The sequence below is a fragment of the Mesorhizobium sp. RCC_202 genome (genome assembly GCF_041355295.1).
Classification (GTDB): Bacteria; Pseudomonadota; Alphaproteobacteria; order Rhizobiales; family Rhizobiaceae; genus Mesorhizobium.
The window spans coordinates 56,919-112,199 of sequence record NZ_JBFUPO010000016.1; the positions used below are offsets into that span (position 1 = coordinate 56,919).

Annotated in this window: 58 protein-coding genes, 1 tRNA gene and 1 other RNA gene (2 of these 60 running past the window's edge); 45 read left to right on the top strand and 15 right to left on the bottom strand. The window is 63.0% G+C overall.

The genetic code is table 11. The features are described 5' to 3' along the window. On the bottom strand, positions 1 to 339 hold the 5' portion of the coding sequence (locus tag AB6802_RS27540) for an FMN-dependent NADH-azoreductase (RefSeq protein ID WP_371013361.1). 279 nt of this gene lie to the left of the window's left edge; the window shows 339 of its 618 coding nt (coding positions 1–339); the start codon lies at positions 337 to 339; the stop codon falls past the left edge of the window. Between the two features lie 117 nt (positions 340 to 456). Between AB6802_RS27540 and AB6802_RS27545 the strand changes: the two genes are divergently transcribed. Beyond that, a complete protein-coding gene (locus tag AB6802_RS27545) occupies positions 457 to 1,356 on the top strand; it encodes a LysR family transcriptional regulator (RefSeq protein ID WP_371013362.1) in 900 nt (299 codons plus the stop codon). A gap of 245 nt (positions 1,357 to 1,601) precedes the next feature. On the opposite strand, the gene AB6802_RS27550 is transcribed toward AB6802_RS27545, so the two are convergent. Next, positions 1,602 to 1,691 (bottom strand) — tRNA-Ser (locus AB6802_RS27550). A 304-nt stretch (positions 1,692 to 1,995) separates the two neighbouring features. Between AB6802_RS27550 and rplU the strand changes: the two genes are divergently transcribed. The 4 genes from rplU to AB6802_RS27570 all read left to right on the top strand — a co-directional run bounded on the left by rplU (position 1,996) and on the right by AB6802_RS27570 (position 4,345). Beyond that, complete coding sequence (rplU, locus tag AB6802_RS27555) at positions 1,996 to 2,706, top strand: 50S ribosomal protein L21 (RefSeq protein ID WP_371013363.1); 711 nt, start codon at positions 1,996 to 1,998, stop codon at positions 2,704 to 2,706. A gap of 102 nt (positions 2,707 to 2,808) precedes the next feature. After that, positions 2,809 to 3,078 (top strand): 50S ribosomal protein L27, encoded by a 270-nt coding sequence (gene rpmA, locus AB6802_RS27560; protein WP_371013364.1) that lies wholly within the window; start codon positions 2,809 to 2,811, stop codon positions 3,076 to 3,078. A 124-nt stretch (positions 3,079 to 3,202) separates the two neighbouring features. Further along, complete coding sequence (locus AB6802_RS27565) at positions 3,203 to 3,790, top strand: GNAT family N-acetyltransferase (protein ID WP_371013365.1); 588 nt, start codon at positions 3,203 to 3,205, stop codon at positions 3,788 to 3,790. Positions 3,791 to 3,793: 3 nt separating this feature from the next. Next, on the top strand, positions 3,794 to 4,345 hold the full coding sequence (locus tag AB6802_RS27570) for a GNAT family N-acetyltransferase (protein ID WP_371013366.1): 552 nt from the start codon (positions 3,794 to 3,796) through the stop codon (positions 4,343 to 4,345). 7 nt (positions 4,346 to 4,352) lie between these two features. Here the strand turns inward: AB6802_RS27570 and AB6802_RS27575 are convergent, their stop codons facing one another. Further along, positions 4,353 to 5,216 carry an endonuclease/exonuclease/phosphatase family protein gene (locus AB6802_RS27575; RefSeq protein WP_371013367.1) on the bottom strand — a complete coding sequence of 288 codons (864 nt, stop codon included), beginning with the start codon at positions 5,214 to 5,216 and terminating at the stop codon, positions 4,353 to 4,355. A 217-nt stretch (positions 5,217 to 5,433) separates the two neighbouring features. On the opposite strand from AB6802_RS27575, the gene obgE reads away from it, so the two are divergent. Continuing rightward, on the top strand, positions 5,434 to 6,465 hold the full coding sequence (obgE, locus tag AB6802_RS27580) for a GTPase ObgE (protein ID WP_371013368.1): 1,032 nt from the start codon (positions 5,434 to 5,436) through the stop codon (positions 6,463 to 6,465). Positions 6,466 to 6,467: 2 nt separating this feature from the next. After that, on the top strand, positions 6,468 to 7,595 hold the full coding sequence (proB, locus tag AB6802_RS27585) for a glutamate 5-kinase (protein ID WP_371013369.1): 1,128 nt from the start codon (positions 6,468 to 6,470) through the stop codon (positions 7,593 to 7,595). Positions 7,596 to 7,610: 15 nt separating this feature from the next. Here the strand turns inward: proB and AB6802_RS27590 are convergent, their stop codons facing one another. Next, positions 7,611 to 8,105, bottom strand: a complete 495-nt coding sequence (locus AB6802_RS27590; protein WP_371013370.1) for a hypothetical protein — start codon at positions 8,103 to 8,105, stop codon at positions 7,611 to 7,613. 80 nt (positions 8,106 to 8,185) lie between these two features. Here AB6802_RS27590 and AB6802_RS27595 point away from each other — a divergent pair, with 80 nt between their 5' ends. The 4 genes from AB6802_RS27595 (at position 8,186) to AB6802_RS27610 (ending at position 12,099) form a co-directional block, all read left to right on the top strand. Next, positions 8,186 to 9,466, top strand: a complete 1,281-nt coding sequence (locus tag AB6802_RS27595) for a glutamate-5-semialdehyde dehydrogenase (protein WP_371013371.1) — start codon at positions 8,186 to 8,188, stop codon at positions 9,464 to 9,466. A 250-nt stretch (positions 9,467 to 9,716) separates the two neighbouring features. Continuing rightward, a complete protein-coding gene (locus AB6802_RS27600) occupies positions 9,717 to 10,304 on the top strand; it encodes a nicotinate-nucleotide adenylyltransferase (RefSeq protein ID WP_371013372.1) in 588 nt (195 codons plus the stop codon). A 68-nt stretch (positions 10,305 to 10,372) separates the two neighbouring features. Next, a complete protein-coding gene (locus AB6802_RS27605; protein WP_371013373.1) occupies positions 10,373 to 11,665 on the top strand; it encodes an MFS transporter in 1,293 nt (430 codons plus the stop codon). A gap of 17 nt (positions 11,666 to 11,682) precedes the next feature. After that, positions 11,683 to 12,099, top strand: a complete 417-nt coding sequence (locus AB6802_RS27610) for a RidA family protein (protein WP_371013374.1) — start codon at positions 11,683 to 11,685, stop codon at positions 12,097 to 12,099. 22 nt (positions 12,100 to 12,121) lie between these two features. On the opposite strand, the gene AB6802_RS27615 is transcribed toward AB6802_RS27610, so the two are convergent. After that, a complete protein-coding gene (locus AB6802_RS27615) occupies positions 12,122 to 12,973 on the bottom strand; it encodes a mechanosensitive ion channel family protein (protein WP_371013375.1) in 852 nt (283 codons plus the stop codon). A 243-nt stretch (positions 12,974 to 13,216) separates the two neighbouring features. Here AB6802_RS27615 and rsfS point away from each other — a divergent pair, with 243 nt between their 5' ends. The 8 genes from rsfS (at position 13,217) to AB6802_RS27655 (ending at position 21,611) form a co-directional block, all read left to right on the top strand. Then, the gene (gene rsfS, locus AB6802_RS27620) at positions 13,217 to 13,594 is read left to right on the top strand and encodes a ribosome silencing factor (protein WP_371013376.1); all 378 of its coding nucleotides are present in this window, start codon (positions 13,217 to 13,219) and stop codon (positions 13,592 to 13,594) included. A 63-nt stretch (positions 13,595 to 13,657) separates the two neighbouring features. Continuing rightward, positions 13,658 to 14,140: a 23S rRNA (pseudouridine(1915)-N(3))-methyltransferase RlmH gene (gene rlmH / locus AB6802_RS27625; RefSeq protein ID WP_371013377.1), complete on the top strand. Its 483-nt coding sequence runs from the start codon at positions 13,658 to 13,660 to the stop codon at positions 14,138 to 14,140. A gap of 141 nt (positions 14,141 to 14,281) precedes the next feature. Beyond that, positions 14,282 to 15,616: a murein hydrolase activator EnvC gene (locus AB6802_RS27630; RefSeq protein ID WP_371013378.1), complete on the top strand. Its 1,335-nt coding sequence runs from the start codon at positions 14,282 to 14,284 to the stop codon at positions 15,614 to 15,616. Between the two features lies 1 nt (position 15,617). Beyond that, positions 15,618 to 16,949 (top strand): S41 family peptidase, encoded by a 1,332-nt coding sequence (locus tag AB6802_RS27635; RefSeq protein WP_371013379.1) that lies wholly within the window; start codon positions 15,618 to 15,620, stop codon positions 16,947 to 16,949. A 250-nt stretch (positions 16,950 to 17,199) separates the two neighbouring features. Further along, positions 17,200 to 18,390 (top strand): divergent polysaccharide deacetylase family protein, encoded by a 1,191-nt coding sequence (locus tag AB6802_RS27640; protein ID WP_371013380.1) that lies wholly within the window; start codon positions 17,200 to 17,202, stop codon positions 18,388 to 18,390. A 145-nt stretch (positions 18,391 to 18,535) separates the two neighbouring features. Next, complete coding sequence (locus AB6802_RS27645) at positions 18,536 to 19,051, top strand: RNA pyrophosphohydrolase (protein WP_371013381.1); 516 nt, start codon at positions 18,536 to 18,538, stop codon at positions 19,049 to 19,051. A 54-nt stretch (positions 19,052 to 19,105) separates the two neighbouring features. After that, the gene (gene alr, locus AB6802_RS27650; protein WP_371013382.1) at positions 19,106 to 20,257 is read left to right on the top strand and encodes an alanine racemase; all 1,152 of its coding nucleotides are present in this window, start codon (positions 19,106 to 19,108) and stop codon (positions 20,255 to 20,257) included. A 91-nt stretch (positions 20,258 to 20,348) separates the two neighbouring features. Beyond that, positions 20,349 to 21,611 carry a D-amino acid dehydrogenase gene (locus AB6802_RS27655; protein WP_371013383.1) on the top strand — a complete coding sequence of 421 codons (1,263 nt, stop codon included), beginning with the start codon at positions 20,349 to 20,351 and terminating at the stop codon, positions 21,609 to 21,611. 151 nt (positions 21,612 to 21,762) lie between these two features. Here the strand turns inward: AB6802_RS27655 and AB6802_RS27660 are convergent, their stop codons facing one another. Both AB6802_RS27660 and AB6802_RS27665 read right to left on the bottom strand, forming a co-directional pair. Then, the gene (locus AB6802_RS27660) at positions 21,763 to 23,928 is read right to left on the bottom strand and encodes a phosphatidylserine/phosphatidylglycerophosphate/cardiolipin synthase family protein (RefSeq protein WP_371013384.1); all 2,166 of its coding nucleotides are present in this window, start codon (positions 23,926 to 23,928) and stop codon (positions 21,763 to 21,765) included. Further along, complete coding sequence (locus tag AB6802_RS27665; RefSeq protein WP_371013385.1) at positions 23,925 to 24,365, bottom strand: hypothetical protein; 441 nt, start codon at positions 24,363 to 24,365, stop codon at positions 23,925 to 23,927. Before AB6802_RS27665 ends, AB6802_RS27660 begins: the two co-directional genes overlap by 4 nt. Positions 24,366 to 24,657: 292 nt before the next feature. On the opposite strand from AB6802_RS27665, the gene AB6802_RS27670 reads away from it, so the two are divergent. Continuing rightward, a complete protein-coding gene (locus AB6802_RS27670; RefSeq protein ID WP_371013386.1) occupies positions 24,658 to 25,131 on the top strand; it encodes a hypothetical protein in 474 nt (157 codons plus the stop codon). Between the two features lie 22 nt (positions 25,132 to 25,153). Here AB6802_RS27670 and AB6802_RS27675 read toward each other — a convergent pair whose 3' ends face one another. Further along, a complete protein-coding gene (locus AB6802_RS27675) occupies positions 25,154 to 26,035 on the bottom strand; it encodes a LysR family transcriptional regulator (RefSeq protein WP_371013387.1) in 882 nt (293 codons plus the stop codon). Positions 26,036 to 26,189: 154 nt separating this feature from the next. Here AB6802_RS27675 and AB6802_RS27680 point away from each other — a divergent pair, with 154 nt between their 5' ends. Both AB6802_RS27680 and AB6802_RS27685 read left to right on the top strand, forming a co-directional pair. Further along, positions 26,190 to 27,686 carry a CoA-acylating methylmalonate-semialdehyde dehydrogenase gene (locus AB6802_RS27680; protein WP_371013388.1) on the top strand — a complete coding sequence of 499 codons (1,497 nt, stop codon included), beginning with the start codon at positions 26,190 to 26,192 and terminating at the stop codon, positions 27,684 to 27,686. A 333-nt stretch (positions 27,687 to 28,019) separates the two neighbouring features. After that, positions 28,020 to 28,322, top strand: a complete 303-nt coding sequence (locus AB6802_RS27685) for a hypothetical protein (protein WP_371013389.1) — start codon at positions 28,020 to 28,022, stop codon at positions 28,320 to 28,322. A gap of 122 nt (positions 28,323 to 28,444) precedes the next feature. Here the strand turns inward: AB6802_RS27685 and AB6802_RS27690 are convergent, their stop codons facing one another. Continuing rightward, positions 28,445 to 29,149: a GntR family transcriptional regulator gene (locus AB6802_RS27690; protein ID WP_371013390.1), complete on the bottom strand. Its 705-nt coding sequence runs from the start codon at positions 29,147 to 29,149 to the stop codon at positions 28,445 to 28,447. Positions 29,150 to 29,218: 69 nt separating this feature from the next. Between AB6802_RS27690 and AB6802_RS27695 the strand changes: the two genes are divergently transcribed. The 13 genes from AB6802_RS27695 (at position 29,219) to AB6802_RS27755 (ending at position 44,703) form a co-directional block, all read left to right on the top strand. Next, entirely contained in the window at positions 29,219 to 30,154 is a 936-nt protein-coding gene (locus tag AB6802_RS27695; protein WP_371013391.1) for a dihydrodipicolinate synthase family protein, read from the top strand. A 14-nt stretch (positions 30,155 to 30,168) separates the two neighbouring features. Further along, positions 30,169 to 31,476: an NAD(P)/FAD-dependent oxidoreductase gene (locus AB6802_RS27700; protein ID WP_371013392.1), complete on the top strand. Its 1,308-nt coding sequence runs from the start codon at positions 30,169 to 30,171 to the stop codon at positions 31,474 to 31,476. 74 nt (positions 31,477 to 31,550) lie between these two features. After that, complete coding sequence (locus AB6802_RS27705; RefSeq protein ID WP_371013393.1) at positions 31,551 to 32,552, top strand: 4-hydroxyproline epimerase; 1,002 nt, start codon at positions 31,551 to 31,553, stop codon at positions 32,550 to 32,552. A 789-nt stretch (positions 32,553 to 33,341) separates the two neighbouring features. Continuing rightward, entirely contained in the window at positions 33,342 to 34,244 is a 903-nt protein-coding gene (locus AB6802_RS27710; RefSeq protein ID WP_371013394.1) for a branched-chain amino acid ABC transporter permease, read from the top strand. 4 nt (positions 34,245 to 34,248) lie between these two features. Further along, positions 34,249 to 36,033: a high-affinity branched-chain amino acid ABC transporter permease LivM gene (livM, locus tag AB6802_RS27715; RefSeq protein WP_371013395.1), complete on the top strand. Its 1,785-nt coding sequence runs from the start codon at positions 34,249 to 34,251 to the stop codon at positions 36,031 to 36,033. After that, a complete protein-coding gene (locus AB6802_RS27720) occupies positions 36,033 to 37,448 on the top strand; it encodes an ATP-binding cassette domain-containing protein (RefSeq protein ID WP_371013396.1) in 1,416 nt (471 codons plus the stop codon). The genes livM and AB6802_RS27720 overlap by 1 nt, the downstream gene beginning before the upstream one ends. Beyond that, positions 37,448 to 38,176 (top strand): ABC transporter ATP-binding protein, encoded by a 729-nt coding sequence (locus AB6802_RS27725; protein ID WP_371013397.1) that lies wholly within the window; start codon positions 37,448 to 37,450, stop codon positions 38,174 to 38,176. The genes AB6802_RS27720 and AB6802_RS27725 overlap by 1 nt, the downstream gene beginning before the upstream one ends. A gap of 14 nt (positions 38,177 to 38,190) precedes the next feature. Beyond that, on the top strand, positions 38,191 to 38,538 hold the full coding sequence (locus tag AB6802_RS27730; RefSeq protein ID WP_371013398.1) for a DUF6867 family protein: 348 nt from the start codon (positions 38,191 to 38,193) through the stop codon (positions 38,536 to 38,538). A 137-nt stretch (positions 38,539 to 38,675) separates the two neighbouring features. Next, positions 38,676 to 39,794: a branched-chain amino acid ABC transporter substrate-binding protein gene (locus tag AB6802_RS27735; RefSeq protein ID WP_371013399.1), complete on the top strand. Its 1,119-nt coding sequence runs from the start codon at positions 38,676 to 38,678 to the stop codon at positions 39,792 to 39,794. Positions 39,795 to 40,066: 272 nt separating this feature from the next. Next, a complete protein-coding gene (gene pyc / locus AB6802_RS27740; RefSeq protein ID WP_371013400.1) occupies positions 40,067 to 43,525 on the top strand; it encodes a pyruvate carboxylase in 3,459 nt (1,152 codons plus the stop codon). Positions 43,526 to 43,677: 152 nt separating this feature from the next. Continuing rightward, a complete protein-coding gene (locus AB6802_RS27745) occupies positions 43,678 to 43,938 on the top strand; it encodes a DUF2312 domain-containing protein (RefSeq protein ID WP_027166762.1) in 261 nt (86 codons plus the stop codon). Positions 43,939 to 43,960: 22 nt separating this feature from the next. Continuing rightward, positions 43,961 to 44,407: a hypothetical protein gene (locus AB6802_RS27750; protein WP_371013401.1), complete on the top strand. Its 447-nt coding sequence runs from the start codon at positions 43,961 to 43,963 to the stop codon at positions 44,405 to 44,407. Beyond that, on the top strand, positions 44,404 to 44,703 hold the full coding sequence (locus tag AB6802_RS27755) for a hypothetical protein (RefSeq protein WP_371013402.1): 300 nt from the start codon (positions 44,404 to 44,406) through the stop codon (positions 44,701 to 44,703). Before AB6802_RS27750 ends, AB6802_RS27755 begins: the two co-directional genes overlap by 4 nt. Positions 44,704 to 44,818: 115 nt before the next feature. Here AB6802_RS27755 and msrB read toward each other — a convergent pair whose 3' ends face one another. The 5 genes from msrB to AB6802_RS27780 form a co-directional block, all read right to left on the bottom strand. Beyond that, positions 44,819 to 45,223 (bottom strand): peptide-methionine (R)-S-oxide reductase MsrB, encoded by a 405-nt coding sequence (gene msrB / locus AB6802_RS27760; RefSeq protein WP_371013403.1) that lies wholly within the window; start codon positions 45,221 to 45,223, stop codon positions 44,819 to 44,821. A 100-nt stretch (positions 45,224 to 45,323) separates the two neighbouring features. Beyond that, positions 45,324 to 46,121, bottom strand: a complete 798-nt coding sequence (locus AB6802_RS27765) for an MBL fold metallo-hydrolase (RefSeq protein ID WP_371013404.1) — start codon at positions 46,119 to 46,121, stop codon at positions 45,324 to 45,326. 21 nt (positions 46,122 to 46,142) lie between these two features. Next, positions 46,143 to 47,333 carry a VWA domain-containing protein gene (locus AB6802_RS27770; protein WP_371013405.1) on the bottom strand — a complete coding sequence of 397 codons (1,191 nt, stop codon included), beginning with the start codon at positions 47,331 to 47,333 and terminating at the stop codon, positions 46,143 to 46,145. 6 nt (positions 47,334 to 47,339) lie between these two features. Further along, positions 47,340 to 47,786: an N-acetyltransferase family protein gene (locus AB6802_RS27775; protein ID WP_371013406.1), complete on the bottom strand. Its 447-nt coding sequence runs from the start codon at positions 47,784 to 47,786 to the stop codon at positions 47,340 to 47,342. Positions 47,787 to 47,864: 78 nt separating this feature from the next. Further along, positions 47,865 to 48,704, bottom strand: coding sequence for an AAA family ATPase (locus AB6802_RS27780; RefSeq protein WP_371013407.1), 840 nt, complete (start codon positions 48,702 to 48,704; stop codon positions 47,865 to 47,867). 149 nt (positions 48,705 to 48,853) lie between these two features. Here AB6802_RS27780 and AB6802_RS27785 point away from each other — a divergent pair, with 149 nt between their 5' ends. The 6 genes from AB6802_RS27785 (at position 48,854) to AB6802_RS27810 (ending at position 52,409) form a co-directional block, all read left to right on the top strand. Next, positions 48,854 to 49,177 carry a DUF4345 domain-containing protein gene (locus AB6802_RS27785; RefSeq protein WP_371013408.1) on the top strand — a complete coding sequence of 108 codons (324 nt, stop codon included), beginning with the start codon at positions 48,854 to 48,856 and terminating at the stop codon, positions 49,175 to 49,177. Between the two features lie 110 nt (positions 49,178 to 49,287). Next, positions 49,288 to 49,443, top strand: a non-coding RNA gene (gene ssrS, locus AB6802_RS27790) — 6S RNA. A gap of 82 nt (positions 49,444 to 49,525) precedes the next feature. Then, positions 49,526 to 50,107, top strand: a complete 582-nt coding sequence (locus tag AB6802_RS27795; RefSeq protein WP_371013409.1) for a 5-formyltetrahydrofolate cyclo-ligase — start codon at positions 49,526 to 49,528, stop codon at positions 50,105 to 50,107. Between the two features lie 303 nt (positions 50,108 to 50,410). Next, entirely contained in the window at positions 50,411 to 50,752 is a 342-nt protein-coding gene (locus AB6802_RS27800) for a helix-turn-helix domain-containing protein (protein ID WP_371013410.1), read from the top strand. Continuing rightward, complete coding sequence (locus tag AB6802_RS27805) at positions 50,749 to 51,573, top strand: YmdB family metallophosphoesterase (protein WP_371013411.1); 825 nt, start codon at positions 50,749 to 50,751, stop codon at positions 51,571 to 51,573. The genes AB6802_RS27800 and AB6802_RS27805 overlap by 4 nt, the downstream gene beginning before the upstream one ends. Before the next feature lie 68 nt (positions 51,574 to 51,641). Further along, positions 51,642 to 52,409, top strand: a complete 768-nt coding sequence (locus tag AB6802_RS27810; protein WP_371013412.1) for a TerC family protein — start codon at positions 51,642 to 51,644, stop codon at positions 52,407 to 52,409. A 45-nt stretch (positions 52,410 to 52,454) separates the two neighbouring features. Here AB6802_RS27810 and AB6802_RS27815 read toward each other — a convergent pair whose 3' ends face one another. Next, positions 52,455 to 52,937, bottom strand: coding sequence for an SRPBCC domain-containing protein (locus AB6802_RS27815; protein ID WP_371013413.1), 483 nt, complete (start codon positions 52,935 to 52,937; stop codon positions 52,455 to 52,457). Between the two features lie 52 nt (positions 52,938 to 52,989). Here AB6802_RS27815 and AB6802_RS27820 point away from each other — a divergent pair, with 52 nt between their 5' ends. The 4 genes from AB6802_RS27820 to AB6802_RS27835 form a co-directional block, all read left to right on the top strand. After that, positions 52,990 to 53,313, top strand: coding sequence for an ArsR/SmtB family transcription factor (locus AB6802_RS27820; protein ID WP_371013414.1), 324 nt, complete (start codon positions 52,990 to 52,992; stop codon positions 53,311 to 53,313). A gap of 209 nt (positions 53,314 to 53,522) precedes the next feature. Beyond that, positions 53,523 to 54,272: a YebC/PmpR family DNA-binding transcriptional regulator gene (locus AB6802_RS27825; RefSeq protein ID WP_371013415.1), complete on the top strand. Its 750-nt coding sequence runs from the start codon at positions 53,523 to 53,525 to the stop codon at positions 54,270 to 54,272. Positions 54,273 to 54,366: 94 nt separating this feature from the next. Next, the gene (locus AB6802_RS27830) at positions 54,367 to 55,116 is read left to right on the top strand and encodes an RDD family protein (RefSeq protein ID WP_371013416.1); all 750 of its coding nucleotides are present in this window, start codon (positions 54,367 to 54,369) and stop codon (positions 55,114 to 55,116) included. Beyond that, positions 55,113 to 55,281, top strand: partial view of a SelT/SelW/SelH family protein gene (locus AB6802_RS27835; protein ID WP_371013417.1) — the 5' portion only. The gene runs 143 nt beyond the window's last position; 169 of the gene's 312 nt are visible here — the first part of the coding sequence; the start codon lies at positions 55,113 to 55,115; its stop codon lies beyond the right edge, outside the window. Before AB6802_RS27830 ends, AB6802_RS27835 begins: the two co-directional genes overlap by 4 nt.

Consider the following 55,281-nt stretch of genomic DNA (forward strand, 5'->3'; position numbering starts at 1 on the left):
CACGATGTGATCGATCCAGGCTTTGAGGCTGGCCGGGATATTGTAGTTGTAGACCGGCGTGGCGATGACAAGCTCGTCAGCTGCCAGCAATTCGGCAACCAGCGCGTCCGAGAGGCGCAGTTGCCCGGCCATGTCCGAGGTATGGGCATGCGGGGGCGTGAAATAGGCCGATAACCACGGCATGGTCACGTGCGGCGGCGCATCCACGGCGAGGTCGCGCCGCACGACCGTGCCATCCGGGTGCGCCTCGAGCCAAATGGCGACAAGGCGTTTGGTCAGCTGACGGGAAATTGAAGCCTCGCCGCGCGCGCTGGTTTCGACAACGAGAAGGTTGGGCATGGCGTCCTCAAGGTTTTGGGCTAAACAGCCGGAACAGATGCGGACGATGTAGGGCTTTCTATCTAGCGGGGGGAGCGATAATAAAGCGATCATCTCTATCGGCTAATGTGATGGATCATGATCGGCAGTCTCAGCCTCGACCAGTTGCGCATCCTCGTGACCATTGCTGATGCCGGGAGCTTTTCGGCGGCCGGGCGGCAATTGCGCCGTGCGCAATCGGCAATCAGCCAGTCGGTGGCGACATTGGAAGCCGCGCAGGGCGTCCAGCTCTTTGACCGCAGCACCCATCGCCCCCGCCTGACTGAAACGGGCCGGGTTCTGGTCGATCAGGCCCGGCTGGTGCTTTCGAGCGCAGCACGCTTCGAGGCCGTCGCGACCGGCGCGCGAGGCGGGGTCGAGCCCGAGCTTGCACTGGCCATAGATCCGCTGGTGCCCACCGCCCCGCTCATCGAAAGCCTGCGCGCGTTGCACCAGGTCTATCCGCATCTTCCCATCAGCTTCTCGACCGAGGGCCTGGGCGGGGCGCTGCGTCGTTTGCGCAGCGGCGACGTTGCACTGGCCTTCTGCCTGCTGCTGCCGGTGGTGCCCGAGGACGTCGTGGCTTCGCCGCTGCTGCGCGTGGCGCTGACGCCCGTGGTCAGCGCCGAACACCCATTGGCAGCGCTTGGTCGTCCGGCAACCCGCGACGACCTGGAGCGCCATATCCAGCTCGTCCTGTCCGATCCGGTCGATCGGGAAGCGAACAATTACGGCCTGGCCAGCGCCACGCGGTGGCGCTTTGTCGACCTCGGCCGCAGACTGGATTTCCTGCTGGCCGGCTTTGGCTGGTGCCGGATGCCGGAGCATCTGATTGCCGATCATCTCGCAGCCAGCGATCTGGTTCGGCTCGAGCTGGCCGAAGATGCCCGTGACCCGGCAGACGCCCTGACCATCTACGCCGCCCGCATGGCGGACCATGAACCTGGCCCGGCCGGCCGGTGGCTCCTTAACGACCTGCAGGTCCGGCTGTCGCTCTGATCCGGTCAAACAATTGTCGTCAGTATCGCCTAATCCCAGAGAGATACCGGAAGAGCCGCAATGAACGCGGTCAAGGTCGGCTCTTCGGTGTTGGTCGCACTGTCGCCAACGTCCGCAATGGGTCGAATTCTGTCGTCGCTCACCTTCAAGATATATCGGGCTGTGGCGTAGAATTGGCGGTTCTCAACGTCGCGTGGTGCGAGCGTGGTCGTCGACGGTGATAGCGCACGACAATCGACGGTGTTTGGCGGAGAGGGAGGGATTCGAACCCCCGATACCCTTGCGAGTATGCCGCATTTCGAGTGCGGTGCATTCGACCACTCTGCCACCTCTCCGCGAGGTCATGGTCGGCCGTTGCCGGCGCAGCGCGCTAGATAACGGCTGACCGCTGGAGTTACAAGGCCCTATTCGAGCGATTTCCCGCTTCTTCACACGGTGACCGACGGCGCGGCTCCAGCCGGTCGCACCTTGGAGCGCCGCTTGCCTTGACTCCGGCGCAACCTTCGGTTAGGGACAGCGCGCAATCGGCGTGGAGGGTTCTTCCGCGCCGCTTGTTTTTTGAACCCGCAGACTGACAAAAAGACGGCCGAACCGCCTCAGGCGGCTCATCAAGGCCGACCGAACAGCGAAAGGCAAAAAATGTTCGCAGTCATCAAAACGGGCGGCAAGCAGTATCGCGTCGCCGCCAACGATCTCTTGAAGATCGAAAAAGTCGAAGCCAAGGTCGGCGATATCGTCGAGATCGGCAATGTGCTCGCGCATGGCGAGGGCGAGAATGTCACCTTCGGCGCGCCGTTCGTCGATGGCGCTCTGGTCACGGCGGAAGTCGTCGAGCAGGGCAAGAACCGCACCGTCATCGCTTTCAAGAAGCGCCGCCGCCAGAATTCGCGCCGCAAGATTGGCCACCGCCAGCTTTTGACCACCGTCAGGATCTCCGAGATCCTGCTGGGCGGCGCCAAGCCGGCGAAGAAGGCCGCCGCCAAGCCGGAAGCCAAGGCTGACGTCGCCGCCGAGGCGAAGGCCGAGGCCGCGCCGAAGGAGCCCAAGGCCAAGAAGGAAGCCAAGGCCGAGGCCGCTCCGAAGGAAGAGGCCAAGGCCGAAACCGCTGCTGCCGAAGCCAAGTCCGCGCCGCTGTTCAAGGCGCCGAAAGGCGAGCCGGACGACCTCACCGTGATCAAGGGCATCGGCCCGGTCGCGGCCAAGGACCTCGCCGAGCAGGGCATCGTCACCTTCGCGCAGCTCGCCAAGCTGACCGACAAGGACGTCGCCAAGATCGACGAGCACATGCCGTTCAGCGCCGACCAGATCAAGGACTGGCGCGAGCAGGCCAAGGAACTGGCGAAGAAGTAATTTTTACCGGCGACGATCGTCGCCGGTACGGACTTGAAACGGAACGCGAACGCGTTCATAAGACCATTCAAGCGCCTCCTGAGGCGCATCGGAGTTAGTTAGATGGCACACAAGAAAGCTGGCGGTTCGTCGCGCAACGGTCGCGATTCGCACTCCAAGCGTCTGGGCGTGAAGAAGTTCGGCGGCGAAGCCGTGATCCCGGGCAACATCATCATCCGCCAACGCGGCACGACCTGGCATGCCGGCGTCAATGTCGGCATGGGCACGGATCACACCCTTTTTGCGCTCGAGACCGGCGCGGTCACCTTCAACAAAAAAGCCAACGGCCGAACCTACGTGTCGGTAAACCCGATTACCAAAGCAGCGGAGTAGCCGGTTCCGCACCACAACACCGGCGCCCATCTCGGGAACCGGTGTCTGGCCAGGCCAGGAAAAGGATCAGGAGAGATGGGCCGCCCATCTCTCCTTTTTCATTTTCTTGCCCTGGAGGACTAAAATGGTTGCCGAAGCGGAAGATACGGACGACGAAAGTTACGCGGTCGACTGCCCGGTGCTTGCCACCGAGCGTCTGGTCATGCGTGCGCCGCGCAACAGCGATCTCGAACAACTCGTCGCGCTTGCCGACAACCGCCACGTCGCCGAGATGCTGGCCCGCATGCCGCACCCCTATGGCCAAGCCGAGGGCCGCGCCTTCCTGGCCATGGCGGCCTCGCGGCGCGCCGGCATCGTCTATGCGCTGACGCTCGCCGGTACCGGCACCTTCGTCGGTTGCGCGGGGCTCAACACCACCGATCGCGGGCTCGAGCTCGGCTACTGGATCGGCGAGCCCTACTGGAAGCGCGGCTACGCGACGGAGGCCGCGCATGCGCTGGTCGATCTCGCCTTCCAGAAGACCTCGATCCAGGTGCTGCATGCCTCGACCCGGGTGATCAACCCGGCCTCGCGCCGGGTCATCCACAAGTGCGGCTTCCAGTATGCCGGCCAGGGCATGTTGAACTCGATCGTCGCCGGCCAGGTGCCGGTCGAGCGCTACAGGCTGGATCGCAAGACGTGGACCAGCCTCAGAAACTGGGTGCATTTCTGATGCGTGGCGCTGGTGAAGCCGTTGGTTGAGGACAGCACTGATATTGAAACGGTCGCGATCGTGCCGTTGGCGATTGGGCATATTGAAAGCTTTCATCACGCGCTCGATATCGTTTCGCGCGAGCGAAAGTACCTGTCCTTCCTCGAGGCGCCGCCGCTGGATCAAGCCAGAACATTTGTCCTGGATCGCCTCGGAAGAGGCGATCCAGGATATGTGGCGATTGTTCGGGACGAGGTTGTCGGTTGGTGTGACATCACTCGGCACGATCGGCCCATACACGCTCATCGCGGCACGCTTGGAATGGGCATTCTCCCGGCCTACAGGGGGCATGGCCTTGGACTGAAACTGATCAATGCAACCGTGGCGCAGGCGCGCAGGGACGGCTTTGTCCGCGTCGAGCTTTTCGTGCACTCCGACAATGCCCGCGCCATCGCGCTTTACGACAAGGTTGGGTTTGTCAGAGAAGGCCTGCAGCGCGATGCCGTCTACATCGACGGGGAGTATCGCGATGCGATCGCAATGGCGATCGTCGAACGGGAAAACGTTGCGGGATGAATGCTTGTCAGCCGAGCTCGGCCCAGAGCGGCAGGTGATCGGAGCCGACCGCCTGCCGGTCGGCCCACAGTCGCTGCAGCGATTTGGCCAGCGAGGCGCTGGTGAAGACATAGTCGATGCATTTGTGGCGGCTGGCATCGGCGGGGCGGTCGGGATCGACCCAGGTGACGAGACCGGCAATATCGAGGCGCTGGGCGACGTCGACGGCGAGATCGGCGGTCAAGGGCATGCCGAATTCGTGGTCGGGGCGGCCGGCCAGCTCGACATATTCGGGCGACCCCGGCAGCATGTTGAAGTCGCCCATGACGATGAAGGCTTCCGGATAGGGCAGGTCCGGCAAGCCGATCTCGGGAATGCCGGACAGCCCGCCGCCTTCCAGCGTGTAGTTCAACAGGCGCTGGCGCAGGAAGCGGATCTGGTTCTGGCGCTCGACCGGGCTGCGATGGTCGAGATGGGTGGAGTAGAAGCGGATGAAGCCGAGCGGCGTCTCGATCAGCGCCTCGAGCGCGCCGCGCTGGAAGTTCATCGTCTCGAGGCTGCGGCTGCGCGGCAAAAGGAGATTGCGCGACAGATGGATGGGTGTCTTCGACAGCACCATGTTGCCGAGCTGGAAGTTGGTCGAGACGGCGCGGCCGTTCTCGACACGCCCGCCGATGTTGACCTCGAAATTGCTGCCATAGGCGGCAAAATAATCGGGCAGCGCCTCGCCGATCTCGGCCACCATGTCGCGGTCGCCGTTTCTGGGATTGTTGCGCGTCACCTCCTGCAGCGCGATCACGTCGGCGCCGCGTACCGCGTCGGCAATGCGGCCGACGTCGTATTTGCCGTCGAGCCCGATGCCGTACTGAATGTTATAGGAAACGACCTTCATTCCGGCGCCCCTTCAGCCATGCCCCGCCCCAGTGCTACCGCTTCCCCGGCAAAAGGGCATCCGGCGCTTTAGTCGCAAATCGGCCTCGCCCTAGGCCCCGCCTTGGTTTAAGGCATGTCGAGATTCAGGCAATGCCGGCATACCGGTTTCGGTTCGGCCTGACCTGAATCTCGACATGCCCCCTAATCCGCAAGTGCAATAGCAGAAACTCGAAACGATGAAATTCCTCGATCAAGCCAAGGTTTACATTCGCTCCGGCGACGGCGGCGCCGGTTCGGTGTCGTTCCGGCGCGAGAAGTTCATCGAGTTCGGTGGCCCGGATGGCGGTGACGGCGGCCGCGGCGGCGACGTCTGGGCGGAAGCGGTCAACGGGCTGAACACGCTGATCGACTACCGCTACCAGCAGCATTTCAAGGCCAAGACCGGCATCCACGGCATGGGCCGCAACATGACCGGCGCCAAGGGCGCCGACGTGACGCTGAAAGTGCCGGCCGGCACTCAGATCTTCGCCGAGGACAATGAGACGCTGATCTGTGACCTGACCGTGGTCGGCCAGCGCTTTCTGCTCGCCAAGGGCGGCAATGGCGGCTTCGGCAACCAGCATTTCAAGACCTCGACCAACCAGGCGCCGCGCCGCGCCAATCCCGGCCTGCCGGGCGAGGAGCTGAACATCTGGCTGCGCCTGAAGCTGATTGCGGACGCCGGGCTGGTCGGCCTGCCCAATGCCGGCAAGTCTACCTTCCTGGCAGCGGTCACCGCCGCCAAGCCGAAGATCGCCGACTATCCGTTCACGACGCTGCATCCCGGCCTCGGCGTTGCCCGTATCGACGCGCGCGAATTCGTTATCGCCGACATTCCCGGCCTGATCGAAGGCGCGCATGAGGGCGTCGGCATCGGCGATCGCTTCCTCGGCCATGTCGAGCGCACGCGCGTGCTGCTGCACCTCGTCTCGGCGCAGGAGGAAAATCCGGGCAAGGCCTACAAGACCGTGCGCGCCGAGCTCGATGCCTATGGCAACGGGCTGACCGACAAGGTCGAGATCGTCGCGCTCAGCCAGATCGACATCCTCGATGCCGATGAACGCAAGAAAAAGGCGGCCTCGCTTAAACGCGCCGCCGGCCGCGCGCCGATGCTTTTGTCGGCTGTCACCGGCGAAGGCGTCGAGGCGGTGCTGCGAGCGCTGATGGCCGTGGTGGGTGAAGCGCGCGACAAGCTTGCCGCTCCCGTCGAGACCCGCTGGAACCAATAGCGATGACGGCGCAATCGCTGACGAAATACCGGCGCATCACGGTCAAGATCGGCTCGGCCCTGCTTGTCGATCGCAGCAGTGGCCTGAAGCGCGACTGGCTGGCCTCGCTTGCCGGCGACATCGCGGTGCTTGCCAATGGCGGAGCGGAAGTGCTCGTTGTCTCCTCGGGCGCGATCGCGCTCGGCCGCACTATTCTCGGCCTCGGCAAGCGAGCGCTGAAGCTCGAGGAAAGCCAGGCCGCGGCCGCTGTCGGCCAGATCGCGCTCGCCGGCGCCTGGTCGGACGCGCTCGGCAAGGACGGGCTGAAATCGGGCCAGATCCTGCTCACGCTGGGCGACACCGAGGAGCGCCGCCGCTACCTCAACGCGCGCGCGACGATCTCGACGCTGCTCAAGATGAAGGCGGTGCCGGTCATCAACGAGAACGACACCGTGGCGACCTCCGAAATCCGCTATGGCGACAATGATCGCCTTGCCGCGCGCGTCGCGACGATGATGGGCGCCGACTTGTTGGTCCTGCTCTCCGACATTGACGGGCTCTATACCGCGCCGCCGGCCAAGGATCCGGGCGCAAAATTCATTCCGGTAGTCGACCGCATCACACCCGACATCGAAGCGATGGCAGGGGCGGCCGCGTCGGAGCTGTCGCGCGGCGGCATGCGCACGAAGCTCGATGCCGGCAAGATCGCCAATGCCGCCGGCACCGCCATGATCATCACCTCCGGCACCAGACTGTCGCCGCTGATGGCCATCGCGCGCGGCGAACGCGCCACCTTCTTCAAGCCGAGCGCCAATCCGGTGAAGGGGTACAAGACCTGGATCGCCGGCCAGCTCGAGCCGGCAGGGCGTCTCACCGTCGATGCCGGCGCCGTCGGGGCGCTGAAGTCGGGCAAGTCGCTGCTGGCGGCGGGGGTGAAACTGGTCAGCGGCAACTTTTCGCGCGGCGATACAGTGGCAATCCTGTCGCCGGAAGGCCGCGAGATCGCGCGCGGGCTGGTTGCCTACGATGCCGCCGATGCCGTAAGGATCGCGGGCCTGAAGACGGCCGAGATCGAGAATGTGCTCGGCTACGAGGCGCGCTCGGCGATGATCCATCGCGACGACCTTGTGGTGGGCAGTGTCGCCGATTGAGACGCGGTCTCGCCGTTATAGACGTTTCTTGTGCTTAGGCGGCCATTTGGGTGGATTGCGGTATCGCTTCTGAAAGTCCTGCTGCATTTTCAGAAGCTCGCCGCAACCTCCTAACTCGGTTCCGATGGCAGCCTTGGCTTGTCGATCCAGTTCGGCTTGGGAAATAGCCTTGTTCTCTCCAGCGACCATATCGCGGATGAGTTCGTCGCTCGACGCTACTGCCGCACCGTCGTCTTCCTTCATCCTTTTTTCGACTTCCGCCTCGAGCCGGGCACGCGGCCCGCAACCATGGAATTCCTCAACAACAACGGCGATCTGGGAAGGTGGTGTCGGTGGCGCGCCGCAATAGCGCTCAGCAACGGCAAGATCCAACATCGAGCTCACCATCATCATAGCCATGCCATCCGGGCTCTCGTCGGGTTCGATCTTGTCGTCGCAATAATCGGCGGCGCGAAGGCCGGTCGGCGCCATCATCACGCCCAGAGCAACGAGGATTATGGCGCTCTTCATCCTGCTCCCCCAAAATCTGCAGCCATTGCCGCGAGGGCCGGCCGCGTGTAAATCCACCAGGCTTTACCCGGATCGGTCAGATGTTGAACAAACACCAAGGCGAAGATGTAGCCAGTTTGATGGCCAGGATAGGCCGCAACGCCCGCGCTGCCGCCCGGCCGTTGGCCGTCGCTTCGACCAAGGCCAAGAACGCCGCGCTTGTCGCCATGGCCGACGCCATCCTGCGCAACGAGCAGGCGATCCTCGAGGCCAACGTCATCGACGTGTCGAATGGTGAGGAAGCCGGGTTGTCCGGTTCGTTCATGGACCGGCTGAAACTGACGCCTTCGCGCATCAAGGCGATGGCCGACGGCATACGCGAGATTGCTGCGCTCAAGGATCCGGTAGGCGACATCATCGCTTCCTGGGATCGGCCGAACGGGCTCAACATCGAGCGCGTGAGAACGCCGCTCGGCGTCATCGGCGTCATCTATGAAAGCCGGCCGAACGTCACGGCGGATGCCGGCGCGCTCTGCCTCAAGGCCGGCAATCCGGTGATCCTGCGCGGCGGCTCGGATTCGCTCAATTCGTCGGCCGCCATCCATGCCTGCATGGTCGAAGGGCTGAAGACCGCCGGCCTGCCGGAAGATGCCATCCAGCTGGTGCCGACCACCGACCGCGCCGCCGTCGGCGAAATGCTGAAGGGCCTCGGCGGCAATCTCGATGTCATCATTCCGCGCGGCGGCAAAAGCCTGGTCGGGCGTGTGCAGACCGAGGCACGGGTGCCGGTCTTCGCGCATCTCGAAGGCATCTGCCATCTCTATGTCGACCGCTCGGCCAAGCTCGACATGGCGGTCAATATCGCCGTCAACGCGAAGATGCGGCGCACGGGTGTGTGCGGCGCGGCGGAGACGCTGCTGGTGGACCGCGCCGTCGTTGCCACGCATCTGGTGCCGATCCTCGAGGCGCTGCGTGCGGCCGGTTGCGAAATCCATGCCGATCAAGAGGTGCTGCGGGCCTTCTCCGATGCCAGTCCGGCGACCGATGCCGACTGGGTGACCGAATATCTCGACGCCATCATCGCGGTGAAGCTGGTCGACGGTGTCGCCGGTGCGATCGAGCATATCGAGACCTTCTCCTCGCATCACACCGAGGCGATCATCGCCGAGGACGCCAAGGCGGTCGAACGCTTCTTCAACGAGATCGATTCGGCGATCCTGCTGCACAATGCCTCGACGCAATTCGCCGATGGCGGCGAGTTCGGCATGGGAGCCGAAATCGGCATCGCCACCGGCAAGATGCATGCGCGCGGTCCGGTCGGCGTCGAGCAGCTGACGTCGTTCAAATACCGCGTCCGCGGGTCGGGGCAGGTGAGGCCTTGACGTTTGTTACCTTGAAGGGCTGAAAGCTTGCGCCCAGGCCCCCCTCTCTGGCCTGCCGGCCATCTCCCCCTCGAGGGGGGAGATCAGCTGTTGTTTGGGGCTTCGCCAATTATCGATGTTGCAAGGGTTGCGCTGACGATGAGGCTGCCAATCTCCCCCCTTGAGGGGGAGATGCCCGGCAGGGCAGAGAGGGGGGCCTAGCACCATGCTTTCGTCCCCTCAGCCGGTCGTTCCTTCGCGTTACCTTCGCATGCCATATGCCGCCAAGGGCCTGACGGTCGGTTTGTTCGGCGGCTCGTTCAACCCGCCGCATGCCGGCCATGCGCTGGTCGCCGAGATTGCGCTGAGGCGGCTTGCGCTCGATCAGCTGTGGTGGATGGTGACGCCCGGCAATCCCTTGAAGAGCGTGCGCGAACTCGCCCCGCTCGCCGAGCGTATCGAACTTTCCGAGAAGATCGCCAGGAATCCCAAGATCAAGGTCACCGCTTTCGAGGCGGCACGGCACGTCCGCTACACAGCCGATACGCTGGCGCTGGTCAAGGCGCGCAATCCGGGCGTCGACTTCGTCTGGATCATGGGCGCGGACAGCTTGCGCGATTTCCATCGCTGGCAGCGCTGGCGCGAGATCGTGCTGACCTTCCCGATCGCCGTCATCGACCGTCCGGGGGCCACCCTTTCCTTCCTGTCGTCGGTCGTCGCCAAGACCTTCGACTATGCCCGCATCGACGAGGTCGACGCGCCGCGGCTCGCCCGCATGCAGGCGCCGGCCTGGACCTTCATCCACGGCCCGCGCTCGTCGCTGTCGTCCTCCGCGATCCGCCAGGCGGCGAAGGGCTAGGACAACTCACCTGCGATGTCGCTTTTGAGGCGGCTTTTCGCCGGCCTGTAAGCCAAGCTCGCGCAAGCATGCTGAAGCAGAACCAGACCACGACCGATCGCGGCCGCGCCGAACAGCCGGCGCCGCTGATCGCCATTGCCAGCGTCATCGTCTCGATGGCGCTGATTGCGATCGGCAATGGGTTGATGTTCGCCTATATTCCCGTGCGCCTCGGCGCCGACGGCTTCGATCCGACCTGGGCCGGGCTGATCGTCACCGGGCTTTCCGCCGGTGGGCTTGCCGGCTGCATCCTGACCGGACCTCTGGTCAAAAGGGTCGGCCATGCCCGCGCTTTCATGGTGCTGTCGGCGCTCATTGCGCTCTCCAACGCCGCCATCGGGGCCGGGCCGATCCCGCTTTTATGGATCGCAGCCAGAGCACTTTACGGCTTTGCCATATGCGGTCTGTTCATCGTCGCGCAGAGCTGGCTGAACGATGCCTTGCCCAACGCCATACGCGGCCGGGTGATGGCGGTGTTCTATGTCGCCTATATAGCGGGCCTCGGCGTCGGCTATGCGACGCTCGCGGCGATCAACATCCACAGCGCCGCGGCGTCGCTGATCGGCATCACCTTCACCGCGCTGTCGATCCTGCCGGTCGGCATGACACGACTTGCGCAACCGCCCGCGCCACAGGCCGCCTCGGTGGCGCTTCGGCAGGCCTGGCGGATCTCGCCGGTCGGTGTTGCCGGCATGCTGGCCGTCGGCGGCCTGTCGATGATCGTTTCCGGCTTCGCGCCGATCCATGCCACCGCCAAGGGTTACAGCCAGGCCGATGTGGCGCTGCTCTTGTCGGCAATGCCGGTCGGCACGCTGATCCTGCAGATACCACTTGGCTGGCTCTCGGATCGCACCGACCGGCGCTATGTGCTGGCGGGCGCGGCGGCGTTTGCGGCCGTTGCCAGCGTACTCGCCATTTTATTCGACGGCGGCGCGCTGATGGCTCTGGTGGTGATCTACCTGATCTGGGACGGCGCGGCGGAATCGATCTACGCGCTGTCCAGCGCGCATGCCGCCGACCGCGCCCGCAAGGACGAACTGCTGGCGCTTTCGAGCTCGATGCTGTTTGCCTGGTCGCTTGCGGGTTTCGTCGTGCCGGGCATCGTCACAGCGCTGTCCATCGTCTTCGGCACCGCGACTTTCATTTATGTCGGCATCGTCATTGCGACGGCCTTCTGCCTGTTTGTGCTCTGGCGGGTGATGGCCGCGCGGCCAGCTCCCGCCGTGGCCACAGGCAGTTTCGCACCGATGTCGGCACAGACGCCGTTGCCGGTGGAGCTCGCCTTCGCGCCGGACGATCAGCCCCGACACGCGAAAGACTGAGAAGGTAGGAATTCGAAATGGCGAAAAGCTATGATCCCCCGACGGTGTGGAAGCCTTTCGGCGCGTTCTCCATGGTGAGAATCAACGAGGACGGGCAACTCATTCATCTCAAGGGCCAAGTTTCGCTCGACCGCGAGGGGCAGGTTGTCGGCAAGGGCGATATGCGAGCTCAGGTCCGGCAAACGCTCGAAAACATCAAGGCTGTGCTGGCGGCCGTCGGCGGCGAGATGGCCGATATCGTGTCGCTGACCCAATATGCGACCGATATCGAGCGCTTCATGGCATCGGGCGATATCCGCAAGGAATTCTTTTCGGAGCCCTATCCGGTGACGACCACCGTCCAGATCGTGCGTCTCTATCATCCGGACTTGCAGATCGAAATCACGGCGATAGCCGAAATACCCCGAAACCGGTTCAGAATGCCGGCTGGTTGAAACCGCTGGCGTGACGGGCCTATTACTGCTTGCGCGCCTCCGGCGGCGGCGCTTCCGGCGGCGGCAACGGGATCGAGATGCCTTCGCTGTCGAAGGCCTGCTTGGCGCGCTTGGTCATGTCGGTCTGGGTGGAAAAATAGTCGGCCGACGCCGTCCAGTAGCGCAAGGTGAGCGAAACCGTCGTGTCGCCGAGATTGGCGACGAAGGCGATCGGCGCCGGCTCGCGTCGGATGCGTTTCTCGGCATTGGCGATGGCAAGCAGCGTTTTCTGGGCGCGGTCGATGTCGTTCCAGGAGCCGATGCTCAAGGAAATGTCGGTGCGGCGAACGCCGTTGCGGGTGAAGTTGCGCACCGGCTGGTTCCACAAGGTCGAGTTGGGCGCCAGCACATAGACGCCGTCCGCAGTGCGCAACTTGGTGGCGAACAGGCCGATCTCCTCGATGGTGCCTGAGATCGAGCCGACCTCGACATATTCGCCGATGCGGAAGGGCCTAAGCGCCAACAGCATGATGCCGGCAGCGATGTTCTGCAGCGTGCCCTGCAGCGCCAGGCCGATGGCCAGGCCAATGGCGCCGATGGCGGCAATGATTGAAGCCGTCTGCACGCCGAACTGGCCGAGCACCATGATGACCACCAGAATCAGGATGGCGTAGCGCACGATCTTCGAGAAGAAATGCCGCAAGGTCTGGTCGAAGCCGTGGACGTGGCCGAGCCCGGCGAAGATCGAGCGTTCGGCGAGGCCGGCAACGAAATAGCCGACAACCAGCAGGATGACGGCGCCGATGGCCGAGAAGGAATAGGAAACGATCAGGGTGGAAAGCTGCGCAATCGCTGCCTGGATGGTGACAAGGGCGGTTTGCGGGTCGGTGGGCATGGCGGGATTCCCGTTGGTCGGTGTGCCGATAACCCATGCCTCCCGTATCAGTTCCCGCCTTTTGCGGCCGCTCAAACGACGATCTGGACCAACCCACTGACAGGGGCCGGAGAGCCTTCGTCTTGAAAGTGCAATGGAACTCTGCCTATCTAAGGGGTGTCACCTGATTTGGTGGGTGATTTGGTTGTTCTTGTTGGGAAAGGAAACACACTGAGAACAGCACTGCGGAAGAAGGCTGACGTCATGCCTTCGCCGGCCGGGATCAGCGTAAACGACGCCGTGTCCCTTGCCATCGATACAGTCCTTGCCAGTCTGGAAGACTCCAAGGCCGAAAACATCGTCTCAATCGACATCCAGGGAAAATCGAGCCTCGGCGACTATATGGTCATCGCCTCGGGCCGGTCGCACCGTCATGTCTCGGCTGTCGCCGATCATCTCCTCAAGGCGCTCAAGGATGCCGGTCTCGGCAATGCGCGCGTCGAGGGGCTGTCCGGCGCCGACTGGGTCCTGATCGATTCGGGCGACATCATCGTCCATGTCTTCCGCCCCGAAGTCCGCGAATTCTACAATCTCGAAAAGATGTGGCAGGCGCCGGACCTCGAGGAAGAGACCTTGCACTGAGCGCTGTCCCGTGTCGTAACCGTTCAGGCCACGACAGGGATCAAAGCGCTCACCGAGGCAGGGATGAAAATTACCGTTCATGCCGTGGGCCGGATGAAGACCGGCCCCGAGAGGGAACTCGCCGACCGCTATTTCGAGCGCTTCGCCAAGAGCGGGCCTGCGGTCGGGCTGGAATTTGCGGGCATTGTCGAGACTCCTGAAAGCCGTGGCCAGAGCGCCGACGAGCGCCGCCGCGAGGAAGCCCAGCGGCTGCAGGCGCAGTTGCAATCCGGCGCCGTTCTCGTCCTGCTCGACGAACGCGGCAAGGCGCTGTCGTCCGAAGATCTGGCCGCCCGTGTCGGCCAATTGCGCGACGGTGGCCGCAAGGCGCTGGTCATGGCCATCGGCGGCGCCGACGGCCATGACAAGTCCCTGCGCGAGCAGGCCGATCTGGTGCTGTCGTTCGGCGCCTTGACCTGGCCACACCAGCTGGTGCGCGTGATGCTGGGCGAGCAGCTCTACCGGATCGCCACCATTTTGTCGGGCCACCCTTATCATCGATCTTGAATGGCGCTTGCGATCTCCAAAGCTGGGGATTGCGCGCGCCTGCCCGGATTTTCGCCTCAAAGGCTGGACATCACGGGTAAAATGGGCGCTCCAACATGGTTGATGGTTCGTTAACGAAGCGGCGGATAGGGTAGAGGCCTGATGTCCGAAGGCTGGAATCCGATGACGCGCGCCTGGCGCAGCCGCTGCGGCTTGATCCTTGTCGCCGCCGTGATGGTGCTTGGGCCAGCGCGGGCGGCGGAAAATACCCTCGACATGGCGCCCGACCCCGACCAGAACCGGGCCGAATACGAGCAGGTCTCCAAGGAAATCACTTTATCGTCAGAACGGCTGGCCAAGCTTGCCGCCGCAATCGCTTCGGTTCGCAAGGATTACGCCTCGATCACCGCGGCGCTGATCCAGTCGGCAATGACCGAGCAGAAACTCGGCCAGGACATCGAGGATATCGGCGCCAAGCTGGAAGGGCTGAAAGCCGAGGAGCAGAAATTGCGCGCTTCGCTCATGGCGCGGCGAGACGTGCTTGCCGAGGTGCTTGGCGCGCTGCAGCGCATGGGGCTCAACCCGCCGCCGGCGATCCTGGTCAAGCCCGAGGACGCTCTATCGTCGGTGCGCAGCGCCATCCTGCTCGGCGCCGTGGTGCCGGAACTGCGCCAGCAGACCGACCGGCTGATGGCCGATCTCAAGGAACAGACCAGGGTGACGGCCTCGATCGAGGCCGAACGCGCCCGGCTCACCGCCGCCGTGACCGAACAGACGGCGGAAAAGAAGCGGCTCACCATGCTTCTGGAAGCCAAGAAAAAGCTGCAGGCCGATACGCAAACGGCAATCGTCGCCGAACAGCAGCGCTCGCAGCACCTGGCCGCCAAGGCGAGCAGCCTCAAGGACCTGATCGCTTCGCTGGAAGCCGACAAGACGCGCAAGGCGGCGGACCAGGCCAAGGCAGGAGAGCAGAAATCGACCGATGGCGACACAACCGCCTCGACCACCGAGCTTGCCGCGCTGCCGGTGCCGGAGGCCAATCGCCTGACGACATCGGCCCCGTTCTCGGCGCTGCAGGGCCAGATCGCGCTGCCCGTGATCGGCAAGGTCAAGCTGCGCTTCGGCGCCGACGACGACAATGGCGCGGCCATGCAAGGCGACATGGTTGCGACACAATCGGGAGCCATCGTCACCGCGCCGGCGGATGGAAACGTGCTTTATGCGGGGCCGTTTCGCTCCTATGGTCAACTCTTGATCCTGAACGCCGGCGACGGGTATCATGTCGTTCTGGCGGGGATGAGCAGAATCAGCGTCGCGACCGGACAGTCGGTTCTCGCAGGGGAACCGATCGGCGCGATGGGAGAGGCCCGGGTGGCGAGCACCTCGGCCTCGCGAAATGGAAATGCGACGCCGGAACTCTATGTCGAGTTCCGCAAGGATGGAAAACCCGTCGATCCTGCCCCATGGTGGGCGGACCGATTCTCTGGAAGGACGTGAAATGATGCGGAAACTGTCGCTTCTGTTTGCCGGCGCGCTGATGGGCGCATCAGCAATGAGCCTGGTCTACGGCGCGCCGGGCTCGGCGGCGAACGCTGCGGGGTCCGAGACCTACAAGCAACTGGCGATCTTCGGCGACATCTTCGAGCGCGTGCGGGCGCAATATGTGACGCCGCCTGACGACAAGTCGCTGGTCGAGAACGCCATCAACGGCATGCTCGCCTCGCTCGATCCACACTCGTCCTACATGAACGCCGAGCAGGCGCAGGACATGCGCGTGCAGACCAAGGGCGAGTTCGGCGGCCTCGGCATCGAGGTCACCATGGAAAACGACCTGGTCAAGGTGATCACCCCCATCGACGATACGCCGGCTTCCAAGGCGGGTGTGCTGTCGGGCGACTACATCGCCAAGATCGACGGCGAAGAGGTGCGCGGCCTGACCCTCAACGACGCGGTCGAGAAGATGCGCGGACCGGTCAACACGCCGATCAAGCTCACCATCCTGCGCCAGGGCGCCGACAAGCCGCTCGAGATCACGGTGGTGCGCGACATCATCAAGGTCAAGGCGGTCAAGTTCCGGGTCGAGAACGACATCGGCTATATGAAGATCACCTCCTTCACCGAAAAGACCTATGACGACCTCGAGAACGCCATCGAGACCATCAAGAAGCAGGTGCCGAACGACAAGCTGAAGGGCTATGTGCTCGACCTGCGCCTCAATCCGGGCGGCCTGCTCGACCAGGCGGTGAGCGTGTCGGATGCCTTCCTCAAGCGCGGCGAGATCGTCTCGACGCGCGGCCGCGACCCGAAGGACGTCACCCGTTTCGACGCCAAGCCGAAGCAGGTGGACGACGTCAACGGCAAGCCGATCATCGTGCTGGTCAATGGCGGCTCGGCGAGCGCTTCCGAAATCGTCGCCGGCGCGCTGCAGGATCTGCGCCGCGTCACGGTGGTGGGCACGCAGTCCTTCGGCAAGGGTTCGGTGCAGACCATCATCCCGCTTGGCGAGAATGGCGCGCTTCGGCTGACGACGGCGCTCTATTACACGCCGTCCGGCAAATCGATCCAGGGCAAGGGCATCACGCCCGACATCAAGGTCGACCAGCCGCTGCCGCCGGACCTGCAGGGCCGCGACCTGACGCGCGGCGAGTCCGACCTCAAGGGCCACATCAAGGGCGCCGACGAGAGTTCGACCGGTTCGGGCTCGGCAGCCTATGTGCCGCCGGATCCGAAGGATGATCTACAGCTGATCTACGCCGAACAGCTGCTGCGTGGCCAAAAGACCGACCCGGCGTTCCCGCCGAACCCGGACAAGGCCGTGCTGAACCAGTAATTGGCGGTTTGGCCGGACCTCTGGCCGACTGACCGAAGCAATGCAATGCTGCCGGGACCGCGAGGTTCCGGCAGTTTGATTCGGGGGACAGGCGCCGGCTAGGCCCTGGAGCCGGATGAAATCATCCGGTTCCAAATCAAAGAGATAGAGCACGATGTCGTCCGAAAACCGCTTCATACTTTTCGGCATCATGCTCCAGGGTTTGAATTGCTCGTGACGTTCGCCTGGATCATGGGCCTGGGGATGCGGCTTGGCTGACACCGGCAAGGACATCGAACGGCCACTTGGACAGAAGCTCCAGCCCAAGCGGCCGGCTTCGCGCGGCATCAGTGGCACCACGCTTGCCGCGGCCGTTGCAGTGCTTGGCGTCATCGGTATTTCCGGCGCGATTGCCTTTCGCGAAAAACCATTCCGCAAACCGGAAGAAGTGGCGGTCTCGACGCCGAAGGTTGTCACCGCGGCTCCTGCGCCGACCGCGCCACCCGCGCCGACCCCGGTGGCGGCAGCGACACCGCCGGCCGGAACGCCGATGAAGAGCAGCGGACCGCAGATCATCCACGTCCAGACCGAGGAGGGCGACGGCCCGCCGAAAACGGCGATCGTCATCCGCGATCCGTCGACGCTCGGCCAGAACCTGAAGGTCGCGCACATCCCGGACCGGGCGTTGATCGAGGCGAGCGATACCGGCCCGCTGCCGATACGCGGCGCCGACGGCCGGCGGCCGTTCGACGTCTATGCGCGGCCGTGGTCCGGCGCGCGCGGCGCACGCGTGGCGATCATCATCGGCGGGCTTGCCGTCTCGCAGACCGGCACCCAAGCCGCGATCGCCAAGCTACCGGCCGAAGTCACGCTGGCCTTTGCGCCGCAAGGCAACAGCATCGGCCGCTGGATGCAGGCGGCGAGGCAGAGCGGCCATGAGATCATCATGCAGGTGCCGCTCGAGCCGTTCGACTATCCGAACGTCAATCCCGGCCGCAACACACTGACCGTTGCCGCCAGCTCGGATGAAAACCTGAAAAGCCTGCACTGGGCTTTGTCGCGCACGACCAACTACACCGGCGTCATGAACTATATGGGCGCGCGCTTCTCAGCCGACGCCACGGCGATGGAGCCGTTCATGGCCGAGCTCGGCAAGCGCGGGCTCGCCTATATCGATGACGGCTCGTCCTCGCGCAGCGTCGCACCCGACCTGGCGCTGAAGGACGGCGTGCCGTTCGTCGCCGGCGACACGGTGATCGATGCCGCGCAGGACCGCGGCGAGATCCTGAAGAAGCTCGACAGCCTCGAGGCGACGGCGCGGGCCAAGGGCACGGCGGTCGGCATAGGCTCGGCCTTCGACCTGACCGTCGACACGGTGACGTCGTGGATCGCCGAGGCGAAGAAGCGCGGTATCGAAATCGTGCCGGTTTCCGCTGTGGCCATCGATCCGCAAAAACGCTAGACCGTTTCACCGTTTTCACGGAAACGACGAACCGCTCTGTCTCTTTGTTTTGACGCAATTCCGGGCGGAAAACCGATCACACTTTTCCCGGAATTGCTCTAGCCCTGCTTAACGACGTCAATTCTCAAAGCGGCTGTGAAATCCGATGGCTAAAAAGATCGATCCCGAAACGCTGCCCTATCGCCCCTGCGTCGGGCTGATGATCCTCAACAAAGCGGGCCTCGTCTGGGTCGGGCACCGCATCGCCGAACCGGACAGCGAGTTTGCCGGCACCACGAAGCTCTGGCAGATGCCGCAAGGCGGCATCGACAAGGGCGAGGAGCCGATCGAGGCCGCCGGGCGCGAGCTTTACGAGGAAACAGGCATGCGCGGCGTGTCGCTGCTGGCCGAGGCGCCGCACTGGATCAATTATGATCTGCCGCCGCATCTGGTCGGCGTGGCGTTCAAGGGCCGCTATCGCGGCCAGACGCAGAAATGGTTCGCGTATAGGTTCGAGGGCGACGAAAACGAGATCCAGATCAATCCGCCGCCCGGTGGCCACACGGCCGAATTCGACCAGTGGGCATGGCGGCCGATGCAGGACCTGCCCGGGCTGGTCGTACCGTTCAAGCGCAAGGTCTATGAACAGGTGGTGGCGGCATTTCAACACCTGGCAGCCTGAAAACCGCCGTTGCCGTGCGGGCGCCAGCGCCGTATTGATGGCTGATTGAACGCCATGAACGACGACACCAGGCACGACTTTCAGGACTGTCACGCGGCCGGCAGCCAGCCGGTCAGCGAGACCGTTGCCGGCGCGATCCTGACCATTGATCTCGGCGCCATCCGTGAAAACTACCGGCGGCTGAAGGCGCGGCTTGCCGGCGTCCGCTGCGCCGGTGTGCTCAAGGCCAATGGCTACGGCCTCGGCGCCCTGCCGGTGGCGTCGGCGCTGATGCAGGAGGGCTGCGACATCTTCTTCGTCGCTCTGCTCGGCGAAGGTCTGGCGCTGCGCAAGGCAATCGGGCCGGGTCCCGACATCTTCGCGCTGAACGGGCTGCCGCCGGGCTCCGAGGCCGAAGCCGCGGCCGCCGGGCTTTTCCCCTTGATCAACAGCGCCCCGCAACTGACGGCCTGGCGCGAGACAGCGCGAGCCGCTGGCCGCAACCTGCCGGCCGCCATCCAGGTCGACAGCGGCATGGCGCGGCTCGGCATGTCCGCGGTGGAGGTCGAGGCGGTCGCCGGCGAGGCCGGCGCTTTCGAGAACATCGACATCCGCTTCGTAATGAGCCATCTCGCCCGCGCCGACGAGCCGCATGAGGCAGCCAACGAGTCACAACGGCTCGAATTCGAGCGGCTGCGCAAGCTTTTGCCGCCGGCGCCGGCCTCGCTTGCCAATTCGTCCGGCATCTTTCTCGGGCCGACCTATCATTACGATCTCGCCCGGCCGGGCGCGGCGCTCTACGGCGTCAATCCGACGCCGCACGAAGCCAATCCGATGCTGCCGGTCATCCAAATTCACGCCAAGGTCGCGCAGACGCGCGCGGTCGAAAAAGGCGCCGGCATCGGATACGGCCATACGCTGCATGCACAGGGTCCGCTGCGGCTGGCAACCATCTCATTCGGTTATGGCGACGGCTGGCACAGGCGCGCCGCGTCGGCCGCCTGGTTCGACGGGGTGCGGCTGCCTTTCGTCGGCCGCGTGTCGATGGATTCGATCATCCTCGACATTTCGGCGCTTCCAGCCGGCACATTGAGCGAGGGCGATCTGGTCGAGTTGATCGGCACCTCGCAGAGCCTCGACGATGCGGCCGGTCATGCCGGCACGATCGGCTACGAGATCCTGACCAGTCTCGGTCAGCGCTTTCATCGCCGTTACCTTGGCGCGTGACCACGCCACTTGGCGGGCGTCGTAAAATCCGGCAGACAGGGAGAACGGTTAAGACGCTTCGGCGTGTGGCCGGCCTTTGAGGGAGCAAGCGATGAAGATCCTGGTGCTGGGCGGCGGCGTGATCGGTGTCACCACGGCCTATTTCCTGGCCGAGGCCGGTCACGAGGTCACCGTGCTGGATCGCCAGCAAGGACCGGCGCTGGAGACCAGCTTTGCCAATGCCGGCGAAGTGTCACCCGGCTACGCCTCGCCCTGGGCTGGCCCCGGCATTCCGACAAAGGCGGTGAAATGGCTGCTGATGAAATACGGCCCCCTGGTGGTACGGCCGGCCTTCGACCCGCATATGTGGACATGGCTCCTCAAGATGCTGCGCAACTGCACGGCAGAGCGCTACGCGCTCAACAAGTCGCGCATGGTGCCTTTGGCCGAGTACAGCCGCGACACGCTGAAGGCGCTGCGCGCGACAACCGGCATCGCCTATGACGAACGGACCCAGGGCACGCTGCAGTTGTTCCGCAAGCAAAAGCAGCTCGACGGCACCGGCGGCGATGTCGAAGTGCTGAAGAAATACGGCGTGCCTTACGAGCTCCTCGATCGCGACGGCTGCATCGGGGCCGAGCCGGCGCTGGCGGCGGTGCGCGAGAAATTCGTCGGTGGGCTGAGGCTGCCCGGCGACGAGACCGGCGACTGCAAGATGTTCACCGACCGGCTGGCCGAGCTTTGCGTGGCGCGTGGCGTGACCTTCGATTACGGCAGGACAATCCGACGCGTCGTCAGGGATCGCAATCGCGTCAGCTACGTCCTGACCGACGAGGGAGCGCGGACATCGGACGCCTATGTGATGGCGCTGGGCAGCTATTCACCGCAATTCATGCGCAAGATGAAGCGGCCGGTTCCGGTCTATCCGGTCAAAGGCTATTCGATCACCGTGCCGATCACAGACGCCGGGGCAGCGCCGGTCTCGACGGTCATGGACGAGACCTACAAGGTGGCGATCACCAGGCTCGGCGACCGCATCCGCGTCGGCGGCACGGCGGAGATTTCCGGCTACGACCTTCGCCTGCATGAATCGCGCCGTCGCACGCTCGAGCATTCGGTCGGCGATCTTTTCCCCGGCGGCGGCGATCTCAAGGCGGCGACCTTCTGGTGCGGCTTGCGGCCGATGACGCCGGATGGACCGCCGGTGATCGGCCAGAGCGAGCTGTCCAATCTTTATCTCAACACCGGCCATGGAACGCTTGGCTGGACCATGGCTTGCGGCTCGGCAAAGGTGCTGGCCGACATCGTTTCCAACCGGGTTCCGGAGGTCAACGCGCGCGATCTGAGCCCAGACCGTTATCTGAAACCCATTTAAGGTGCGTTGATATTCAGGTGAGGCCGGCCTGCAAACGCCGGTTTCCTGCGCTTGCGGTGCTCACGTACTTAAGTAAGCTCCGCTCCGGTTCTCGGAAGCCGTCATTTTCGACTCGGCCTGACCTGAATCTCGACGCACCTTACGACGGTCGTCAAAATGCCTCGCGGACCCAAGCGTCGCTGAACAGCAGGCGATAAGCCCAGCCGATACTCACATTGGTGGCGACGGGCCGCGAATGGGCGACATAGTCGTCATAAATCGGCTTCATGCGGCGGTAGAAGGCCGGGTCGAGCACGACCATGCCGTTTTCGCTGTCGTGGAAAAAGCTGCGGTTGTTGAGGTTGACCGAGGAGATGGCGACGAGCCTTTCGTCGATCATCATGATCTTGGCATGCAGCACGACATCCGGCGCCTTGAACTCACGGATGTTGATGCGATCGCCGTATCTCTCGACGAACAGCTTGTTGAGCGCGGTGAGGAACCGGCCACCGATATCGCCCTTGAGATCGATGCGGCCGACAACGTCGATCTTCACGCCGCGGGCGAGCGCCCGGTCGAAAGCCTCGGCGATGGGCGGCGTCAGGTTGAGATAGGGATTGACGATCTGGATGTGATGTCTGGCGGTGTCGATCAGCTCGACGAAGTAATTCTCCAGCGCATGACCGTCCTCGTAGGGCACGGAAACGAAATGCCGCGCCACGCCTTGCGGGAGATGACCGCTCGATCGCACGGGAATTGAGAATGGCCGTGACAGGTTGGTGTCGGCGTCGCGCAGCCAGATGGTCGACAGATGCGCGGCCAGGGTCTCGACCGTCGCCGGATCGGCGATCTCGATGTCGAAGTCGCTCCAATTGGAATAGTAGTTCAAGGAGAAGCCGTCGGTCTTGCCGTACTGCTCGAGATCCGGATAGCGCGTCAGGTCGACCGGCTTGTGGAAGAGGAAGCCGTCATGGATGTTGCGGCCGCCGATGATGACGCGCGAGCGCGCCGGGTCGAGCGCCAGTGTCGCCAGCATCTTGATGTGAAGGACCTTGTGCAGCTGTGAGATCTGCTCGTCGAACGGCGCGCCATGGTCGGCCTGCCAGCGGTATTCCTGCAACTCGACATTTGGGAATTCGGCCGCCAGCCTGTGCAGCATGGCGTCGTCCTTCTCGCGCTCCAGCACATCGGTCACCAGGATGCGCACCTTGGTGCCGAGGGCGGCGTGATGGCGGATCAGCCGCTCCATGATGCGGCCGGAGAAATCGGCCTTGAATTCCAGCGACGACAGATAGATCAGCTTGAGCTTCGGTGCGTTGGAGAAATCGAGCGGCAATTCGGGATCGGCCTTGTCGATGGTGCTGTCGGGCAGCGTCCTGCCGAGCAGTGCCTCGACCTTGGCGTTGAAGCCGTCGCGCGATTTGCGCAGCAGCGTCGGATTGCCAAGCGGCAACGCGCAGGTCTGCGACAGCCAGCGGCTGGCGTAAAAGACGCGGCCGAGCTCATCCAACCCGGTTGGATCGGGTACCGGGCAGCGGTCGTAGCGGCTGTCCAGTGCCGCGATCCACGGGTCGGCGGCATCCTCGCGCAGCAGCGTCAGCGGCGTGCCGGCCGGCGCCAGGCGCGAGGCGACGCTGAGGTCGCAGCGGGTCAGCGCCTCGTCCGGAAACAGGCTGGCGGATGTTTCTCCGGCGGGCAGGCTGAAATGAAACGAAGCGCCCTTGGCGATGGTGCTGGACCCGCCCGATGCGCGGATCGCGAGAGCGCCATTGCAGGCTCCGGCAATCTCGACCGGCTGTTCTCCTGCCTGGCGCAGCACGATCTCGACCGAACGCGCCTCCAGTCCGGAAAAACTGAACGTCTTGGCTTCGAGCGGTCGCGCGGCGGCGTCGAGATAGAGCGTCTGCCGCGACATGCGCCAGCGCTCGCTGAAATGGCCCTCGCCGGGCTTGCCGGTCGACGGTGCCACTTCGGTTTTGTCGAGCGGTTTTGCCAGCCGCTGCAGCGCCGGGTAGGTCGCATGGAAGCCGCTGTTATAGACATTGCGCCAGTCGCGGCTGAAGCGGCCGGTGCCGTTGCTGCGGTCGAGCGCGTCGATGCGGCTCTGGGCAAGCAGCGCCAGGAACTGTTTTTCGTAGGCGCTGTCGCCATCGTTGGCGAAGTAATGCGTCGTGGCGACTTGCGTGCCGGTGTTGTCCGCCGAGATCGGTGGATTGCTGCAGGCATCATCGCCTGGGAAAAAGGCGCAGGCCGAATGCCCCGGCATGCCGGCGCAACCGGCGAGCGCCGTTAGCGCCAATCCGAATAACAACCGTGTCGCCGCGGATTTCAGGCTCATCCGGTCGCCCCGCTCATGGCTTTGAGCTGGGCCGGATCGCGCGGCGGCATGAAGCCCTGCGGGAAGATCTTGCAGACCGGGAACGCGAAGGTGGCAAGCAGGAGTTCGGCCTCATCGCGCATCCCCAGTGGCGCCGTCTTGTCATCTCGAATCTTTCTGGCCGAAGCGATCAGCGCGCCGTCGCAGTCGCAATGGTTGTGACGGGCGATGTAGCAGGCGTCGTGGACCTGGCATGCGGCGTCGAGGCGGTTGACCGGCTTTGCCGACAGATCGCCGGTGCGGGTGCCCGGTCCGCAATAATTGCCGATCACGAAGGGCGAGGGCCGCGACATCGCATAGCGGATCGGCTTCGGCAATTCCGTCTCCGGCACCTTGGTCCATGGGTTGGCGCAATCGGAGACGAACAACAGCGGCAGGATCGCAAGAACGGCTCGCATGTCTATCCGCGCCAGCTTTCTGAAAGATTTCCCCACCCGGCGACCTGCGTGGGGCCGTCGACTGCACGCCTGATGCCACACTGGCCGGTTTTATGGCAAGGAAAAGGCGGCGCCGACAGCCTCGGTCATGTATTGCAATGCTGGATTGATCTGCCTGATAATACTCAGTCAGGCACCCGGAGTATAAGCACCAGTGATGCAGCGTTGCCTTATCGTTACGGTTGTTGGACTTCTGTCTTGCGTTGCGGGTGCAAATGCCGCCGACAATACAATCCATGACCGGAATAACTGGGTGTCGTTGACGGTTCCCCAAGAATGGACCAGTGAACCGCCTTCTGGCGAAGCCATGCTGATGGTTGTTGAACCCGCGGATGATGAAGGTCTTTCCTGCATGGTATCGGGCTCGCTTTACAACCCAAACGGTTCGCCGCCCGATCCGCGCAAATTCATCGAGGACTGGTCGATGGGCACCTGGCAGAGGATGATCGGTAGATCGTTCAACACAGCCGATTTCAGCAATGACAGGCTCGCAAAGTTTCCGGACGGCTATCCTGTGCGCCTTGCCGATCTGGAGTTTACGGTCAACGACGGGAGTACCATCCTGCACGGCCATTCCAGGTTTGCGTTTTCGGTGCGAGGCGCGCGCTATGGTTATGTCAATTGCTCGTTGATGGCCGGCAGCGCCGAGGAGGTAGCGCAGCGATGGGCGCCCTTGGCGGACAAGGTTGAGCGTGTGGTGAATTCGTTCGTTCTCTACCCGCCTTGAATGGCGCGTCGCTTTCGCGAAATCAGACGAACAGACCTTTCTCCCGCTCCACCGCCCTGGTGATGAAGCTGGCGACGATCTGGACGCGGCGCAGCGGTCGCACCGATTCGTGATAGACCAGCCAGTAGGCGCGGCGTATCGGCGCGACGATGTCGACCGGCACCAGCTCCGGCATCGAGCGGGCGACGAAAGTGTGCAGGATGCCAATGCCGGCGCCAGAGCGCACCGCCTCGGCCTGACCGAGCGCCGAGGAGATCGCGAAACTGGTGCGCCAGTCTGGGCTGAACTCGGCGGCATAGTCGAGCGATGGGCTGACGATAAGGTCGGGCACGTAGCCGATCAGCGTGTGGCGGCCGAGCTCAGCCGGCGTTTTCGGCAGGCCGTTGGCGTCGACATAGGCGCGCGACGCAAACAGGCCGAGCGTGTAATCGACCAGTTTGCCGGCGACCAGTCGTCCCTCGGTCGGGCGCTCGACGGTGATGGCAATGTCTGCCTCGCGCCGGGACAGCGAGAAGGAGCGCGGCACAGGCACCAGCTGGATGGTGAGCTCGCGATGCAGCGCCGTCAGCTCGCCCAGCCGTTTCGCCAGGAAGGCGACACCGAAACCATCGGGCGCGCCGATGCGCACCGTGCCGGAAACATCGTCGCCTTCGCCCGATATGGTCGAGCGCGCGGCGATCATGTCGCCTTCCATGCGCTCGGCGATGTCGAGGAAGCGCTCGCCGGCCGGCGTCAGTTCGCTGCCGGTGGTCAGGCGTCGGAAGAGTTTGGTGCGCAACGCCTCCTCTAGCGCGGCGATGCGGCGCGAGACGGTGGCGTGGTTCAGCTCCAGGCGCTTGGCGGCGCCCAGAATCTGCCCGGCGCGCGCCACGGCAAGGAAGATGCGGACGTCATCCCAGTTCATGGGAACGGCCTTTCAACGATCCATCATTTGCGACAATTAATGCACAGGTCGTTCTCGTTGTCTATTTTCCGCACAACGGTTGCGTTCTCGCTCGCGTTGCCTTCGACGCGGCAAAGGCGGACAATGCACCATCATCAAAACAGGGAGAGAAACCATGATCGAATACGGTCATTTCATCGGCGGCAAGCGTGTCGCCGGCACCAGCGGCCGCAAGCAGGATGTCATGCAGCCGATGGACGGCACGGTGCGCGGCACGGTGGCGCTGGCTTCGCAGGCGGAACTGCGCGCGGCGGTCGAGAACGCCAAGGCGGCGCAGCCCAAGTGGGCCGCCACCAACCCGCAGCGCCGCGTGCGCGTGCTGATGAAATTTCTCGAACTGGTCGCCCGCGACTATGACGAACTGGCCGACATCCTGGCGCGCGAGCACGGCAAGACCATCGCCGACGCCAAGGGCGACATTCAGCGCGGCCTCGAAGTGGTCGAGGTCTGCATCGGCGCGCCGCATATGATGAAGGGCGAGTTCACCGACGGCGCCGGCCCCGGCATCGATGTCTATTCGATGCGCCAGCCGCTCGGCGTCGTCGCCGGCATCACGCCGTTCAACTTCCCGGCAATGATCCCGCTGTGGAAGATCGCGCCTGCGATCGCCTGCGGCAACGCCTTCATCCTGAAGCCTTCGGAGCGTGATCCGGGCGTGCCGATCCGCATCGCCGAACTGTTCCTCGAGGCCGGCCTGCCGGCCGGCATCCTCAACGTCGTCAACGGCGACAAGGAAGTGGTCGACGCCATTCTCGACGATCCCGACATCAAGGCCGTCGGCTTTGTCGGTTCGACGCCGATCGCGCATTACATCTATTCGCGCGGCACCGCTGCCGGCAAGCGCGTGCAGTGCTTCGGCGGCGCCAAGAACCACATGATCATCATGCCCGACGCCGACATGGACCAGACGGTCGATGCGCTGATCGGCGCCGGCTACGGTTCGGCCGGCGAGCGCTGCATGGCGATCTCGGTTGCCGTTCCGGTCGGCAACGACACCGCCAACCGGCTGATGGAAAAGCTGATCCCTCGCGTCGAAAGCCTCAAGGTCGGCCCGTCGACCGACGCTTCGGCCGATTTCGGTCCGCTGGTGACGGCGCAGGCCCTGGAGCGCGTCAAGGGCTATGTCGACACCGGCGTCAAGGAAGGCGCCAAGCTCGTCGTCGACGGCCGCGGCTTCAAGATGCAAGGCTATGAGGACGGCTATTACATGGGCGGCTGCCTGTTCGACAACGTTACGGCCGATATGCGCATCTATAAGGAAGAGATCTTCGGGCCGGTGCTTTCGGTGGTGCGCGCGCCGCGCTACGAGGATGCGATCAAGCTCGCCAACGACCACGAGATGGGCAATGGCGTTGCCATCTTCACCCGCGACGGCGACGCCGCGCGCGACTTCGCTTCCCGTGTCCAGGTCGGCATGGTCGGCATCAACGTGCCGATCCCGGTTCCGATCGCCTATTACACCTTCGGCGGCTGGAAGGCGTCGTCCTTCGGCGACCTCAACCAGCACGGCCCGGACGCATTCCGTTTCTACACCAAGACCAAGACGGTGACCTCGCGCTGGCCGTCCGGCATCAAGGACGGCGCGGAGTTTGTCATCCCGACAATGAATTAGCCGGACGTTCCTTGCTTGCGCGTCCTCGCCGCGTTGCGGCTGCGGGGCGCGCGGGCCTAGGTCAACATTGGGAAAGCGCAGTGCAAATTGCGCTTTCCTTTTTTATGAGCGCACCAAAATGACATGGCGTCATCGGCCTCATGGTACAGTCCTAGGTGCATGATTCCCTGCGCGACACGCCCAGAGAGCATCTGAACATCCTGATAATTCCATTGCCCTGTGATGGAACCAACAGACCACCATCCGTCTTAGCGTATATTCCTGCCATGCGTGCAGGCAATCAAACAGCGCCGGTGGCAGCCGGGGTTCTCGTCTGGCGCGAGGAGGTGTCGGATGACACGATTTCTTGTGGCGACAATGTTGGCAGCGGCGGCGGTGGCCAGTGGAGCCGCGCCGGCGAACGCAGCCGGGCAATGTGCGGCGCGCGCGGACATCATCAAAGCGCTGGGCGACAAATTTCACGAGAGCGAGGCCGGGCGCGGCCTGATCAATCCGAACGTCGTGCTTGAGATTTTCATCTCGGATCAGGGCAGCTGGACCGTGCTTGCCTCTGACACGAAAGGCCAGAGTTGCGTCCTGTCCGCCGGCGAAGGCTGGGACGCCCCGACGATCACTGCCGCGATGCCGGGCGCCTGAACTATCAGGCAGGGTCGCGCTCACGATTTTAAATCAGGGCAATTTCACCAAAAGTGTGAGCGGTTTCGACCGGAATTGCATAAGCAAATAGTTAGAGCGGTTCGCCGTCTCGGCGAAACGCCCTACCGCGTCGCCGCCACCTCCGCGTGGCCGCGCAGCAGCGCCATCAGTTTTTTGGCATCCTTGGCGGCGGCTTCCTCGTCGCCGTCGAGGATCGAGCGGATGAGCGCGACGTGATGTTCGGCTGACTCGGCCAGGCCCGTGTCGGCTTTGTAGCGGAACCAGAAGCGACGGCTGTGGCTCTGCAGGGGCGCCGCGACGCGCGCCGCGAATGGGTTGTCGGCGGCGATGGCCAGCGCCTCATCGAGCGCCTTGTCGGCCTGGATGAAGGCAAGGACGTTGCCGGCGATCACTGCCTTTTGCATCGCCAACGCCGCCTCGTGAAACATGTCGGCGGCCTCGCGGGTGACGAAGCGGGCGGCCGAGCGCGCCAGCACCACCTCGATGCCGCACCTGGCGTCCAGCACCCGCAGCCAGTCGCCGGCGTGAAGCGGCGCTACCGCGATGCCGGCGCGTGGCCGCACATCGAGAAGTCCCTCCCAAGCGAGCCGCTGGATCGCCTCGCGCACCGGCGTACGGCCGAGACCGAGCTTGTCGATCAACGCGCCTTCGGTGACGAAGCTGGACGGCGCCAGTTCGAGCGTGACGATCATGTGCTCGAGCGTGCGATAGGCCTTGCTCGCCGCGGGCTCAAAGGTCGCATTCGCCTCGACGGATATCAGTGGGGAGATCAATGACGGGCTCCTGATATATTTTTCATATATCATAGTGGATTCAGCGTTGACGAGCCAGCTCTTAATAGATATACGACTGATATATCAATCGGAGAGATAGCCATGTGGACCGGAGTTTTCCCCGCCGTCACGACTAAGTTCACGGCCGACGACCGCCTCGATCATGCCGAAATGGAGCGCTGCTTTGCGCTGCAGATGGAGGCCGGCTGCGACGGCATCATCGTCTGCGGATCGCTCGGCGAAGGGCCGATGCTGTCGCCCGACGAGAAGATCGAAGTGCTGAAGACGGCGCAGAAAGTCGCCGGCAAGAAGCCGGTGCTGCTCACGGTCAATGAGCCCGGAACGCGCGAGGCGGCGAGCATCGCGCGGCGCGCCGCCAAGGAAGGCGCCGATGGGCTGATGGTGGTGCCAAGCCCGATCTATCACACCAACCCGGAAGAGACGGTCGCCGCATTGCGGGCCGTGGCGGAAGCCGGCGATCTGCCGGTCATGATCTACTCGAACCGGCTCGCCTACCGCGTCGACGTCAGCATTGATATGATGGAGGAGCTGGCGTCCGACGAGCGTTTCGTGGCCATCAAGGAATCATCCGACGACATCCGCCGCTCGACCGAGATCATCAACCGCTTCGGCAGCCGCTTCGATCTCTTCACCGGCGTCGACAACCTCGCCTTCGAAGCGCTGTCGGTCGGCGCCGTCGGCTGGGTGGCGGGGCTGGTCACCGCTTTCCCGCGCGAGACGGTGGCGATCTACCAGCTGATGAAGCAAGGCCGTCGTGAAGAGGCGCTGGCGATCTACCGCTGGTTCCGGCCGCTGCTCGATCTCGATGTCTCGACCTATTTGGTCCAAAACATCAAGCTTGCCGAAGTGCTGGCAATCGATACCAATGACCGCGTGCGCATGCCGCGTCAGCCATTGTCGGGCGAGCGCCGCAAGGCCGTCGAGAAGATCATCCGGGATGCGTTGGCGGTGCGGCCGCAACTGCCTTCGCTCCAGACATCTTCCCGATCGGCGGACAAGCTCGTGGCGGCCGAATAAGGGACAGCACCGACGTGCAGGAAAATTCCGAGGAGGGGCGCCGCCCCTCATCCATCCTTCGGGCATCTTCTCTCACTGAGCGGGGAGAAGGGGAAGACATTGCCATTATCGGCGGTGGCATTATCGGTATCTGCGTAGCGACCTTCCTCAGTGAAGCCGGGCGCAGCGTCACCGTTTTCGACCGCACCGGCATTTGCGAGGAGACGAGCTCCGGCAATGCCGCCGCCTTCGCCTTCTCCGACGTGCTGCCGCTGGCGCATAAGGGCATGCTCCGGCAATTGCCGAAATGGCTCGCCGATCCGCTCGGACCCTTGACCATCCCACCGGCCTATCTGCCCAAACTGCTGCCCTGGCTGATCCGTTTCTGGCGCGCGGGTGCCTCGAGGCATTATGAGACGAGCCTGGCCGCCCAGGTCGGCATGATGAGGCTTGCCGAAGCCGAATGGATGAGCCTGCTTGAGCGCTCAGGCACAAGGCCGATGCTGCGCGAGGACGGCTCGCTCGAACTCTATGAGAGCGAGGCCGAATTCCAGAACTCGCTTTCCGGCTGGCGCGAACGCGCACGGTTCGGCATCGGTTTCCGGCATGTCGAAGGCGAGGAGATGGCGGCGCTGCAGCCAGGGCTGTCGCCTCGCTTCATCAAGGGCAGTTTCGTGCCGGGCTGGAAGACGGTCGCCGATCCGAAACTGCTGGGCAAGGCGATCTGGTCCCATGCGGAAAGGCTTGGCGCCCGCTTCGAACAGGCGCGGATCGATCGCGCCGAAGCCGGTGCTGGTGGCGTAGAGATCGTCCTGGCCGATGGCGACAGGCGCAAGGCGAAACAGCTCGTCATCGCCGCCGGCGCCTGGTCGCATCTGCTGGCCAAAAATCTCGGCGATCGCATCCCGCTCGAAACGGAGCGCGGCTACAACACGACGCTGCCGGTGTCGGCCTTCGACGTGAAGCGTCAGCTGATCTTTTCCGGCCATGGCTTCGTCATCACGCCGCTCGAAACCGGATTGCGCGTCGGCGGCGCCGTCGAGCTTGGCGGTATCGAGAGACCGCCGAATTTCGCTCGATCCAAGGCCATGCTCGAGAAGGCCAAGCGCTTCCTGCCGGGGCTCGATCCTTCCGGCGGTCGCGAATGGATGGGTTTTCGACCGTCACTGCCGGATTCGCTGCCGGTGATTGGACGGGCGCGTGTGCCGAACGTTTTCTACGCTTTCGGTCATGGTCATCTCGGACTCACCCAGTCGGCGGCGACCGGTCGCTTGATCCGCGATCTCGTTCTCGGGCAGACTCCGCCGCTCGATCTCACCCCGTTCCGCGCGCAGCGTTTTTGACAGTCTCTTGATTTGACGCAATTCCGGACGGAAAACCGCTTCACACTTTTCCTGAAATTGCTCTGGAGAGCATCATGGCCAAAAAATCCTTCTTCTGCATCGACGGCCACACCTGCGGCAATCCGGTCAGGCTGGTTGCCGGCGGCGGACCGCTGCTTCAGGGTTCCACGATGATGGAGCGGCGCGCGCATTTCCTTGCCGAATATGACTGGATCCGCACCGGACTGATGTTCGAACCGCGCGGCCATGACGTGATGTCGGGCTCGATCCTCTACCCACCGACACGCGAGGACTGCGACATCGCGATCCTCTTCATCGAGACCTCGGGCTGCCTGCCGATGTGCGGCCACGGCACCATCGGCACGGTGACGATGGCGATCGAGCATGGACTGATCAAGCCGAAGACGCCGGGCGTGCTCAGGCTCGACACGCCGGCCGGGTTGGTCATCGCGGAATACAAACAGGTCGGCGAATATGTCGAGGAGGTGCGCATAACCAATGTGCCGTCGTTCCTTCACGCCGAAGGCCTGACGGTGGACTGCCCGGTGGTCGGCGAGATCAGCGTCGACGTCGCCTATGGCGGCAATTTCTACGCCATTGTCGAGCCGCAGAAGAATTACCAGGACATGGCGGACTATTCGGCGGGCGACCTCATCGCCTGGAGCCCGGTGGTGCGGCAGCGCCTCAACGAGAAATACTCGTTCGTTCACCCGGAGAACCCGGGCATCAACCGGCTGTCGCATATGCTGTGGACCGGTAAGCCGACAAATGCCGAGGCCGATGCGCGCAACGCCGTCTTCTACGGCGACAAGGCGATCGACCGCTCGCCTTGCGGCACCGGCACCTCGGCGCGCATGGCGCAGCTCCACGCCAAGGGCAGGCTCAAGGCCGGCGACAGCTTCGTGCATGAATCGATCATCGGCTCGCTGTTCAGGGGCCGAGTCGAGAAAGAGGTCAGCGTCGCGGGCAAGCCGGCGATCATTCCCTCGATCGGCGGCTGGGCGCGGATGACCGGACTGAACACGATCTTCATCGACGACCGCGATCCGTTCGCGCATGGATTTGTCGTTACGTGATGCGGGTGCCAGCGCGCGTCAGAGCTTTGCCTCTGCTTCGTCGATACCTGATCGCGAAACCAGTCGGCAAAGGTGACCTCGGCCGCCGAAGGCCGCGCCGACATGGTCAGGAAGTAGCCCTTGTCGTCGTCGGTCGAAATGTCGGAGACAACGATAAGGTCGCCCCGCCGCAATTCCTCGCGAAAACCTCGATCGGGCAAAGGGCTGCGCCTTGGCCGGCGATGACGGTCGTCGCCATGATGTTGAAGTCGGCAAAGACCGGGCCGTTGCCGACCTCGGCCCTGCCGATCCCGGCCTTGGCGAGTGTCTTCAATCCACCGCTCAAGGGGACTGAAAAGCACAGTCTCAATGGGCAAGCCGGCTCCGCTTGCTGAAATCTCGCTTCAGCGCTTTTTCTATTTCAGCAGGGCCGCCCTCAGCTGGGCCGCCCTGCGTCATATGGTCGTCACACGAGGCAGAATCCTGACCCAACGGAATGAGCGACGGTCCCAAACGAAGCACTCTCGCTCGCGCAAGAAATCTCCCAATCAACTTATTTTGACGGTGATTTCTTCGAAATGGGGCTCATCATAAGGTTGAATCGTCAAAGACATTGCGTTGTGCCAATGCTAGGGTCCGCGATAGTCCAGGGGTCGGGCGCGAAAAAACGGGCAATCGGGCGGCGTGCTTCCAAAACACGCAGTGCGATTGAAAAATCACGTTGCAATCCGGGCTCGAAACTTTACGACTAGGGGAAATACGAAAAGGAATGCGTCCGGGAAGGCGACATTCCAGGGGAGCCGCGTAAATATGCAGTACTTCGTCCAGCAGCTTATCAATGGGCTGACGCTGGGATCGATCTATGGCCTGATCGCGATCGGCTATACGATGGTCTACGGCATCATCGGCATGATCAACTTCGCCCATGGCGATATCTTCATGGTCGGTGCCTTCACCGCCCTCATCGTCTTCCTCATCCTTGGCGCGCTGTTCTATTCGGTGCCGGTCGTGATCGCGCTTCTGATCATGATGATCGTAGCGATGCTTCTCACCAGCCTCTACAACTGGACGATCGAAAAGGTGGCCTACCGGCCGCTGCGCGGGTCGTTCCGGCTGGCGCCGCTGATCACCGCCATCGGCATGTCGATCGCGCTCTCCAATTTCGTGCAGGTCACGCAAGGGCCGCGCAACAAACCGATCCCGCCGATGGTCAGCCAGGTCTACACCTTTGACGGTGTCAGCGTCTCGCTGAAGCAGATCATCATCGTGCTGGTGACCGCGGCGCTGCTGGTGCTGTTCTGGTACCTGGTCAACAGAACTTCACTGGGGCGGGCGCAACGCGCTTGCGAACAGGACCGCAAGATGGCGGCGCTGCTTGGCATCGATGTCGACCGCACCATCTCCATCACCTTCATCATGGGCGCCGCCCTTGCCGCCGTCGCGGGAACGCTGTTCCTGATGTATTACGGCGTCGTGGTGTTCTCAGACGGCTTCACGCCGGGCGTCAAAGCGTTCACCGCAGCCGTTCTGGGCGGCATCGGTTCGCTGCCGGGCGCCGTTCTCGGCGGACTGCTCATCGGCTTCATCGAGAGCATGTGGTCAGCCTATTTCTCCATCGACTACAAGGACGTCGCCGCCTTCTCGATCCTGGCGATCGTGCTGATCTTCCTGCCTTCCGGCATTCTGGGCCGGCCAGAAGTCGAAAAGGTCTGAGATCATGGCGGTTACCGTTTCTCCACAGCGCGATGCTGTCGCCAATCCCGATGCCCTCGCCAATCCCTTTCATCGCGCCCTGCGCGAAGGGTTCTATGCCGGCGCCATCGCGCTCGGCCTGTTCGTGCTCTTCATCGGCCTGAAAACCGACCAGAACATCTCCAATGAGCTGATCCTGGTGCCGCGGTGGGCTCTGCTCGCCATCGTGGTGATCGCCGTGGCTGCCGGACGTTTTCTTTTCGTCGCCTACGGCTTGGCCGGTCGCGCGCAGGTCTTCAAGCTGTCGTATTTCATCGCGGCCGTCGTCATAGCGGTCGTGGTGCCCATTTTGACTTGGGCCGGTTTGTTTGAATGGTTAGGGCCGTTCGTTGCCGGCTCTCTACGAATCCTCTGCGGGTTGGCGGCCGTTTATGCCCTGGTATCAGTATTCGTTTATTTTCGTGCCCGCGGCGGCTCCGTCTTCCAATTTCCGTATTTCATTGGCGCCGTCGTCATAGCAGTCGCGGTGTCCATCTTGAGTTTGACCGGCTCGCTCGAGGGATTGCTCGGACCATTCCTTGCCGACTTTTCCCGATTCCTGCGCGGACTGGCTATCATCTATGCCTTGGCCTCGGTGTTTTTCTATTTTCGCAGATTTATCGGTGCCAACAGTTCCATATTAGGCCTTGCGGCGTTGCTGCTTTATCCGGTTGTCGTGGTGCTGGTTCTCGCCGCAATGTCGCGATCATGGGTGGCCGGTTTCCAAGGCTCGCTGCTGCTGGTCGACAATTTCGGCATCCAGATCCTCATCTATGTGATGCTGGCCTGGGGCCTCAACATCGTCATCGGTCTCGCCGGGCTACTCGATCTCGGTTACGTCGCCTTCTATGCGGTCGGCGCCTACGCCTATGCGTTGCTCGGCACGCATTACGGCCTGTCGTTCTGGATCCTTCTGCCCGCCGCCGGCGCCATGGCCGCGCTCTGGGGCGTCATGCTCGGCTTCCCGGTGCTCAGGCTGCGCGGTGACTATCTGGCGATCGTCACCCTTGCGTTCGGCGAGATCATCCGTCTGGTGCTGATCAACTGGCGCGAGGTGACCAACGGCTCAGCCGGTATCACTGGCATCCCGAAAGTCACCTTCTTCGGCCTGATGACCTTTAATGTTTCCGATCCGAACTACATCGCCAAGGTGCTGCACCTCGCTACGTCGAGCGCCTACTACAAGATCTTCCTTTATTATCTGATCCTAGGGCTCTGCCTTGTCACCGCCTTCGTCACGATCAGGCTGCGCCGCCTGCCCGTCGGGCGCGCCTGGGAAGCGCTGCGCGAGGACGAGATTGCTTGCCGCTCGCTTGGCATCAACACCACGACAACCAAGCTGACGGCATTCGCCACCGGCGCGATGTTCGGCGGTTTCGCCGGCTCGTTCTTCGCGGCACGCCAAGGTTTCGTCAGCCCGGAATCCTTCGTCTTCCTGGAATCGGCGATCATCCTGGCCATCGTCGTGCTCGGCGGCATGGGTTCGCTCGTCGGCATCGCGATCGCCGCGATGGTGATGATCGGCGGCACGGAAATCCTGCGCGAGCTTGATTTCCTGAAGGTCGGGATGAAATGGGGCGACGTCACGGTGCTTCCCGGCTTGGGCTCAGACTTCACACCTGAGCTCTACCGCATGCTTCTGTTCGGCATGGCCATGGTCATCGTCATGCTGTGGAAGCCGCGCGGCTTTGTCGGCAGTCGAGAACCGACGGCCTTCCTGAAAGAGCGAAGAGCGGTCTCTGCGTCCTTCACCAAGGAGGGACACGGCTGATGGACACGCAAGCTTCCACGAACGATATCATCCTACAGGTCGAGCACCTGTCGATGAAGTTCGGCGGCCTGGTCGCCATCGGCGATCTGTCCTTCCAGGCCAAGCGCGGCGAGATCACCGCGCTTATCGGCCCCAACGGCGCCGGCAAGACGACCGTGTTCAACTGCATCACCGGCTTCTACAAGCCGTCGGAAGGCATGATCTCGCTCAACCGGAAGGACGGCTCGACCTATCTGCTCGAGCGTCTGCCCAACCATGAGATCCCGGCACGCGCCAAGGTGGCGCGCACCTTCCAGAACATCCGCCTGTTCTCCGGCATGACGCTGCTCGAGAACCTTCTGGTTGCCCAGCACAACAAACTGATGAAGGCCTCGGGTTATACCTTCCTCGGCCTGTTCGGTTTCCCGAGCTATCGTAAGGCCTCGGCCGAATCGATCGACCTCGCCAGGCACTGGCTGGAAAAGGCCGACCTGGTCGACCGCGCTGACGATCCGGCCGGCGATCTGCCCTATGGCGCGCAACGCCGCCTGGAGATCGCGCGTGCCATGTGCACCGGGCCCGAGCTTCTCTGCCTCGACGAGCCTGCCGCCGGCCTCAATCCGAAGGAATCGGCCGCCCTCAACGAGTTGCTGATGGGCATCAAGGCCACCGGCACGTCGATCCTGCTCATCGAGCATGACATGTCGGTGGTCATGCAGATTTCCGATCACGTCGTCGTTCTGGAATATGGCCGCAAGATTTCCGACGGCAATCCGCAGTCGGTCCGCACCGACCCGCGCGTCATCGCCGCCTATCTCGGCGTCGACGACGAGGAGGTCGAGACGGTGTTGACCGAGGTCGGCGATGAGGATGTCATCGAGCAACTCGACACCGGTCCCGACGCCGCGCATGGCCCCGGTTCGTCGTCGTCCTATCTCGCCGGGCCGGTGAGCGACACGATCGGCCACAGCGAGGGCGAGCGCGTGACGGTGTCGAAGGGCGCGTCGAAAGCGGCTCAGGTCGATGCGCGCGCCGCATCCATAGCCAGCGTGCCGGTCGTGCCGCCAACCGCGGAACCCGCTCCGGCAAAGCCGGTCGCGAAAGCGGCGAAGAAACCGGTTGCCAAAGCGCCAGCGAGACCGCCGGTTGCGGCGAAAGCCGGCGGCATCTCCAACCGCCTCGATGCGCCGCGCGACGGCAAGGCCGACAGCCTGATCCGCATCAAAGGCATCGGCCCGGTCAACGAGAAAAAACTCAACGAGCACGGCATCTTCCATTTCGACCAGATCGCCGCCTGGAAGAAAACCGATATCGAAGCGGCGGAAGCTTATCTTGCCTTTGACGGTCGCATCACGCGCGAAGACTGGATCGGCCAGGCCAAGGCGCTTGCGAAGGAAGTGGCGGCCAAGCCCGCGACGCGTGGAGGGCGCAAATAATGGCCGGCACAACGCTGCTCGATATCAAGGGCGTTCAGACCTTTTACGGCAACATCCGGGCGCTGAACGGCGTCGACGTTTCCGTCAACCAGGGGGAGATCGTGGCGCTGATCGGCGCCAACGGCGCCGGCAAGTCGACGCTGATGATGACCATCTTCGGCGCGCCCCGAGCCCGTGCCGGCACCATCACTTTCGCCGGTACCGACATCACCCAGTTGCCGACGCATGAGATCGCCCGCATGCGCATTGCCCAATCGCCGGAAGGACGCCGCATCTTCCCGCGCATGACGGTGATGGAAAACCTGCAGATGGGCGCCAGCCTCGACAACCTCAAGCACTATGACGAGGACGTCGAGAAGGTGTTCACGCTGTTCCCGCGTCTCAAGGAACGCATCGGCCAGCGTGGCGGCACGCTGTCGGGCGGCGAGCAGCAGATGCTGTCGATCGGTCGCGCGCTGATGGCGCGGCCGAAGCTGCTTCTGCTCGACGAGCCGTCGCTGGGCCTGGCGCCGCTGATCGTCAAGCAGATCTTCGACGCCATCCGCGAGCTCAACAAATCCCAGGGGCTGACCGTGTTCCTGGTCGAACAGAACGCCTTCGGTGCGCTGAAACTCGCCGACCGCGCCTATGTCATGGTCAACGGCAACGTGACGATGAGCGGCACCGGCAAGGAACTGCTCGCCAATCCGGAAGTGCGCGCCGCCTATCTCGAAGGCGGACATCACTGATAAGGGTCACCATAATGCAAGGCATTCTCTACGAAGAGGCCAATATCTTCCAGTTTCTGTTCGTCACCTGCCTGCTCGGCGGTTGGGCGGCCTGGATGACGGGCAAGGCGGCGGCACAGACCTGGCGTAGCTACGTGCAGTTGTTCTTCTACATGCTCGGCCTCGGCATCGGCATCAGGTTTATCCATCATGCCTTGTTCGGCGGCACGATGTTTTCGCTGCACTACTACATCATCGATACCATCGTGCTGATGATATTGGGCTTTGTCGGCTATCAATACACCCGCACCAGCCAGATGGTGACACAGTATAATTGGCTCTATGAAAGAGCTTCCTTATTGAGCTGGAAACCGAAAGGTTGACGTTCACCATTAACGCCGTTTCGGGGATGAATCGGCGTGACAAGTGCCTGAAAATCGGCATTCTATGCTTTCTGCGATAAGGGTGGGCATCGCATGAAAGTGTCATCCACGCCCACTCCGTAAATGGGAGCGTTTCAATGAAAAAATCACTCTTGTCCGCCGTGGCGCTGACCGCGTTCGTCGCGTTCAGCGGCAGCGCGTGGGCCGCGGATATCCTGATCGGCGTTGCCGGTCCGATCACCGGTCCGAACGCTGCGTTCGGCGCACAGTTGCAGAAGGGCGCCGAGCAGGCGATCGCCGACATCAACGCGGCGGGCGGCGTCAACGGCCAGCAGCTCAAGCTCGAGATCGGTGACGACGTCTCCGATCCCAAGCAGGGCATTTCGGTGGCCAACAAGTTCGTCGCCGATGGCGTCAAGTACGTCGACGGCCACTTCAACTCGGGCGTCTCGATCCCGGCTTCGGAAGTCTATCAGGAGAACGGCATCCTCGAGATCACGCCGGCCGCGACCAACCCGAAGTTCACCGAGCGTGGCATGTGGAATACCTTCCGCACCTGCGGTCGCGACGACCAGCAGGGCAAGGTTGCCGGCGACTACATCGCCAAGAACTTCAAGGACGCCAAGATCGCTATCGTCCACGACAAGACGCCTTACGGTCAGGGCCTTGCCGACGAGACCAAGAAGAACCTGAACGCCAACGGCATCACGGAAGTGATGTATGAAGGCGTCAACGTCGGCGACAAGGACTTCTCGGCGCTCATCGCCAAGATGAAGGAAAGCGGCGTCACGCTCATCTACTGGGGTGGCCTGCACACCGAAGCCGGCCTGATCATCCGTCAGTCGGCCGACCAGGGCCTGAAGGCGCCACTGTTCTCGGGTGACGGCATCGTCTCCAACGAACTGGCCTCGATCGCGGGCGACGCCGTTGCCGGCACGCTCAACACCTTCGCTCCGGATCCGCGCAAGAATCCGGCCGCCAAGGAAGTGGTCGAGAAGTTCCGTGCTGCCGGCTTCGAGCCGGAAGCCTACACGCTCTACTCCTACGCCGCCGTGCAGATCATCGCCCAGGCGATCGCCAAGACCGGTTCGGCCGACGACGCGCAGAAGGTCGGCGAGACGATCCGGGCCAACACCTGGAAGACGGCCATCGGCGACATCGGCTATGACGCCAAGGGCGATATCACCCGTCCTGACTACGTCATCTACGAATGGAAGAAGGGCGACGACGGCAAGTACAGCTATTTCGAAAAATAAGCCGGCTACAGAAGTCGACTTTTCGCGATGCCCGGCGCTTGCGCCGGGCATTTTTCGTTGACGCGATGGGCCGACCTTCGGGCGGCCTTGACTGGCCTTGGGAACACCGCTTGCGATCTTCTCCTTGGCGGCAGCAAGGCGACAGCGATGCCGGTGGCGCAAATAGGGGACCTAAATCGTTTTAGATGTCGCGCGATTCTGTTTGCACTGCAGCATTTTCACGTTAATCATTGCGCCGGTTTATCTTCCCTTACGCTGCTGGAGCCCTGTCCTTGGCCATCACGAAGATCCTCGTCGCCAACCGGTCCGAAATCGCCATTCGCGTCTTTCGCGCGGCCAACGAGCTCGGCCTTAAAACCGTGGCGATCTGGGCGGAGGAGGACAAATATTCGCTGCATCGCTTCAAGGCAGACGAGAGCTACCAGGTCGGGCGTGGACCACATCTCGCCAAGGACATGGGGCCGATCGAGAGTTACCTGTCGATCGATGAGGTGATCCGCGTCGCCAGGCTGTCCGGCGCCGACGCCATCCATCCCGGTTACGGCCTGTTGTCGGAGAGCCCGGAATTCGCCGAGGCCTGCGGCGAAGCCGGCATCACCTTCATCGGCCCTAAGCCGGAGACGATGCGCAGGTTGGGCAACAAGGTCGCCGCGCGCAATTTGGCGATCGAGGTTGGCGTGCCGGTGGTGCCGGCCACCAATCCGCTGCCCGACGACATGGAGGCGGTGAAGAAGCTTGCCGCCGAGGTCGGTTATCCGGTCATGCTCAAGGCCTCTTGGGGCGGCGGCGGCCGCGGCATGCGCGCCATCCGCGCCGAAGCCGACCTCGCGCGCGAGGTCATGGAAGGCAAACGTGAGGCCAAGGCCGCCTTCGGCAAGGACGAGGTCTATCTCGAGAAGCTGATCGAGCGCGCCCGCCATGTCGAGGTGCAGGTGCTTGGCGACACGCACGGCAATGCCGTGCACCTGTTCGAGCGCGACTGCTCGATCCAGCGCCGCAACCAGAAGGTCGTGGAGCGCGCGCCGGCGCCTTACCTGAGCGAAGCGCTGCGCCAGGAGCTCTGCGGCTACGCGCTGAAGATCGCGGGCGAGACCAGCTATATCGGCGCCGGCACGGTCGAGTTCCTGCAGGACGCCGACACCGGCAAGTTCTATTTCATCGAGGTCAACCCGCGCATCCAGGTCGAGCACACCGTCACCGAGCAGGTCACCGGCATCGACATCGTCAAGGCGCAGATACACATCCTCGACGGCTTCGCCATCGGCACCAAGGAATCCGGCGTTGCGGCGCAAAAGGACATCCGGCTCAACGGCCACGCCCTGCAATGCCGCATCACCACCGAGGACCCGGAGCACAATTTCATTCCGGACTATGGCCGCATCACCGCCTATCGCGAGGCGGCAGGCTTCGGCATTCGCCTCGATGGCGGCACCGCCTATTCCGGCGCCGTCATCACCCGCTTCTACGATCCGCTGCTGGAGAAGGTGACGGCGTGGGCGCCGACGCCCGGCGAAGCGATCGCCCGCATGAACCGGGCGCTGCGCGAATTCCGCATCCGCGGCGTGGCCACCAACCTCACCTTCCTCGAAGCGATCATCAACCACCCGCGCTTTGCCGACAATTCCTACACGACCCGGTTCATCGACACGACGCCGGAACTGTTCGAGCAGGTGAAGCGGCAGGACCGCGCCACCAAGCTGCTCAACTACCTTGCCGATGTCAGCGTCAACGGCCATCCAGAGACACGCGGCCGGCCGATGCCGAAGGCCAATGCAGCCGCGCCCGTGGTGCCTTATCTCAACGGTCATGTCCCGGACGGCAGCAAGCAGCGGCTCGACGTGCTCGGACCTGAGAGGTTCGCCGCCTGGATGCGCGAGCAGCGCCAGGTGCTGGTCACCGACACGACGATGCGCGACGGCCACCAGTCGCTGCTTGCCACGCGCATGCGCACGCATGACATCGTCGGCATCGCCGGCACCTATGCGCGGGCGCTGCCGCAGCTCTTGTCGCTCGAATGCTGGGGCGGAGCGACCTTCGACGTCGCCATGCGCTTCCTCACCGAGGATCCCTGGGAACGGCTCTCGCAAGTGCGCGAAGCCGCGCCAAATCTCCTGCTGCAGATGCTTCTGCGCGGCGCCAATGGCGTCGGCTACACCAACTATCCCGACAATGTCGTGCAGCATTTCGTCAAACAGGCAGCCAGCGGCGGCGTCGACCTGTTCCGCGTCTTCGACTGTCTGAACTGGGTCGAAAACATGCGCGTCGCCATGGACGCGGTCGGCGCCGAGGGCAAGCTCGTCGAAGCGGCGATGTGCTACACCGGCGACATCCTCGATCCGGCGCGCGCCAAATACGATCTCAAATATTATGTCGGCCTGGCCAAGGAGCTGGAAGCGGCCGGCGCGCATATCATCGCCGTCAAGGACATGGCCGGCCTGTTGAAGCCGGCCGCGGCGCGGGTGCTGTTCAAGGCGTTGCGCGAAGCGACCGACCTGCCGATCCATTTCCACACGCACGACACGTCCGGTCTGTCGGCGGCAACGGTGCTGGCGGCGGTGGAAAGCGGCGCCGATGCCATCGACGCGGCGATGGATTCTTTCTCCGGCAACACCTCGCAGCCTTGCCTCGGTTCCATCGTCGAGGCGCTTAAGGGCACCGAGCGTGACCCTGGCCTCGACCCGCAATGGATCCGCCGCATCTCCTTCTACTGGGAAGCGGTGCGCAACCAGTACGCCGCCTTCGAGAGCGACCTCAAGGGGCCGGCCTCGGAGGTCTATCTGCACGAGATGCCGGGCGGCCAGTTCACCAACCTCAAGGAGCAGGCGCGCTCGCTGGGTCTCGAGACGCGCTGGCATGAGGTGGCGCAGGCCTATCACGACGTCAATTTGATGTTCGGTGACATCGTCAAGGTGACACCGTCCTCCAAGGTTGTCGGCGACATGGCGTTGATGATGGTGAGCCAGGATCTCGCCGTCGCCGATGTCGAGAACCCGGCCAAGGACATCGCTTTCCCGGACTCGGTCGTGTCGATGCTGCGCGGCGATCTCGGCCAATCGCCCGGCGGCTGGCCCGCGGCGCTGCAAAAGAAGGCGTTGAAGGGCGACAAGCCGATCACCGTGCGGCCGGGCTCGCTTTTGAAAGCGGCCGATCTCAAGGCCAGCCGCAAGGACATCGAGGCAAAGCTGGAGCGCAAGCTCTCGGAATATGAATTCGCCTCGTGGCTGATGTATCCGAAGGTGTTCACCGACTTCGCCGCCGCGCAGGAAACCTACGGGCCGGTAAGCGTGCTGCCGACGCCGACTTATTTCTACGGCATGAAGTCGGAAGATGAGATTTTCCTCGACATCGAGAAAGGCAAGACGCTGGTCGTGCGCTGCCTGGCGCTCGGCGATGTCGACGAGAAGGGCATGGTCACAGTGTTCTTCGAGCTCAACGGCCAGCCGCGCCGCGTGAGAGTGCCGGACAGGGCGCATGGCGCATCGGCGGCCAAGGCGCGGCGCAAGGCCGAGCCCGGCAATGAAGCGCATGTCGGCGCGCCGATGCCTGGCGTGGTCTCGGCACTCGCCGTGGCGTCCGGACAGGCGGTCAAAGCGGGCGATGTGCTGTTGTCGATCGAGGCGATGAAGATGGAAACGGCACTCCATGCCGAGCGCGACGGCGAGATCGCCGAAGTGCTGGTCAGGGCCGGCGACCAGATCGATGCCAAGGATCTTCTCGTCGCCTTCAAGTGACGGCTTGAACTAGAAGTCGAATGGTCGACTGACAGCAGTCGTCCACAGCCGACCGATAGTGGCTTGACCCGCCGCGCCCGCTCGGGCAGGGAACCCGCTCCAATTTGGCACGGCGGGAATCGCCTTGCCCCCAGTAGACGCGGAGAGAAGAAATGGCCGACGAGATCACCGAGACCAGCCAGACTGTAGCCGCCGGCCAGCTGCGCGCCATCATCGAGCGCATCGAGCGCCTCGAGGAAGAAAAGAAGACGATTTCCGACGACATCAAGGACGTCTACGCCGAGGCCAAGGGCACGGGTTTCGACACCAAGGCGGTCCGCACCATCGTGCGGCTGCGCAAGAAGGATCAGGCCGAGCGCCAGGAGGAGGAGACCATCCTCGATCTCTACAAGGCCGCGCTCGGCATGGTGTAACCCTCATGGCCGGAAGCCGGCCATGAGTGAGTTCGACTTCGGCGGCCGCCGTGCCTCGGAGTTCCGCCATCGCGGCTTCTGGACGCTGTTCGCCGAACGGCATCCTGAAGAAAGAGCCAGGCTGGCGCGCCGTGGTCCCTGGTTCTGGCAACGTGGAATGCCTGACTTCGCCCTGGTGCTTTCCATGTATGTCGCGCCGGCGCAAAACCATGTCGGCGTCTTTTTCGGCCGCAATGAAAAATTCGGCGCCACGCAGTCCTGGTCGCGGCTGAAGCCGTTCCAGCCGGCGATCGAAGCGAGGCTGAAGCTGAAGCCGGAGCAGAGCGCGCAAGGCCTTGGCATCAATTCGCTGTGGCATGTTAACTGCTATGCCGAAGACAACTGGCCGGCCATGACCGACTGGCTGGTGACGGAATGCTCCCGTATCGAAGAAGCGGCGAGTGCGGTTATAGGGCAGGATCGCCCGTGACAGCGGACTTTTTCCACGCGCGCTGGCGAGGCGAGGCGCCGCTCGACCGGCTGTTCTGGCGCGACATGCTGCTTGTCGGCACCTTGCTCAGCATCGCCTCGTCGGCGCTCGCTCTAATCCTGTTGGGGCTGAAGCTGCCGCTCTGGCTGGTGCTCGCGGTGCACTTCCTGCCGGTGCCCTACAACATCTTCCTCACCATTGCCGTCTGGCGGACGGCGGAGAAGGCCGGCGGCCTCAAGGCCCAGGCGATCATGCTGGGCTCGGCGCTCTGGTTGATCGCGACTGTCGTCGCTTGAGAAACTTTTCCATCGAGCAATTCCTGACGGAAAACCGCGTCACACTTTTCCTGGCATTGCTCCTATGAAAAAGGACGGCCGAAGCCGCCCTTTCCTTGAAATCCGCGATGATGGTTCAGGCCGTCGGCTCGAAGCGCAGCGCCACGCCGTTGATGCAGTAGCGCAGGCCGGTGGGCGGCGGGCCGTCCTCGAAGACATGGCCGAGATGGCTGCCGCAGCGCGAGCAGTGGCATTCGGTGCGGACCATGCCGTAGCTGCGGTCGACGGTGTTCTCGATCGAACCCGGGACCGGATCGTTGAAGCTCGGCCAGCCGGTGCCGCTTTCGAACTTGAGCTTGGATTCGAACAGCGGCTGGTCGCAACCGGCGCAATAGAAAGTGCCGGCGCGCTTCTCGTAAAGCAGGGCGCAGCTGCCGGGGCGCTCGGTGCCGTGATTGCGCATGACGGCATACTGCTCCGGCGTCAGCCGGGCGCGCCATTCGGCGTCGGTGCGGGTGACAGGATAGGTGTGGGTGTCCATTGGATCTCCTCAGCCTTGGCGGCTCGTTATTGGTTTCAACCGGATATTCGCACCAACATAGGCATTTGTTACGCGATTTTCCTGCATTTTCGATCGACTGTCACGCGATGGCCGCGAGATAGCGGGCGACCGATGCATCGAAGGCCGTTCTCGCGTCGCCGATGATGTTCAGGTCCCACCATGCGCCTCGGATGTCGTCGAAGTCGAAGGGCTCGAGTGCTGCCGCGATGCGGCGCACGGCGGCCGCGTTGAGCGGTATCTGGTTCGGATAGCTATACATGAAGCTGACATGGCGGCGGGTCGGGGTCACCTGCACCGTGTCGCCGGTCAGGATGGCGTTACCGCCGTCACGCGCCCAATGCAGCACCTGGCTGCCGGCAAAATGGCCGCCGCAGCGGATCAGGGTAAGCGATGGATTTATGGCAAGCGTCTCGCCTTGCCAGCTGACGATCGACGGATGTGGCCGCATGATCCATTGGCGGTCGTCGGCGTGGAGGTAGATCGGCACGCCGCCAAACGCGTCGCTCCATTCCGCCATCGCCGAATAGAAATGGCAGTGCGAGATGGCAATGGCCGCCAGGCCGCCGCGGCGGTTGATTTCCGCCACGGCCTCGTCGGTCACCATCGGAATGCAATCCCACAGAACGTTGCCGTGCGGCGTCTGCACCAGCTGCGCGCGCTGGCCGATGGCGAAGCGTGGCTCGATGCCGAAGCCAAGCACGCCGGCATCATCTTGCATCACCAGCCCATGCGTGGCGGCGAGCTCGTCAGGCGTGATCCAGGCCTGGCCCTCCCAGCGCACGAATTGACGCTCGTCCTCACAGATCGGGCAATTGCCCGGCGGTGTTTCTGTTGCGGCAAACTGGACGCCGCATTGCACGCAATGGAAACAGGTCAACGAATTCCCTTTCGATGCAGTTCAGTGCTTCCTCGACAGCTGCTTCGTCGCGCCTTCCAGCCCGGCCAGCGTAAGCGGAAACATGCGGCCGCCGAAAATCTCGCCGATCAATTGGGTCGAGTGCGTGTAGCGCCAGTTCTTCTCGGCTTCCGGGTTCAGCCAGATCGCGTTCGGCCATTGCTGCAACAGCCTGGCCAGCCAGACATTGCCGGCCTCGGGATTCCAGTGCTCGACCGAGCCGCCGGGATGCATGATCTCGTGGGGGCTCATCGCCGCGTCGCCGACCACGATCACCTTATAGTCCGGTCCGTATTTGTGGATGAGGTCGAAGGTCGGGGCCGTCTCGGCCAGGCGACGGCGATTGTCCTTCCACACGCGCTCGTAGAGGCAGTTGTGGAAGTAGAAATATTCAAGCTGGCGGAATTCGGCACGGGCGGCCGAGAACAACTCCTCGACGCTTTTGATGTGGTCGTCCATCGAGCCGCCGACGTCGAAGAACATCAGGAGTTTTACGGCGTTGCGTCGCTCGGGCCTGGTCTTGACGTCGAGATAACCGCGCTCGGCGGTGGCATGGATGGTGCCCGGCAGGTCGAATTCTTCCTCAGCACCCTCGCGCACCCAGCGGCGCAACCGTTTCAGCGCCACCTTGATGTTGCGGGTGCCAAGCTCGACCGCGTCGTCGAAATTCCTGAACTCGCGCTTGTCCCAGACTTTCACCGCGCGGCGGTTACGGCTCTCGTGCTGGCCGATGCGCACGCCTTCGGGATTGTAGCCATAGGCGCCGAAGGGCGACGTGCCGCCGGTGCCGATCCATTTCGAGCCGCCCTGGTGGCGGCCCTTTTGCTCCTCCAGCCGCTGCTTCAGAGTTTCCATCAGCTTGTCGAAACCGCCGAGAGCCTCGACCAGCTTTTTCTCTTCCTCGGTCAAATGCTTTTCGGCGAGGCGGCGGAGCCATTCTTCCGGGATGTTGGCGACATCGACCGCCTCCGGTCCGCCGAGTGCCTCGACGCCCTTGAAGACATGCGCGAACACCTGGTCGAAGCGGTCGATATGGCGCTCGTCCTTCACCAGGGCGGCTCGGGCGAGATAGTAAAAACCCTCGACGTCGTAGTCGACCAGCCCGGCTTCCAGCCCCTCCAGCAGCGACAGATATTCCCTGAGCGAAACGGGAACCCGCGCGGCCTTCAGTTCGAGGAAGAAAGGAATGAACATCAGTCTCTACAACAGATCATACTCGATGAAACCCGTGCGGCGCGCGACATGGTCGTAGAGTTTGCGCGCCGTGGCGTTGGTCTCATGCGTCATCCAGTAGACGTTCTTGACGCCGATCTTGCCGGCTTCGTCCTGCACCGCCTTGATCAGAGCCGCGCCGACACCTTTGCCGCGGACATCGGGGTCGGCGAACAGGTCCTGCAGGTAGCAGTTGTTTTTCTCGGACCAGCCTGAGCGGTGGTAGAGATAGTGGGTGAGGCCGACGGCCTTGCCGTCGAGCGTGGCAATGAAACCCTTCGGCTCGAACTCGCCGGTCGTGAACAGCCGCTTCCAGGTCACGGCGTAGACCTCTTCCGGCAGCTTGGTCTCGTAGAAGGTGAGGTAGTCGGTCCATAGACGCTTCCAGTCGGCGTGGTCGGACGGCGCGAGCGGACGGACAATAATCTCAGACATTTCATCTCCTCCGAAGGGGTTCTGGCCGAAGCTGCCTTTCTGGCCGGCTGGCCGCAACAGTCCACAGCCGGGGAAGCGCTATTGCTGCCGCCTTGCCATGAACGCCAGCCGCTCGAACAGATGCACGTCCTGTTCGTTCTTGAGCAGCGCGCCATGCAGCTTGGGCAGCGCGTTCTTCGGGTCGGCGCGCAAATCTTCCGGTGCGATGTCGTCAGACATCAGCAGGCGGATCCAGTCCAAAGCTTCGGAGGTCGATGGCTTCTTCTTCAACCCCGGCACCTCGCGGATCTCGTAGAACTGGGTGAGTGCTGCCCGCACCAGATTCTGCTTGATGCCGGGATAGTGCACGTCGACGATGCGGTGCAGCGTGTCGATGTCGGGGAAGCGGATATAGTGGAAGAAGCAACGGCGCAGGAAAGCGTCGGGCAGTTCCTTCTCGTTGTTCGAGGTGATGATGACGATCGGCCGGACGGCGGCACGGATCGTCTCGCCGGTTTCGTAGACGAAGAACTCCATGCGGTCGAGTTCCTGCAGCAGGTCGTTGGGGAATTCGATGTCGGCCTTGTCGATCTCGTCGATCAGAAGCACGACCTTTTTCGAGGCGGCGAAGGCGTCCCATAGCTTGCCGCGCTTGATGTAGTTGCTGATGTCGCTGAAGCGGTCGTCGCCGAGCTGGCTGTCGCGCAGCCGCGAGACGGCATCATACTCATAGAGGCCTTGCTGCGCCCGTGTCGTCGACTTGACGTGCCATTCGATGAGGTCGAGGCCAAGCGCCGCCGCAACCTGGCGGGCAAGCTCGGTCTTGCCGGTGCCCGGCTCGCCCTTGACCAGCAAGGGCCGCTCCAGCGCGATCGCGGCGTTCACCGCGACCATCAGATCCTTATCGGCGACATAGGCCGCCGTGCCTTCGAAACGCATTCTTGCTCCTTATTCGTCGATCGCGACCGTAAGGATGCTGTCCGGCCTGTGCAAGGGCGCGCCGGCCGCGACGAACGGGCTTGAAACCTGGACCCGAAAATATCCGTTGCTGCAGCAAAGGCCGCATGGCGGGCCGAAAGGACAACAGCGTGAAAGACGAGATATCAGGCAAAACGGCACTGCAGCTCGTCGTCGCGGTGCTGGCGGCGACACCGGTCGTGGTCGGCATCGAGGGTATCGCATCCGGTCCGGAGTTCCTGCATACAGTCCCGCCCCGGCCGATCGATCTCGACAGCCACTTCCGCTTCCTGTCCGGGCTTTTCCTGGCCGTCGGCATCGCCTGGTACAGCTGCGTGCCCGGCATCGAGACAAAGACGGAGCGGTTCCGCCTTTTGGCGGCATGCACCTTCGCTGCTCTCGCTATTCACAACCGGCGTACCCTCGCGGGGTCACATCGCCGGCCTCTGCGTTGAACTCGTGGCAGTGCCGGCATTGGTCTGGTGGCAGGCACGTGTCGCGAATAAAGCGGCTGAAAATGCCTGCCTCTCTGGCGCTTAGCCGGCCATCGGCCTATATTGAGCTCGGCGGTCTGCGCTTCCCGGCAGGAAACACTTTTCCCCGGGGCCTTAACGATCCTTAGGGAGCTGTCCCTGGGAAGACCCGTGGGTTTTCTCACACGGCGCCCACCTACTTTGTAGGCACCCGGGATCGACCTTTCCACCGGTTGTGTGGATCGTCACTGTCTCGATTTCGAGAGACTCGCGCTAGAAAACGTCGCTTCTGCAACGCCATCCAAATCCAGCCTTTTCTAGCGTCACGGCATGACCTCTTCCAAAGACCTGAAAAAACAGCTTCGCAAGGAAGCGCTGGCGCGACGCGATGCGCTGGACGAATTCTGGCGCGTGGAGATCGCGCTTGAAATGGCCGAAACCGCGAAAGAGAAGATCGCGCTCGAGCCCGGCCAGATCGTCTCCGGCTTCTGGCCCATGCGCTCCGAGGTCGATGTCCGGCCCATGATGTTCGCGTTGCGCGAGAAAGGCGCCAGGCTCTGCCTGCCGGCGATCCTCGACAAGACCACGATCGTCTTTCGCGAACTGGTGCGCGGCGCGCCGATGGTCGAGATGGGGTTCGGCACGGTCGGTCCGCATGAAGAAGCGGAAGTGCTCGATCCGACCATGATGCTGGTGCCGCTTGCCGCCTTCGACGCGCGCGGCCATCGGATAGGCTACGGCGCCGGCTACTACGACCGGGCGATCGCCAAACTCGCCGCCAAGGGCATCACTCCCAGGCTGATCGGCATCGCCTTCGATTGCCAGGAAGTCGAGCGCGTGCCGGAAGAGGACCATGACGTCATCGTTTCGGAAATATTGACCGAGAGCGGGCTGCGCCGGTTCATAGCTTGACGTTCATGCCCGTCTGATCGATACTACTGAATTCCAGTAGGTCTGCATGCTTGAATTCGAGTGGGATGACGAGAAAGCAGCGGGCAATCTTGCCAAGCATGGTGTGGCATTTTCCGATGCCAGGCGCTGTTCGACGACATCCACGCGTTGCACTATTCCGATCGCTCGATGAATTACGAGGAAGAGCGGTTTATTGGCCTCGGCATCGTCAATGGGGTGCGCTGACGGTGGTTTACACCGAGCGCGACGACCGAATAAGACTGATCTCCGCCAGGAAGGCGGCGCGCCATGAGTAGAAAGCATATGACCAAGCACGCAGGGACTGAAACCGAGACTGATTGGGATCGCCTGCGCGACATGAGCGACTCAGATGCGGAAGGTGGCGCCTTGGCGGACAAGGACAATCCTCCGATCCGCACGGATCGGTCGGATATGGCGCCTGTTGCGCGGGTCAAAGTGATACGCAGCGCTTTGCACCTCACACAGGAGGAGTTTTCCGTCCGCTATCGCATTCCGCTCGGTACGCTGAGAGACTGGGAGCAGGGAAGAACAGAGCCGGACCAGGCTGCGCAGGCCTATTTGCAGGTTATCGCCAAGGAGCCGGACACGGTGTCGCGGGCGCTCGGTACGCGTAGCGCCGCATGAGACTTCTTTTCCTCGGCGACATGGTTGGCAAGACAGGGCGCACGGCGGTGTGGGAACAGCTGCCCGGACTGATTTCGGACTTCAAGCTCGATTTCGTCGTCGTCAATGGCGAGAACGCCGCCGGTGGTTTCGGCATCACTGAAGAGATTTTTCGCGAGACGCTCGCCGCCGGCGCCGATGTCGTCACCACCGGCAACCATGTCTGGGATCAGCGCGAGGCATTGATCTTCGCCCCGCGCGAGGAGCGTTTCCTGCGCCCTTCCAATTTTCCCAAGGGCACGCCGGGGCGCGGCTCCGGCGTCTATATCGCCAGGAACGGCGCGCGGGTGCTGGTCGCCAACGTCATGGGCCGCGTCTTCATGCATCCCGAGCTTGACGACCCGTTCCAGGCCGGCGAGCGCGAGCTTGCCGCCTGTCCGCTTGGCGAGCAGGCCGATGCCGTGGTCTTCGATTTCCATGCCGAGGCGACTTCGGAAAAGATGTGCTTCGCGCATTTCGTCGACGGCCGCGCCAGCCTGGTCGTCGGCACGCACACGCACCAGCCGACCGCCGATCACCATATCCTCAATGGCGGCACCGGCTATATTTCGGACGCCGGCATGTGCGGCGATTATGATTCCTCGCTCGGCATGGACAAGGAAGAGCCGCTCAACCGTTTTCTGTCGAAAGTGCCGAAAGGACGTTTCGAGGCGGCAAACGGGCCGGCGACGCTGTGTGGCGTCGGCGTCACCATATCCGACCTAACCGGACTTGCGGAGAAGATCGCGCCGTTTCGTCGCGGGCCACGGCTTGAAGAAACGGCGCCGTCTTTCTGGTCCTGACGTTGATATAGAGGTTTTTAGTACCTAACTGCCGGCGACACTGCTCTAGATCGTAGGGGACGACCTCCATGCAGGTTATAGAATTCCTGGCGCCGCATTTTCATTTTATTTCCGATCCAACAGCGTGGGTCGCGCTTTTGACCCTTGTGGTGCTCGAGATCGTGCTCGGCATCGACAATCTGATCTTCATCTCGATCCTGACCAACAAATTGCCGGAAGCGCAGCGGGCCCGCGCGCGCCGGCTGGGCATTTCGGCGGCGCTGATCATGCGGCTGGTGCTGCTCGCCACCATCTCCATCATCGTGCAGCTGACGACGCCGGTGTTCACCGCGTTCGGGCACGGATTCTCCTGGCGCGACCTGATCCTGATCGCCGGCGGCCTCTTCCTGGTCTGGAAAGCGACGAAGGAAATCCATCACACAGTCGATCCGGAGGACCATCAGGATTCGATCGTCGGCGGTACGCTGCAGATGAGCCTGGCCGGCGCGATCTTCCAGATCCTGTTGCTCGACCTCGTCTTCTCGATCGATTCCATCATCACCGCCGTCGGCATGACCGACGAGATCGCTATCATGTATATCGCGGTGATCGTGGCGGTGAGCGTGATGATGCTGGCGGCTGGCCCGCTCGCCAATTTCATCGCCAGGAACCCCTCGATCGTCATGCTGGCGCTGGGCTTCCTTTTGATGATCGGCATGACGCTGATCGCCGACGGCATGGGCTACCATGTGCCCAAGGGCTACATTTACGCCGCCATGGGCTTTTCGGCGCTGGTCGAGGGCCTCAACATGCTGGCGCGGAGCCGGAAGAAGCAGAGGTCCGGCAGCGGGCATTGACCGCCGGCAGGACCTTGCGGGAGAGTTTCAGCTCTCCCGCTACTCTCATTTGCGCTCTGAAGTCGGCAATTCACCACGCATTTCGCTGGGATAGAATCCCTCGCGCAAATTGATGCCGTATTCGAGATAGGCCTTCATGCAGGCCAGCATGTGCGACCAGCCTTCGCAATTGCCGTAGGACGACTTGCGGCCTGCCTCGTCCTCATACCAGCCCGTCTCGACGATGGTGACGAAGGTGCCGCCATCGTCGAGCGGCTCGAAATTCATCTCGATCCTGGTCTTGTAGGGCGGTCTGACGTCTGGGCCGCTGCCATCCCAACGCATGACAATGCGCTTGTCGGCGATCACCTCGTCGACCTCGACCGGCACTGCCTTCCACCAGGTGACGGTGGTGCCGGCGACCAGCGGAGCGGACGCCCCGCCGATGGTGGTGAAATAGCCGCTGAGCTTGGTCGGGTTGACGACCGCGTCGAAGACCTCGGCGACCGGTTTGCCGATGCGTCCGGAAATCTTGAATCCAAGGGACATATCCACAGCTCCTTATCTTGATCGTCAATACAATATGTTATAGAAACATAACATGTCAAGCCAAACCGCGGACGATCATGTTTTCAAGGCCTTGGCGCATTCGCGCCGGCGCGAATTGCTGGATCTCCTGAAGGATCAACCGCGGACCACGGGCACGCTTTGCGAGGCGTTTCCCGACATGGACCGCTGCACGGTGATGATGCATCTCAAGGTGCTGGAAGATGCCGATCTGGTCGTGGCCAGGCGCGAGGGGCGCGAGCGCTGGAACCATCTCAATGCCTTGCCGATCAAGCAGATCCACGATCGCTGGATCAGCCAATATGCCGGCCATGCGACCAGCATCCTCGACCGGCTCAAGTCCGACCTCGAGGGGTGAGTTGGCTGCGCAGGCAGGTGTAGAGCTTCGCTGTACGGCGCGGCTGGACGAATTGAGCCAATTTATCTATAAGCCGGCCATTCCGACAAAGAGCGCCGTGTGCCTTCGCAGGCAATCTGGGACGTTCTGAAAATTTGAATTCGAGCGTCCGGCCGGCGAAGGGAAATCACTTTGCCTCGGGTGCTCTAGCCGAACACGACAGGGGTGCCATGGCTGGCCATTCACAGTTCAAGAACATCATGCACCGCAAGGGCCGCCAGGACGCGGTGCGGTCGAAGATGTTTTCCAAGCTGGCGCGCGAAATCACCGTCGCCGCCAAGAGCGGGACGCCCGACGTATCGATGAACCCGCGCCTGCGCCTTGCCGTGCAGAATGCCAAGGCGGTGTCGATGCCGAAGGACAACATCCAGCGCGCCATCAACAAGGCGTCGATGGGCGATGCCGAGAACTACGAAGCGGTGCGCTATGAAGGCTACGGCCCGGGCGGCGTGGCGCTGATCGTCGAGGCGCTGACCGACAACCGCAACCGTTCGGCCTCCAATGTGCGAGCCGCTTTCACCAAGGCCGGCGGGGCGCTCGGCGAAACCGGCTCGGTGTCGTTCATGTGGAACCGCGTCGGCGAGATCTACTATCCGGCCGCCGCCGGCAGCGCCGACAAGGTGATGGAAGCCGCGATCGAGGCCGGCGCCGATGACGTCGAGTCCGACGAGGAAGGCCACACCATCTATTGCAGCTTCGAGAGCATGGGCGAAGTGTCGAAGTCGCTCGAATCCGCGCTCGGAGAAGCGGAGTCCGTGAAGCCGATCTGGCAGCCGCAGAACAACGTTCCTGTCGACGAAGAACGCGCGCAGTCGCTGATGAAGCTGGTCGCCACGCTCGAGGACGATGACGACGTGCAGAGCGTCTACGCCAATTTCGAGGTCGACGACGAGACCATGGCCAAGCTCAGCGCGGCGTAAGTTTCTGACCGTCACGCCGAAGTGTAGAGGAACACCATAGTCAACGACTCCCCGCCCAACGTATAGCTCAACGAGTTATCGACGGGGAGGGGAGATGACTGGCGACAGGATTGAGGTTGCCACTGCGATGGCCTGGCCTCGCCGGGGTGGCATATGGCGTCGGTTCCTCGCTTTGGCCGTCGACTACCTTATCTTGATCATACCCCTCTATTTTCTGGTTGCTGGCCTGTTGCTAGCGGCCGGCGGTGGGGATCACTTCGTAGAAATATGCAGGTCGGGCAAGGTGGACGGCGGTCTGTTACCCGAACGTTGGCAAGTGTGCAAATCGTATAACTCCGACTTTCCAGTTGCCGATCGGGCGGTCGAAAAAGCGAAGATGGCCCAGCTTGCAAAGTCCGAGACGGTTTTAATCAAAAGTGGTTCGGAGGAAACGTTTCAACTTACGGCATTGGATCAGGGTTTCCTCCAGTTATCCGTTCTGGCGATCTATCTTCTTGTCATGGAGACGGTCTTTGGCCGATCAGTCGGCAAGCGGGCTTTGGTGCTCGTCGTTTATGACAGGGATAACTGGCAAAGGAGAGGCTTGCCCTTGCAAAAGGCGTTTCGTCGACAGCTTATCAAGTTTCTCGGCGCTATCCCCCTCGTACTGACGGGAGCCTGGTCTGCCTTTGAGACCTGGGGAAGCGTTCCAACACCTGCGCCGAGCTATTCCTGGCTGGAAGTCGTTACTACCTTGGCTTTGATCTGGCCGCTCTGGATCGGAATTTCGATAGCGTTGGGCCTTGAGCCGATCCATGATCGGATAGCCGGCACAACCGTCCGCACCCGCGAGAAATACAAATGAGCCTTCTTCAGAAACCCCGGATCGTCATCAGCTATTGCACGCAGTGCCAATGGCTGCTGCGGGCCGGCTGGATGGCGCAGGAGCTCTTGTCCACCTTCGGCACGGATCTCGGCGAAGTGACGCTGGTGCCGGGCACCGGCGGCAGCTTCACAATTTCCTGCAATG

Bases quoted from the DNA above. Each gene is read 5' to 3' on its own strand.
- AB6802_RS27600 (WP_371013372.1), top strand. From the start codon at position 9,717: ATGCCATATGCCGCCAAGGGCCTGACGGTCGGTTTGTTCGGCGGCTCG.
- AB6802_RS27825 (WP_371013415.1), top strand. From the start codon at position 53,523: ATGGCTGGCCATTCACAGTTCAAGAACATCATGCACCGCAAGGGCCGC.
- AB6802_RS27615 (WP_371013375.1), bottom strand. From the start codon at position 12,973: ATGCCCACCGACCCGCAAACCGCCCTTGTCACCATCCAGGCAGCGATT.
- obgE (WP_371013368.1), top strand. From the start codon at position 5,434: ATGAAATTCCTCGATCAAGCCAAGGTTTACATTCGCTCCGGCGACGGC.
- AB6802_RS27705 (WP_371013393.1), top strand. From the start codon at position 31,551: ATGGCCAAAAAATCCTTCTTCTGCATCGACGGCCACACCTGCGGCAAT.
- AB6802_RS27665 (WP_371013385.1), bottom strand. From the start codon at position 24,365: ATGCGAGCCGTTCTTGCGATCCTGCCGCTGTTGTTCGTCTCCGATTGC.
- AB6802_RS27655 (WP_371013383.1), top strand. From the start codon at position 20,349: ATGAAGATCCTGGTGCTGGGCGGCGGCGTGATCGGTGTCACCACGGCC.
- AB6802_RS27830 (WP_371013416.1), top strand. From the start codon at position 54,367: ATGACTGGCGACAGGATTGAGGTTGCCACTGCGATGGCCTGGCCTCGC.
- AB6802_RS27780 (WP_371013407.1), bottom strand. From the start codon at position 48,704: ATGCGTTTCGAAGGCACGGCGGCCTATGTCGCCGATAAGGATCTGATG.
- AB6802_RS27775 (WP_371013406.1), bottom strand. From the start codon at position 47,786: ATGTCTGAGATTATTGTCCGTCCGCTCGCGCCGTCCGACCACGCCGAC.
- AB6802_RS27820 (WP_371013414.1), top strand. From the start codon at position 52,990: ATGTCAAGCCAAACCGCGGACGATCATGTTTTCAAGGCCTTGGCGCAT.
- AB6802_RS27810 (WP_371013412.1), top strand. From the start codon at position 51,642: ATGCAGGTTATAGAATTCCTGGCGCCGCATTTTCATTTTATTTCCGAT.
- AB6802_RS27795 (WP_371013409.1), top strand. From the start codon at position 49,526: ATGACCTCTTCCAAAGACCTGAAAAAACAGCTTCGCAAGGAAGCGCTG.
- AB6802_RS27805 (WP_371013411.1), top strand. From the start codon at position 50,749: ATGAGACTTCTTTTCCTCGGCGACATGGTTGGCAAGACAGGGCGCACG.
- AB6802_RS27695 (WP_371013391.1), top strand. From the start codon at position 29,219: ATGTGGACCGGAGTTTTCCCCGCCGTCACGACTAAGTTCACGGCCGAC.
- AB6802_RS27645 (WP_371013381.1), top strand. From the start codon at position 18,536: ATGGCTAAAAAGATCGATCCCGAAACGCTGCCCTATCGCCCCTGCGTC.
- rpmA (WP_371013364.1), top strand. From the start codon at position 2,809: ATGGCACACAAGAAAGCTGGCGGTTCGTCGCGCAACGGTCGCGATTCG.
- proB (WP_371013369.1), top strand. From the start codon at position 6,468: ATGACGGCGCAATCGCTGACGAAATACCGGCGCATCACGGTCAAGATC.
- AB6802_RS27800 (WP_371013410.1), top strand. From the start codon at position 50,411: ATGACCAAGCACGCAGGGACTGAAACCGAGACTGATTGGGATCGCCTG.
- AB6802_RS27690 (WP_371013390.1), bottom strand. From the start codon at position 29,149: ATGATATATGAAAAATATATCAGGAGCCCGTCATTGATCTCCCCACTG.
- msrB (WP_371013403.1), bottom strand. From the start codon at position 45,223: ATGGACACCCACACCTATCCTGTCACCCGCACCGACGCCGAATGGCGC.
- rlmH (WP_371013377.1), top strand. From the start codon at position 13,658: ATGAAAATTACCGTTCATGCCGTGGGCCGGATGAAGACCGGCCCCGAG.
- AB6802_RS27630 (WP_371013378.1), top strand. From the start codon at position 14,282: ATGTCCGAAGGCTGGAATCCGATGACGCGCGCCTGGCGCAGCCGCTGC.
- AB6802_RS27815 (WP_371013413.1), bottom strand. From the start codon at position 52,937: ATGTCCCTTGGATTCAAGATTTCCGGACGCATCGGCAAACCGGTCGCC.
- AB6802_RS27660 (WP_371013384.1), bottom strand. From the start codon at position 23,928: ATGAGCCTGAAATCCGCGGCGACACGGTTGTTATTCGGATTGGCGCTA.
- AB6802_RS27750 (WP_371013401.1), top strand. From the start codon at position 43,961: ATGAGTGAGTTCGACTTCGGCGGCCGCCGTGCCTCGGAGTTCCGCCAT.
- AB6802_RS27675 (WP_371013387.1), bottom strand. From the start codon at position 26,035: ATGAACTGGGATGACGTCCGCATCTTCCTTGCCGTGGCGCGCGCCGGG.
- AB6802_RS27745 (WP_027166762.1), top strand. From the start codon at position 43,678: ATGGCCGACGAGATCACCGAGACCAGCCAGACTGTAGCCGCCGGCCAG.
- AB6802_RS27710 (WP_371013394.1), top strand. From the start codon at position 33,342: ATGCAGTACTTCGTCCAGCAGCTTATCAATGGGCTGACGCTGGGATCG.
- rplU (WP_371013363.1), top strand. From the start codon at position 1,996: ATGTTCGCAGTCATCAAAACGGGCGGCAAGCAGTATCGCGTCGCCGCC.
- AB6802_RS27725 (WP_371013397.1), top strand. From the start codon at position 37,448: ATGGCCGGCACAACGCTGCTCGATATCAAGGGCGTTCAGACCTTTTAC.
- AB6802_RS27735 (WP_371013399.1), top strand. From the start codon at position 38,676: ATGAAAAAATCACTCTTGTCCGCCGTGGCGCTGACCGCGTTCGTCGCG.
- AB6802_RS27770 (WP_371013405.1), bottom strand. From the start codon at position 47,333: ATGTTCATTCCTTTCTTCCTCGAACTGAAGGCCGCGCGGGTTCCCGTT.
- AB6802_RS27685 (WP_371013389.1), top strand. From the start codon at position 28,020: ATGACACGATTTCTTGTGGCGACAATGTTGGCAGCGGCGGCGGTGGCC.
- AB6802_RS27610 (WP_371013374.1), top strand. From the start codon at position 11,683: ATGGCGAAAAGCTATGATCCCCCGACGGTGTGGAAGCCTTTCGGCGCG.
- AB6802_RS27635 (WP_371013379.1), top strand. From the start codon at position 15,618: ATGATGCGGAAACTGTCGCTTCTGTTTGCCGGCGCGCTGATGGGCGCA.
- AB6802_RS27720 (WP_371013396.1), top strand. From the start codon at position 36,033: ATGGACACGCAAGCTTCCACGAACGATATCATCCTACAGGTCGAGCAC.
- rsfS (WP_371013376.1), top strand. From the start codon at position 13,217: ATGCCTTCGCCGGCCGGGATCAGCGTAAACGACGCCGTGTCCCTTGCC.
- AB6802_RS27730 (WP_371013398.1), top strand. From the start codon at position 38,191: ATGCAAGGCATTCTCTACGAAGAGGCCAATATCTTCCAGTTTCTGTTC.
- AB6802_RS27595 (WP_371013371.1), top strand. From the start codon at position 8,186: ATGTTGAACAAACACCAAGGCGAAGATGTAGCCAGTTTGATGGCCAGG.
- AB6802_RS27590 (WP_371013370.1), bottom strand. From the start codon at position 8,105: ATGAAGAGCGCCATAATCCTCGTTGCTCTGGGCGTGATGATGGCGCCG.
- AB6802_RS27575 (WP_371013367.1), bottom strand. From the start codon at position 5,216: ATGAAGGTCGTTTCCTATAACATTCAGTACGGCATCGGGCTCGACGGC.
- AB6802_RS27565 (WP_371013365.1), top strand. From the start codon at position 3,203: ATGGTTGCCGAAGCGGAAGATACGGACGACGAAAGTTACGCGGTCGAC.
- livM (WP_371013395.1), top strand. From the start codon at position 34,249: ATGGCGGTTACCGTTTCTCCACAGCGCGATGCTGTCGCCAATCCCGAT.
- AB6802_RS27545 (WP_371013362.1), top strand. From the start codon at position 457: ATGATCGGCAGTCTCAGCCTCGACCAGTTGCGCATCCTCGTGACCATT.
- AB6802_RS27605 (WP_371013373.1), top strand. From the start codon at position 10,373: ATGCTGAAGCAGAACCAGACCACGACCGATCGCGGCCGCGCCGAACAG.
- AB6802_RS27680 (WP_371013388.1), top strand. From the start codon at position 26,190: ATGATCGAATACGGTCATTTCATCGGCGGCAAGCGTGTCGCCGGCACC.
- alr (WP_371013382.1), top strand. From the start codon at position 19,106: ATGAACGACGACACCAGGCACGACTTTCAGGACTGTCACGCGGCCGGC.